57 protein-coding genes are annotated in these 56487 nt (G+C 63.7%); 39 read left to right on the plus strand and 18 right to left on the minus strand.

The annotated features are described in order from the left end of the window. The first annotated feature begins 37 nt into the window (after window positions 1–37). The gene (locus tag LN996_RS10600; RefSeq protein WP_374202220.1) at window positions 38–1276 is read left to right on the plus strand and encodes a WD40/YVTN/BNR-like repeat-containing protein; all 1239 of its coding nucleotides are present in this window, start codon (window positions 38–40) and stop codon (window positions 1274–1276) included. A gap of 7 nt (window positions 1277–1283) precedes the next feature. Beyond that, entirely contained in the window at window positions 1284–1571 is a 288-nt protein-coding gene (locus LN996_RS10605; RefSeq protein ID WP_159707990.1) for a MoaD/ThiS family protein, read from the plus strand. Window positions 1572–1594: 23 nt separating this feature from the next. Here LN996_RS10605 and LN996_RS10610 read toward each other — a convergent pair whose 3' ends face one another. Next, window positions 1595–1831 carry a hypothetical protein gene (locus LN996_RS10610; RefSeq protein WP_089597727.1) on the minus strand — a complete coding sequence of 79 codons (237 nt, stop codon included), beginning with the start codon at window positions 1829–1831 and terminating at the stop codon, window positions 1595–1597. 229 nt (window positions 1832–2060) lie between these two features. Between LN996_RS10610 and LN996_RS10615 the strand changes: the two genes are divergently transcribed. Both LN996_RS10615 and LN996_RS10620 read left to right on the plus strand, forming a co-directional pair. Further along, window positions 2061–4784: an FG-GAP-like repeat-containing protein gene (locus LN996_RS10615; RefSeq protein ID WP_231340351.1), complete on the plus strand. Its 2724-nt coding sequence runs from the start codon at window positions 2061–2063 to the stop codon at window positions 4782–4784. A gap of 110 nt (window positions 4785–4894) precedes the next feature. Then, window positions 4895–6772, plus strand: coding sequence for an S-layer homology domain-containing protein (locus LN996_RS10620; RefSeq protein WP_231340352.1), 1878 nt, complete (start codon window positions 4895–4897; stop codon window positions 6770–6772). Window positions 6773–6916: 144 nt separating this feature from the next. Here LN996_RS10620 and LN996_RS10625 read toward each other — a convergent pair whose 3' ends face one another. Further along, the gene (locus LN996_RS10625) at window positions 6917–8254 is read right to left on the minus strand and encodes an MFS transporter (RefSeq protein ID WP_231340353.1); all 1338 of its coding nucleotides are present in this window, start codon (window positions 8252–8254) and stop codon (window positions 6917–6919) included. Between the two features lie 203 nt (window positions 8255–8457). On the opposite strand from LN996_RS10625, the gene LN996_RS10630 reads away from it, so the two are divergent. The 12 genes from LN996_RS10630 to LN996_RS10685 all read left to right on the plus strand — a co-directional run bounded on the left by LN996_RS10630 (window position 8458) and on the right by LN996_RS10685 (window position 19941). Next, window positions 8458–9228 (plus strand): IclR family transcriptional regulator, encoded by a 771-nt coding sequence (locus tag LN996_RS10630; RefSeq protein ID WP_231340354.1) that lies wholly within the window; start codon window positions 8458–8460, stop codon window positions 9226–9228. A gap of 204 nt (window positions 9229–9432) precedes the next feature. After that, window positions 9433–10347 (plus strand): shikimate dehydrogenase, encoded by a 915-nt coding sequence (locus tag LN996_RS10635; RefSeq protein WP_231340355.1) that lies wholly within the window; start codon window positions 9433–9435, stop codon window positions 10345–10347. Then, a complete protein-coding gene (locus LN996_RS10640) occupies window positions 10347–12221 on the plus strand; it encodes a bifunctional sugar phosphate isomerase/epimerase/4-hydroxyphenylpyruvate dioxygenase family protein (RefSeq protein WP_231340356.1) in 1875 nt (624 codons plus the stop codon). Before LN996_RS10635 ends, LN996_RS10640 begins: the two co-directional genes overlap by 1 nt. Window positions 12222–12274: 53 nt before the next feature. Beyond that, on the plus strand, window positions 12275–13144 hold the full coding sequence (pcaH, locus tag LN996_RS10645; RefSeq protein WP_231340357.1) for a protocatechuate 3,4-dioxygenase subunit beta: 870 nt from the start codon (window positions 12275–12277) through the stop codon (window positions 13142–13144). 4 nt (window positions 13145–13148) lie between these two features. Continuing rightward, window positions 13149–13742, plus strand: a complete 594-nt coding sequence (gene pcaG, locus LN996_RS10650) for a protocatechuate 3,4-dioxygenase subunit alpha (RefSeq protein ID WP_231340358.1) — start codon at window positions 13149–13151, stop codon at window positions 13740–13742. Next, the gene (locus LN996_RS10655; protein WP_231340359.1) at window positions 13739–15157 is read left to right on the plus strand and encodes a lyase family protein; all 1419 of its coding nucleotides are present in this window, start codon (window positions 13739–13741) and stop codon (window positions 15155–15157) included. The genes pcaG and LN996_RS10655 overlap by 4 nt, the downstream gene beginning before the upstream one ends. Next, window positions 15150–15953 carry an alpha/beta fold hydrolase gene (locus LN996_RS10660; RefSeq protein WP_231340360.1) on the plus strand — a complete coding sequence of 268 codons (804 nt, stop codon included), beginning with the start codon at window positions 15150–15152 and terminating at the stop codon, window positions 15951–15953. Before LN996_RS10655 ends, LN996_RS10660 begins: the two co-directional genes overlap by 8 nt. Further along, complete coding sequence (gene pcaC / locus LN996_RS10665; RefSeq protein ID WP_231340361.1) at window positions 15950–16396, plus strand: 4-carboxymuconolactone decarboxylase; 447 nt, start codon at window positions 15950–15952, stop codon at window positions 16394–16396. The genes LN996_RS10660 and pcaC overlap by 4 nt, the downstream gene beginning before the upstream one ends. Before the next feature lie 36 nt (window positions 16397–16432). Further along, window positions 16433–17647: a thiolase family protein gene (locus LN996_RS10670; protein WP_231340362.1), complete on the plus strand. Its 1215-nt coding sequence runs from the start codon at window positions 16433–16435 to the stop codon at window positions 17645–17647. 14 nt (window positions 17648–17661) lie between these two features. After that, the gene (locus tag LN996_RS10675) at window positions 17662–18348 is read left to right on the plus strand and encodes a 3-oxoacid CoA-transferase subunit A (RefSeq protein ID WP_231340363.1); all 687 of its coding nucleotides are present in this window, start codon (window positions 17662–17664) and stop codon (window positions 18346–18348) included. A 2-nt stretch (window positions 18349–18350) separates the two neighbouring features. Then, entirely contained in the window at window positions 18351–19019 is a 669-nt protein-coding gene (locus LN996_RS10680) for a 3-oxoacid CoA-transferase subunit B (RefSeq protein WP_231340364.1), read from the plus strand. A 118-nt stretch (window positions 19020–19137) separates the two neighbouring features. Further along, the gene (locus LN996_RS10685) at window positions 19138–19941 is read left to right on the plus strand and encodes an IclR family transcriptional regulator C-terminal domain-containing protein (RefSeq protein ID WP_231340365.1); all 804 of its coding nucleotides are present in this window, start codon (window positions 19138–19140) and stop codon (window positions 19939–19941) included. Here LN996_RS10685 and LN996_RS10690 read toward each other — a convergent pair whose 3' ends face one another. The 7 genes from LN996_RS10690 to LN996_RS10720 form a co-directional block, all read right to left on the minus strand. Next, window positions 19942–20286: an iron chaperone gene (locus LN996_RS10690; RefSeq protein ID WP_231340366.1), complete on the minus strand. Its 345-nt coding sequence runs from the start codon at window positions 20284–20286 to the stop codon at window positions 19942–19944. Between the two features lie 103 nt (window positions 20287–20389). Next, window positions 20390–21412, minus strand: a complete 1023-nt coding sequence (gene dmpG, locus LN996_RS10695; RefSeq protein WP_231340367.1) for a 4-hydroxy-2-oxovalerate aldolase — start codon at window positions 21410–21412, stop codon at window positions 20390–20392. Window positions 21413–21414: 2 nt separating this feature from the next. Next, the gene (locus LN996_RS10700; protein WP_231340368.1) at window positions 21415–22353 is read right to left on the minus strand and encodes an acetaldehyde dehydrogenase (acetylating); all 939 of its coding nucleotides are present in this window, start codon (window positions 22351–22353) and stop codon (window positions 21415–21417) included. Between the two features lie 8 nt (window positions 22354–22361). Next, window positions 22362–23174, minus strand: coding sequence for a 2-keto-4-pentenoate hydratase (locus LN996_RS10705; protein WP_231340369.1), 813 nt, complete (start codon window positions 23172–23174; stop codon window positions 22362–22364). Then, on the minus strand, window positions 23174–24115 hold the full coding sequence (locus LN996_RS10710) for a 3-carboxyethylcatechol 2,3-dioxygenase (protein WP_231340370.1): 942 nt from the start codon (window positions 24113–24115) through the stop codon (window positions 23174–23176). Before LN996_RS10710 ends, LN996_RS10705 begins: the two co-directional genes overlap by 1 nt. 116 nt (window positions 24116–24231) lie before the next feature. Next, on the minus strand, window positions 24232–24684 hold the full coding sequence (locus LN996_RS10715) for a PaaI family thioesterase (RefSeq protein WP_231340371.1): 453 nt from the start codon (window positions 24682–24684) through the stop codon (window positions 24232–24234). A 135-nt stretch (window positions 24685–24819) separates the two neighbouring features. Continuing rightward, entirely contained in the window at window positions 24820–26187 is a 1368-nt protein-coding gene (locus LN996_RS10720; RefSeq protein WP_231340372.1) for an MFS transporter, read from the minus strand. 378 nt (window positions 26188–26565) lie between these two features. Between LN996_RS10720 and LN996_RS10725 the strand changes: the two genes are divergently transcribed. From LN996_RS10725 to LN996_RS10755, 7 genes are all read left to right on the plus strand, one after another. Further along, complete coding sequence (locus LN996_RS10725; RefSeq protein WP_231340373.1) at window positions 26566–27927, plus strand: aromatic ring-hydroxylating dioxygenase subunit alpha; 1362 nt, start codon at window positions 26566–26568, stop codon at window positions 27925–27927. Next, window positions 27920–28261 (plus strand): non-heme iron oxygenase ferredoxin subunit, encoded by a 342-nt coding sequence (locus tag LN996_RS10730; protein ID WP_231340374.1) that lies wholly within the window; start codon window positions 27920–27922, stop codon window positions 28259–28261. The genes LN996_RS10725 and LN996_RS10730 overlap by 8 nt, the downstream gene beginning before the upstream one ends. Before the next feature lie 31 nt (window positions 28262–28292). Further along, a complete protein-coding gene (locus LN996_RS10735) occupies window positions 28293–29504 on the plus strand; it encodes an NAD(P)/FAD-dependent oxidoreductase (protein ID WP_231340375.1) in 1212 nt (403 codons plus the stop codon). A gap of 27 nt (window positions 29505–29531) precedes the next feature. After that, on the plus strand, window positions 29532–30101 hold the full coding sequence (locus tag LN996_RS10740) for a 3-phenylpropionate/cinnamic acid dioxygenase subunit beta (protein ID WP_231340376.1): 570 nt from the start codon (window positions 29532–29534) through the stop codon (window positions 30099–30101). A gap of 66 nt (window positions 30102–30167) precedes the next feature. Next, complete coding sequence (gene hcaB, locus LN996_RS10745; protein ID WP_231340377.1) at window positions 30168–31019, plus strand: 3-(cis-5,6-dihydroxycyclohexa-1,3-dien-1-yl)propanoate dehydrogenase; 852 nt, start codon at window positions 30168–30170, stop codon at window positions 31017–31019. A gap of 8 nt (window positions 31020–31027) precedes the next feature. Further along, on the plus strand, window positions 31028–32590 hold the full coding sequence (locus LN996_RS10750; RefSeq protein WP_231340378.1) for a long-chain fatty acid--CoA ligase: 1563 nt from the start codon (window positions 31028–31030) through the stop codon (window positions 32588–32590). 6 nt (window positions 32591–32596) lie between these two features. Continuing rightward, a complete protein-coding gene (locus LN996_RS10755; protein ID WP_231340379.1) occupies window positions 32597–33064 on the plus strand; it encodes a hypothetical protein in 468 nt (155 codons plus the stop codon). On the opposite strand, the gene LN996_RS10760 is transcribed toward LN996_RS10755, so the two are convergent. After that, window positions 33061–33873 (minus strand): IclR family transcriptional regulator, encoded by an 813-nt coding sequence (locus tag LN996_RS10760; RefSeq protein ID WP_231340380.1) that lies wholly within the window; start codon window positions 33871–33873, stop codon window positions 33061–33063. The genes LN996_RS10755 and LN996_RS10760 overlap by 4 nt on opposite strands. Before the next feature lie 133 nt (window positions 33874–34006). Here LN996_RS10760 and LN996_RS10765 point away from each other — a divergent pair, with 133 nt between their 5' ends. Then, window positions 34007–34582, plus strand: coding sequence for a helix-turn-helix domain-containing protein (locus tag LN996_RS10765; RefSeq protein WP_231340381.1), 576 nt, complete (start codon window positions 34007–34009; stop codon window positions 34580–34582). Between the two features lie 108 nt (window positions 34583–34690). Continuing rightward, window positions 34691–36391: a bifunctional 3-(3-hydroxy-phenyl)propionate/3-hydroxycinnamic acid hydroxylase gene (locus LN996_RS10770; RefSeq protein ID WP_231340382.1), complete on the plus strand. Its 1701-nt coding sequence runs from the start codon at window positions 34691–34693 to the stop codon at window positions 36389–36391. Window positions 36392–36521: 130 nt separating this feature from the next. On the opposite strand, the gene LN996_RS10775 is transcribed toward LN996_RS10770, so the two are convergent. Together LN996_RS10775 and LN996_RS10780 are read right to left on the minus strand one after the other, a co-directional pair. Beyond that, entirely contained in the window at window positions 36522–37391 is an 870-nt protein-coding gene (locus LN996_RS10775; RefSeq protein ID WP_231340383.1) for an alpha/beta fold hydrolase, read from the minus strand. 131 nt (window positions 37392–37522) lie between these two features. Continuing rightward, window positions 37523–37921: a RidA family protein gene (locus tag LN996_RS10780; protein WP_231340384.1), complete on the minus strand. Its 399-nt coding sequence runs from the start codon at window positions 37919–37921 to the stop codon at window positions 37523–37525. A 136-nt stretch (window positions 37922–38057) separates the two neighbouring features. Between LN996_RS10780 and LN996_RS10785 the strand changes: the two genes are divergently transcribed. From LN996_RS10785 to LN996_RS10815, 7 genes are read left to right on the plus strand one after another with little or no spacing between them, the layout of a single operon-like run. After that, window positions 38058–38921, plus strand: a complete 864-nt coding sequence (locus tag LN996_RS10785; protein ID WP_231340385.1) for a fumarylacetoacetate hydrolase family protein — start codon at window positions 38058–38060, stop codon at window positions 38919–38921. 26 nt (window positions 38922–38947) lie between these two features. Then, entirely contained in the window at window positions 38948–39430 is a 483-nt protein-coding gene (locus LN996_RS10790) for a cupin domain-containing protein (protein WP_026541145.1), read from the plus strand. Window positions 39431–39433: 3 nt separating this feature from the next. Beyond that, window positions 39434–40318: an acyl-CoA thioesterase II gene (locus LN996_RS10795; protein ID WP_231340386.1), complete on the plus strand. Its 885-nt coding sequence runs from the start codon at window positions 39434–39436 to the stop codon at window positions 40316–40318. Between the two features lie 47 nt (window positions 40319–40365). Next, window positions 40366–42060 (plus strand): AMP-binding protein, encoded by a 1695-nt coding sequence (locus tag LN996_RS10800; protein WP_231340387.1) that lies wholly within the window; start codon window positions 40366–40368, stop codon window positions 42058–42060. Window positions 42061–42074: 14 nt separating this feature from the next. Next, window positions 42075–44465, plus strand: a complete 2391-nt coding sequence (locus LN996_RS10805; RefSeq protein ID WP_231340388.1) for a bifunctional salicylyl-CoA 5-hydroxylase/oxidoreductase — start codon at window positions 42075–42077, stop codon at window positions 44463–44465. Between the two features lie 2 nt (window positions 44466–44467). Continuing rightward, a complete protein-coding gene (locus tag LN996_RS10810) occupies window positions 44468–45829 on the plus strand; it encodes an aromatic acid/H+ symport family MFS transporter (RefSeq protein WP_231340389.1) in 1362 nt (453 codons plus the stop codon). 8 nt (window positions 45830–45837) lie between these two features. Further along, window positions 45838–46260: a thioesterase family protein gene (locus tag LN996_RS10815; protein ID WP_231340390.1), complete on the plus strand. Its 423-nt coding sequence runs from the start codon at window positions 45838–45840 to the stop codon at window positions 46258–46260. A 21-nt stretch (window positions 46261–46281) separates the two neighbouring features. Here LN996_RS10815 and LN996_RS10820 read toward each other — a convergent pair whose 3' ends face one another. Further along, window positions 46282–47067, minus strand: a complete 786-nt coding sequence (locus LN996_RS10820; RefSeq protein WP_231340391.1) for a VOC family protein — start codon at window positions 47065–47067, stop codon at window positions 46282–46284. Window positions 47068–47190: 123 nt separating this feature from the next. Between LN996_RS10820 and LN996_RS10825 the strand changes: the two genes are divergently transcribed. Then, window positions 47191–48075, plus strand: a complete 885-nt coding sequence (locus tag LN996_RS10825; RefSeq protein WP_231340392.1) for a PaaX family transcriptional regulator C-terminal domain-containing protein — start codon at window positions 47191–47193, stop codon at window positions 48073–48075. A 16-nt stretch (window positions 48076–48091) separates the two neighbouring features. Here LN996_RS10825 and LN996_RS10830 read toward each other — a convergent pair whose 3' ends face one another. Both LN996_RS10830 and LN996_RS10835 read right to left on the minus strand, forming a co-directional pair. After that, window positions 48092–48874: a VOC family protein gene (locus LN996_RS10830; protein WP_231340393.1), complete on the minus strand. Its 783-nt coding sequence runs from the start codon at window positions 48872–48874 to the stop codon at window positions 48092–48094. Between the two features lie 212 nt (window positions 48875–49086). Continuing rightward, entirely contained in the window at window positions 49087–49728 is a 642-nt protein-coding gene (locus tag LN996_RS10835) for an NADPH-dependent F420 reductase (protein WP_231340394.1), read from the minus strand. Window positions 49729–49810: 82 nt separating this feature from the next. Between LN996_RS10835 and LN996_RS10840 the strand changes: the two genes are divergently transcribed. After that, entirely contained in the window at window positions 49811–50125 is a 315-nt protein-coding gene (locus tag LN996_RS10840; RefSeq protein WP_231340395.1) for a hypothetical protein, read from the plus strand. Then, on the plus strand, window positions 50115–50819 hold the full coding sequence (locus LN996_RS10845) for an HAD family hydrolase (protein WP_231340396.1): 705 nt from the start codon (window positions 50115–50117) through the stop codon (window positions 50817–50819). Before LN996_RS10840 ends, LN996_RS10845 begins: the two co-directional genes overlap by 11 nt. Here the strand turns inward: LN996_RS10845 and LN996_RS10850 are convergent. Continuing rightward, window positions 50816–51427 (minus strand): NADPH-dependent FMN reductase, encoded by a 612-nt coding sequence (locus LN996_RS10850; protein ID WP_231340397.1) that lies wholly within the window; start codon window positions 51425–51427, stop codon window positions 50816–50818. The two genes, LN996_RS10845 and LN996_RS10850, sit on opposite strands and share 4 nt — an antisense overlap. A 187-nt stretch (window positions 51428–51614) precedes the next feature. On the opposite strand from LN996_RS10850, the gene LN996_RS10855 reads away from it, so the two are divergent. The 4 genes from LN996_RS10855 to LN996_RS10870 all read left to right on the plus strand — a co-directional run bounded on the left by LN996_RS10855 (window position 51615) and on the right by LN996_RS10870 (window position 54888). Further along, window positions 51615–52811, plus strand: a complete 1197-nt coding sequence (locus LN996_RS10855; RefSeq protein ID WP_231340398.1) for a Re/Si-specific NAD(P)(+) transhydrogenase subunit alpha — start codon at window positions 51615–51617, stop codon at window positions 52809–52811. Further along, window positions 52811–53158, plus strand: coding sequence for an NAD(P) transhydrogenase subunit alpha (locus LN996_RS10860; RefSeq protein ID WP_231340399.1), 348 nt, complete (start codon window positions 52811–52813; stop codon window positions 53156–53158). Before LN996_RS10855 ends, LN996_RS10860 begins: the two co-directional genes overlap by 1 nt. After that, on the plus strand, window positions 53155–54528 hold the full coding sequence (locus LN996_RS10865; protein WP_231340400.1) for an NAD(P)(+) transhydrogenase (Re/Si-specific) subunit beta: 1374 nt from the start codon (window positions 53155–53157) through the stop codon (window positions 54526–54528). The genes LN996_RS10860 and LN996_RS10865 overlap by 4 nt, the downstream gene beginning before the upstream one ends. Window positions 54529–54633: 105 nt before the next feature. Further along, window positions 54634–54888 (plus strand): hypothetical protein, encoded by a 255-nt coding sequence (locus LN996_RS10870; protein WP_231340401.1) that lies wholly within the window; start codon window positions 54634–54636, stop codon window positions 54886–54888. 48 nt (window positions 54889–54936) lie between these two features. Here LN996_RS10870 and LN996_RS10875 read toward each other — a convergent pair whose 3' ends face one another. Beyond that, window positions 54937–55824, minus strand: coding sequence for an amino acid-binding protein (locus LN996_RS10875; RefSeq protein ID WP_231340402.1), 888 nt, complete (start codon window positions 55822–55824; stop codon window positions 54937–54939). A 165-nt stretch (window positions 55825–55989) separates the two neighbouring features. Beyond that, window positions 55990–56454, minus strand: a complete 465-nt coding sequence (gene mscL / locus LN996_RS10880; RefSeq protein ID WP_231340403.1) for a large conductance mechanosensitive channel protein MscL — start codon at window positions 56452–56454, stop codon at window positions 55990–55992. Window positions 56455–56487: the final 33 nt, after the last annotated feature.

Consider the following 56487-nt stretch of genomic DNA (forward strand, 5'->3'; position numbering starts at 1 on the left):
CTTGCCACCCACCCGCCCTGATGGTTCGATGGGACTCATGGCAACCGCAGATACCGCAGAGAGCTATGTCTTAGCGATCGGGACCAAGAAAGGCCTGTGGCTGGCTACCAGCCCGGACCGCAAGGAATGGTCCCTCTCCGGCCCGCACTTCCTGATGAGCGAGATACCCAGCATCGGGATAGACACGCGGGGCGGCAAAACCAGGATCATGGTGGGTGTGCGATCAGAGCATTGGGGTCCCACCGTGGCCCACTCCGACGACCTTGGTGCCACCTGGACCGAGCCTGAGCAAGGCGCCATCAAATTCCCGGACGGCACCGACGCCGCCTTGGAACGGATCTGGCAGATCCACCCCGACGCCGACTCCCGCCCCGGCGTCGTCTGGGCTGGTTGCGAACCGATTTCCGTGTGGAAATCCACCGACGGCGGCGAGCACTTTGAGCTCAACCGCGGGCTGTGGGACCACCCGCATCGCAGCGAATGGGGCGCCGGCTATGGTGGCGCGGCTGCGCACTCGATCGTGGTTGATCCGTCCGGCGAAAAGGTCCACATCGCCATGAGCACTGGCGGCGTTTACAGATCGCTCGACGGCGGGACGTCCTGGGAGCCCCGCAACAAGGGAATCTCGGCCTACTTCATGCCCGATCCCAATCCGGAGTTCGGCCAGTGCGTTCACAAGATCGCAGCGGATGCCGCCGTCGAGGGCCGCTTGTATGCGCAGAACCATCACGGCGTGTACCGCACGGACGATAACGGTGAGAATTGGGATTCCATCGCGGAGGGGCTGCCGGCGGACTTTGGCTTCGTCATGCTGACGCATCCCCGCCGCGAGGGCACGGCTTGGGTCATTCCGTTGAAGGCCGATGGCGAACGCATCCCTCCTGACAGCAAGCTCAGCGTGCACCGAACCAACGACGCAGGAAACTCGTGGACTGAACTGCACACGGGACTTCCGGACCACGAATACAACGCCGTCCTGCGCGATGCGGCGTCCGTGGACACAGCCGAACCCGTTGGCGTGTATTTCGGAACCCGCGGCGGTGCCGTGTACGCCAGCGCCGACGAGGACGGGACCTTTACTGAAGTGGCCTCGCACCTACCGGACGTACTGTGCGTGCGGGCCGCTGTCGTGGTTGGCAACGCCGCAGGCGTGGAAGCCCCGCTGGCTGCGGCGGAAGCCACTGTGATTGCCGAAGCCGCAGTGATTGTGGAGGAAGCGGCCCGGTCGATTGACCCCACTCCGGACGATCAATCCAGCGCCCCGGTACCTGGTTAGGTCCGTTGTGGCTGACTTTACGGTCCTGTTGCCTGGTGTCCTGCAGCCGCTCGTCGGCGGACAGTCCTATCTGACTGCGTCCGCCGACGGGGCTGTGACCGTGGGACAGTTGCTGGATTCTGTGACCGGAGATTATCCGGTGCTGGCCAGGCGTTTGCGTGATGAAACCGGGGCGCTCCGCCGTTTCGTGAATATTTACGTGAACGGTGATGAGGTCCGGCGTCTGAAGGGTCTTGATACGGAGGTCGCGGCCGGCCAGGAGGTCCTGATTGTCCAGTCCGTGGCCGGTGGCTGAGCGGGGTTTGGGGTCAAGCCGGTTCAGGCGACGCGCCAAACACTGCATTCGTCGGTATTGATGGCCTTCCTCATACCTGAGGCGTGATCCATGATCCAGACGACGCCGATTCCCGGCGCGGTTTCCTGGACCTGTCCGCGGCGGATGACCACGTCATCGTAGGCGGGTCCCACGGACAGGCGGGCTTCGATCTCGTCTCCACGGTGGAGCTGGCTGATCGCGCGTATACGTGTTGTGTGTGTTGTGACTTCCTTCAACATTGTGGCCTCCTGGGCTGGAGCTTGTGCCTGCACTTGCCGGCTATTCCAGTGTGGCGGGCCAATGTTGCCACGGTATTTCGGGGCGGTTAGGGTCCGGTTAGCATTCCGGGTTGCTTGCATTTCCGGTGGCCCCGCCCCGCCTTCCGGGTGCACTGCGGCCGCGGCTGTAGCCTGATCTCGGTTCCTGAGACTCACAGGAACCAACAGGCTCCATCCCCGGGGAGATTCAATGGGTGTTTTGCGGCGATCGATCGCGTTGTCTACAGGCCTGGTGGTGTTTGCCGCGGGCCTGTTTTTCGTCCAGGCGCCGGCCACGGCCGTTCCCTTGCCGGGGCCGGACAATCCGAACGTCCAGTTCGTGGAAGGAACACCGCACTCGGAGCATACGTTCGAGACGCCTCCCGTCGACAACGCACCCAAGGGACAGGCCGACGTCGACTCCCTCCTCCGCGACGGGGCGCTGGCCGCCGGCCCGGGCGGAGATATCCGCGTCCGCCTGGTGACGGCCAAGCTGGCGGACAACACCAACCCGGTTTCGATGGCGGGTGCCGAGCAGGCCGTGGCTGCGACCAGCAGCTACTGGAAAGCGATGACGGCCAACAAGCTGTCCATGTCCGTTGCCAGCAAGGTGGCCGGGCACCAGTCCAAGGCGAAGTCCACGGACAGTTACAGCACCATCATGTCCACCATCACCAGTGAGCTGAAGTGGTCCGCGAGCCCTTACACGGCGTTGGTGATCTTCGTTCCCACGGCCACGCTGTCCGGGAATGCGCTGGGCGCCGGCTACAGCAGCGGCAGCTACAGTGGTCGCGTCCTGATGCCGCAGATCAGCAACTTCTCCAACAATGTGATGAGCCACGAATTCGGTCACGTGATCGGCTTGATGCACGCCGATGCGCTGCAGTGCCGCAGCGGTGCTTCCGACATTGGGGTGGACAGCAACGGGCGTTTCACCGACTCTTCCTGCTACATCCGCGAGTACGGCGACACCACGGACATCATGGGTGCAGCGCAGTACGCCTCGCCCGTGGTGAGTTCCACGCTGTGGGACTTCGCCGGGCTGGGCCGCGGCGACGAAATCCGAGACGTGGGCGTTGCCACGGGGGTCAAGAGCTACACCCTCAAACCATGGGGCGGCACTGAGGCGCAGCGGGCCATCAAGTTCACGGATCCCATCAGCCGCGAGGTCTATTACCTGGAACTTCGGCAACCGGTGGGCTACGACAACTACCTCTCGGCATCGACGCAGAGCGGTAACAAGGGCGTCAAAATCGTCCAGCGCGGCGGGGCCACCATTGCCTCGTCACTGATCCTCATGCCGTCGACCGTTCCGTTCACTGAGCCCTACTACGCAAAGAACCACGCGTGGCAGGCCGGCAGCACGTTCACCACCTACACGGGTACCAAGGTGACCATCAATTCCGTCACGTCGACCTCGGCGACGGTCACCATCAACGCCGATCCCAAGCTCAAGACGCGAATGCGGTTCTCAGCAGGTGATTTCGACGGCGACAAACTCGCCGATGTCATTTCCCGCGAAGCCGACGGCTCCTTGCTCCTTTTCGCGGGCCTGCCCGGGAACCGCCTGGAGGATTCGGTGCGGATCGGCTCCGGCTGGGATATTTTCAACGCAGTGCTGGGCACTTCCGATTTCACTGGGGATGGCTTTGCGGACATTCTGGCACGCAGCAGCGACGGTGCCCTGTGGCTCTACCCGGGCAACGGGAAGGGCGGATTCCTGCCCAGAAGCCAGGTTGGCATCGGATGGCAGGGCTTCACCCAGTTAGTAGCTCCGGGTGACTTCAACGGCGATGGTCGCGCGGACGTGATCGCCTCCGATACGGACGGTCGCCTGTGGCTCTACCCGGGCAACGGCTCGGGTGGTTTCCTTGCCAGGGTGCTGGCCGGCCAGGGCTGGGATTCGTTCAACAGCCTCGCCCCTGCCGGTTCCTTCGGTGGCGGGTCCGGCGGGCTCCTTGCCCGCGCTGCTGACGGCACGCTTTATGTCTACCCCGGCGATGGTGGGGGCGGCTTCCTGCCGCGTGCCGCCGTCGGAAGTGGTTGGAACAGCGCCGGTGACATCGTCGGAGGGCAGGACCTGACGGGCGATCAGCGTGCTGACGTCCTCGCGGGCGCGTCCATGATCCTGTACCCGGGTGACGGTGCCGGCTTCGCGGACCGCCTGGCAATTGGAACCGGCTGGAACCACTTCAGCCAAGTGTGGGAGGCGGGGGATTTCGACGGCGATGCTGTCGCTGACGTCCTGGCGCGTGGCACCAACGGCGTCCTGTGGCTCTACCCAGGCAACGGGTCGGGTGGCTTCCTGCCGCGCGTGCAGCTCGGGACGGGCTGGAACGTCTTCACGGCGGTACTCAGTGCCGGGGATTTCGACGGCGATAAGCACCCGGATCTCGTGGCGAGGGCCTCCGATGGGACGCTGTGGCTTTATCCAACCGACGGGAAGGGACAATTCCTGGCCCGCAAGCAGATCGGGACGGGATGGCAAGGGTTCACGGAACTGCTGGCACCCGGCGATTTTTCGGGTGATGGCCGCGCCGATATTTTGGCGAGGGCCGCTGACGGCAGCATGTGGTTGTACCCGGGCAACGGTGCGGGCGGATTCCAGCCGTGGCGACAGATCGGTACCGGCTGGAACATCTTCAACGCGGTGATGCAGGGCAGCGACTTCAACGGCGATGGCAGCGAAGACGTGCTGGCTCGGGGGACTGACGGCGCACTTTGGCTCTACCCGGGCAACGGCAGCGGAGGTTTCCTCGCCCGGCAGTACTTGGGCTCGGGCTGGAACATGTTCACCACCTTCGCGGCCATCGGCAACGCGTTTACCGGTACAGGCGATCCGTCCCTGGTGGGCGTCGCAGGGGACGGGACGTTGTTGATGTACTCCGGGACGGGCCGGGGCGCGTTCAAACCGGTGGCGCTGAACCCGCGGTAGCTATCTGTCGTAGCTGAGACACGGATTCCATTTCTGTCGGAGGCGAACGTTAGCATTGCCGTATTCGCTGCGATGAGGACGGCGATCCACTCTTGATCTTGGGGGAATCCGTGTCTTTTTTGAGGATCCGGCGTTGGCGTGTGGCTGTCCTGGCGATGATGGCAACACTGCTTGCTTCGTTGGTGTTGGGAATGGTTCCGGCGCACGCCATTGGCTCGGGCCCCGGTGCCGTTCGTGTGGATACGCTCAGCAGCACGACGGGCGGTTCGATCAGCGGAACCATTTCCGTCCGTTCGGGAGTGGACCTGGGCGAGGTGGCCGTTTGGGCCATCAATCTCTATAACCCGTCCTCCACCGTTCCGATGGGAACGGTGAACCTCGATGGTACGTACACAATTCCTGGCGTGCCGGCGGGGGAATACAAGATCTATTTCCATTCCAGCCAGGCCGCGTGGTTTCCCGAGGAAATCTACGGCGGCTCAAACTTCGACACCTTTGTTCCCGTGCTGGTCAATGAGGGGCAGTCTGTCACCGGAATTGACCTGCGTATGGGTGGCGGCCGGATCCAAGGCAGGGTCGACATGCCCTTCCACGTCGACACGAATACGGTGAAAGTGGAGGCCATCGACGCCTCGGGCGGTGTCGCAGCATCCGAATACCCAGACTCCACCGGCAACTATGATCTCCGGGGCCTCCCCAGCGGAGACTACAAAATTCGAGTCACCGGGGGTGTCCTGCCCGCTTGGTATGGCGGTGGCGCGTCTTTCGCTGAAGCAGAAACTGTCTCCATCACAGGGGAACAGGACGTCTGGAACGCCACGATGACCGCTGACGCAGGAGCCAGCATCAGCGGGTATGTGGACGGGCCTTGGCCTTCGGCTGGAACCATAAGCCACCAGATTTCCGTGTGGGACCTGGACGGAAACGTCGTGAAGGAGATCATCGTAGGCCAGACCGGAACAAGCTACACGGTCAGTGGCCTGGCGCCGGGACAATACAAGCTCGGTTTGGACATCTTCACGGGGCGGAGGGCTTTCGAGGGGCAGTTCTACAGCGGAGTCCTTGAGCATGAGGGTGCTGACGCCGCGCAGGTCATCACACTCGCCGGAAATGAGGAAAAGACACGATTCGACTTCACTGCCACCAATGGTGGAACCATTACAGGGACGCTCCGCGACCAGCAAGCCCATCCTTTGCCGTTCTCGGTAGTAGAGGCTTACACGCGCGATAGTTCGCTAAGCACCCGAAAGGCTGTCACGGATGCCCAAGGACGCTACGAGATCACCGGGCTGACTACGGGTTCGTACCGTCTCCGGGGCAACACCACCAACGTCCGGTTGGCCGGCACCACCTTCTCCGGAAATGTGGCTGAAGAGCCGGAAGCGAAGGAGATTGCCGTGACCAGCGGCGCGCAGACAAGTGCCGACCTTACCTACTGGTCGCCCACGCGGTTCGCGGACATCGTTGAGGGGCAGCCGTTCGACCACCAGATCAGCTGGATGGCATCCACTGGTATCTCCAAGGGTTGGCCTGACGCTACGTACCGCCCCTTCCTTCCTGTGAACCGTGATGCCATGGCGGCGTTCCTTTATCGACTGGCAGGGCAACCCGCCTTCTCGCCCCCGGCTTCGTCGCCGTTCGTGGACGTTCCGACCACCAGCCAGTTCTACAAGGAGATCGCGTGGCTGGCGTCAACCAAGATCTCGGGTGGCTGGCCGGACCAGACGTTCCGGCCTTTGCAGCCTGTCAACCGGGATGCCATGGCCGCGTTCCTGTACCGCTTCTCCAAGGTCACGGACTTCGTTCCGCCAGCCGCTTCCCCGTTCGTGGATGTCCCGGCCAACGCCCAGTTCTACAAGGAGATCGCGTGGTTGGCGTCCACGGAGATCAGCACCGGCTGGGATGACCGCACTTTCCGGCCCCTGACGCCCGTCAATCGTGATGCCATGGCCGCCTTCATGTACAGGTTCAACGCGCAGGACAGTTAGACGCTCCTCTCAGGTGGCGCGGCGCGCTCCGTCCCAGTTGTCTCGGCCTGTCGCGTCTCAGGCACAGCGAAAAGCCCGGAATGTCAGGTGACATCCCGGGCTTTCCGTGCTCCAGACCAGACAAAGCGGGCTGGAGCGTCAGGCTTAGGCGTGCTGGGCTTGCTTGTGAAGGCCGAGCTCTGCTGTGGGTGTCTTTGCGGACTCGCGGGCCGTCATCGCTGAGACGGCTGCGATCACACAGATGACTGCGGTGAAGATGGAGATCTGAACCCATCCGCCGGGCTTGGTTCCGCCCAGCGCGGTGACGATGGCCGGGGCGAAGCCTGCCATGAGGAAGCCGAGCTGCGTGCCGATGGCCAGACCGGAGAAGCGGACCTTGGTGCTGAACATTTCACCGTAGAAGGACGGCCATACTGCGTTTGCTGCGGCGTATCCGAAGGAGAAGAACACCACGGAGACGAGGAACATGAGCGGCACCATGCCCGACTCGAGGGTCAGCAGGAACACCGGAGTCATGATGGCGCTGGCGAAGGCTCCGTAGATGAAGACGGGCTTCCGGCCGATCTTGTCCGCGAGCATGCCGAACAGGGGCTGGGTTCCCAGGGCAACAACGTTTGCTGCGACCACCAGCCAGAGCGTGATGGTGCTGTTGACGCCGGCAACATCCTGGGCGTACTTGATGGCCAGGGTTCCAAAGACAGTGCTGACTGCGGCGATGAAGGCGCAGCAGACCACGCGGAGAACATCGCGCCAGTGCAGCCGCAGGAGATCGGCAACGGGGAGCTTGGAGATCTCATTGTTCTTCTTGGCTTCCGCGAAGGCCGGCGGCTCGTGGAGGGTGCGGCGGATGAAGAAGGCCACCAGGACAACCACTGCGCTGAGCCAGAACGGAATGCGCCAGCCGATGCCGTACTTGATCTCATCCGGCAGTGCCACCACAGGGATGAACACCAGTGCCGCCAGGATTTGGCCACCCTGGGTGCCGGTAAGGGTCCAGGAGGTGAAGAAGGAGCGGCGGTTGTCCGGGGCGTGTTCAAGGGTCATGGAGGAAGCGCCGGCTTGCTCGCCGGCCGCGGAAAGACCTTGGCAAAGACGGGCAAGGACCAGCAGGACGGGCGCCCACCAGCCAATGGTCTTGAAGTCCGGGAGGCAGCCGATGACGAACGTGGCTGCGCCCATCAGGACCAGCGTGAACATCAGGACCTTCTGCCGGCCAATACGGTCGCCGAAGTGACCCAGAATCACGGCGCCGACGGGCCGGGCAACATAGGCGAAGCCGAAGGTTGCGAAGGACATGATGGCCGCGTTGGCGTCGGCCGAGGGGAAGAATACGTGGGGGAAGATCAGGGCCGCGGCAGAACCGAAGATGAAGAAGTCGTAGTACTCGACGGCGCTGCCCAGGAAGCTGGCAAGCGCGGCTTTCTTGGGTGTTCCGGTGGTTGTTTCAGTGCCTGGCGTCGCTGACGGCATTGTTTGGCTCATGGGAGGTTCCTTCTGTGACGACGATGTCGCGGATCTAGCTTCAAAGGGAAGACCAGAACGAGGTGCGGCCGGATCATCCCGAAAGTAACCACATGGTGAGAGCTACTTGTGCAATACAGCAATACTGGCTGTGAGTGGGGTCACTTGTCAAGAGATGTCACCACCATCTAGAAATAGCTCTCACTATGTGAGAGCATCGAGCTATGAGTGTGAAAGAGGACACAAAGACCGACATGGTCGGCAAAGCCCTAAGCCTTTTGGTACTTCTGGGCAATGAACCGCGGGGTGCAAGCGCGGCTGACCTGGCCAGGAGCGCCAGCCTGCCGTTCAGCACCACCTATCGCCTGCTGGGCTCGCTGACGCGCGACGGCTTTGTGGATTACGAGCCTGATGGCCGCCGCTACCACCTGGGATTGCGCGTGTTCCAGCTCGGTCAGAGGGTTTCCAATCATCACGGTTTCGCCGCCACTGCCTTGCCGGTCCTGCAGCGCGTTACCGAGCGCACGCATGAGGCCACCATCCTGTCCGTCCGCGACGGCAACCATCATCTGACGGTCAATAAGGTGGATGGCCCCAAGACCTTCCGCGTCACCAGCGATCCCGGCCATCTGGGTGCACTGCATACGACGTCGGTAGGCAAGGCCATTGTGGCGTTCGAAGAAGAGATCGAGCGGAAGCGCCTCCTGGAGGAGCTGCCCCTGGATCCACTCACGGAACATTCCATCACTGACCGCGACGCGTTCCGGGCGGAGATCGAGCAGGTACGCCGGCAGGGCTACGCGGTGATGGATGAGGAGAACGAGATTGGCATGCGTGCTGTTGCTGTGCCGGTTCTGAACTCCCAGGGCCACGCCTTCGCCTCCGTGGCCGTCGCTGTGCCCGTCTTCCGCCTGACCCTGGAGGAACTCATCGCCCACGTTCCCACTCTGCAGGAGGCTGCGGCGGAACTCGCGGCCCGCCTGCCCCAGCGCTGACCCAACTGAGTCGCAGTTAAAGCCGTTTTAGGGCCTCATAACGCCTTGAGCTGCGACTTGATTGGGTGCGCTCCCAGCAAATGTTCGCGATAAGAACATGCGTGCGGAATATGAACACTTGTAGTAGTCTAAATAACACCCGGTCAGGCGGCGCCCCAGAAAAGCGCAAGAAGCCCGCGGTGCTGAAGTCAAAGGAGCTTTAGGATGAGCAACCGAGCCGAGTCCGTTCTGGTGGGCCTCATAGGCGAAGGCGTCATGCCCTCGCTCACGCCGCCCATGCACGAACGTGAAGCCGATGTGCAGGGCCTTCGCTTGCTGTACCGCCCCATCGACCTGTTGGAACTCGCGTTGCCGGCCACCGCCGTCGGTGATCTCCTGACCGCAGCACAGCGCATGGGCTTCAACGGCCTGAACATCACCCACCCGTGCAAGCAGCTGTTGCTTGGGCACCTTGATGAAATTTCCGACGACGCCCGTCGCCTGGGTGCCGTCAATACGGTCCTCATCCAGGACGGTCGGCTGATCGGCCACAACACGGACTTCTCCGGCTTCGGCGCTGCGCTCGCCACCGGACTGCCGGACGCGAAGCTGGACCGCGTGGTCCAGCTCGGTGCAGGCGGTGCCGGCTCCGCCGTTGCCTATGCGCTCCTCAAGGCCGGCGTCGGCACGCTGGACCTCGTGGACATGGATCCCGCCCGCGCCGCAGAACGTGCCTCCGAACTCGGCGGGCTCTTTCCGGAAGCCACTGTCACGCCGCGGAGCACCAGCGAGCTGAGCCAGGTCATGCCCCTCGCCGACGGCCTGGTGCACTGCACTCCCATCGGCATGGCGGCCCACCCGGGTCTTCCCTTGGACATCGAACTGCTGGAACCGCGCCACTGGGTGGCCGACATCGTCTACCGCCCCATCGAAACGCAACTGGTCCGCGAAGCACGCGCCAAGGGCTGCGATGTCCTGGACGGCGGTCGCATGGCAGTCGGCCAGGCGGCGGATGCCTTCCAGCTCATCACCGGGCGGGAAGCCAACCGCGAACGGATGCGGTCGCACTTCCTGGAACTGATCGCCGTGGAAGACGCCGCGGCCGCGCTGGCCCCCGAGCTGACGAAGGCGGGCCACTGATGCGCACCGGAATCGCCACGGTCTGCCTGTCCGGCACGCTGAAGGAGAAGATGCAGGCCTGCGCGATTGCGGGTTTCGACGGCATCGAGATCTTCGAGCAAGACCTCGTCACGTCCCCGCACAGTCCGGAGGAAGTCCGGAGCATGGCTGCAGATCTTGGCTTGGGCCTTGATCTTTACCAGCCGTTCCGGGATTTCGACGGCGTCACTCCGGACCTGCTGAAGGCCAACCTTCGCCGGGCGGAGGCCAAGTTCAAGCTCATGTCCCGCCTGGGCATGGACACCATCCTGGTGTGCTCCAACGTAGCCACGGCAACAATCGACGACGACGAACTCCGCGCTTCCCAGCTGGCCGAACTCGCCGGGCTGGCCGGGGATCACGGCGTCAAGGTCGCCTACGAAGCGCTGGCCTGGGGCAAGTACGTCAACGACTACGAGCACGCGTACCGCCTGGTGGAAATGGTGGACCACCCCAACCTGGGCACGTGCCTGGACTCCTTCCACATCCTGTCCCGCGACTGGGACACTGCGCCCATTGAGGACATCAACGCGGAGAAGATCTTCTTCGTCCAGGTTGCAGACGCCCCCAAGCTCTCCATGGATGTGCTGTCCTGGAGCCGTCACTACCGCGTGTTCCCGGGCGAAGGCCAGTTCGAGCTCGCCAAGTTCATGGGCCACGTGGTCCGCGCGGGGTATACGGGCCCGGTGTCCCTGGAAGTCTTCAATGACGTTTTCCGGCAGTCCGACACCGAACGCACCGCCGTTGACGCCATGCGCTCCCTGATCTGGCTGGAGGAGCAGAGCGCCAAATGGCTCGCAAGCACCTCCCGTGAAACCGCAGCCGGCAACGGAAGCGCGTCCCGCCGTCGTTATCCCATGGAACTGGCCACGCTGCCCAAGGTGAACGAACCCGCCGGCTTCAACTTCGCCGAAGTCAAGGCTGACGACACCGCGCAGCTCGAGAAGCTCCTGGGCCAGCTCGGGTTCGGCTTCGAGGGCCGCCACCGCACCAAGGATGTCCAGCTGTGGACCATGGGCCAGGCCCGCGTGATCATCAACGAACAAGCGGCCTCGCACTCGGAACCGGCTATCGCCGCTTTGGGGTTCGACGTCGACTCTCCCGTGATTGCCTCCGCTCGCGCCCAGCAACTCAAGGCGCCCGTGGTGGCCCGCAAAGTCCAGGCAGACGAGGAAGTCTTCCAAGGCATCTCAGCCCCGGACTCCACCGAGATCTTCCTCTGCCAGGGCAGCCCGGACGGCACCGCGGCATGGACGCACGAGTTCGGCGAGGGCCTGGAACACTCCGCAGCGCAACGGAACGCGGTCATCGACCACGTCAACCTCGCCCAGCCGTGGCAGCACTTCGATGAAGCCGTCCTCTTCTACACCAGCGCTTTGGCCTTGGAACCGCAGCCGTTCGCGGAGGTTCCCAGCCCCAGCGGACTGGTTCGCTCGCAGGTCATGGAGACAAGCAACGGCGCGGTCAGGCTGGTCCTCAACCTTGCGCCCGCCCAGCAAGCCCAGGAAACAGCTCGCAAAACGTATCAGGAACACATCGCCTTCGCCGTGGACGACCTCGTGGCCACGGCCAGGTCAGCCCGCGACCGTGGCCTTGAGTTCCTGCAGATTCCGGCCAACTATTACGAGGACCTGGACGCCCGGTTCGATCTTGAACCCGGGTTCCTGGGCACCCTCAAGGAGCTCAACCTCCTGTATGACCGGGACGCCAACGGCGAATTCCTCCACTTCTACACCGCCACCGTGGGCAGTGTGTTCTTCGAAATGGTGGAACGTCGGGGCAGCTATGACGGTTATGGGGCGCCCAACGCCCCGGTGCGCCACGCCGTCCAATACGACTCGCTCCACCGGGTGTAACCCCGCCGCCGCCCCGCAAACAAAGAGAACCCATCAACCGAAAGGAGCCGGCCGTGCCGCAAGAACAGACAGCACAGGCGCTTGAATCCGAGGAACTCGTGCCAGCCGCTGAGCCTCACGCCGCGCATGATTCCAAGAAAGTGGAAACCCAGGCGGATCTCAGTGCTGAGATCAAGGGCATCGGGGATCGCTACGCCGAGGCCCTGAAGAACGGCAAAAGTCCCGAGACCATGCCGCGCCTGGACTACGCGCCGTACCGCAGCAGCATCCTGCGCCACCCCACCAAGAGCCTGCACCACGCGGACCCGGAGACCATCGAGCTCTACTCACCGGCCTTCGGACACCAGGACGTGCACGCGCTGGAATCGGACTTGACCATCCAGCACAACGGGGAACCGCAGGGCGAGCGGATCATCGTCGCCGGCCGTGTCCTCGATGGCGACGGCCGCCCGGTGGCCGGTCAGCTCGTGGAGATCTGGCAGGCCAACGCATCCGGCCGCTACATCCACAAACGCGATCAGCACCCTGCACCGCTGGACCCGAACTTCACCGGCGTCGGCCGTTGCATCACGGGCGAGGACGGCTCGTACAGCTTCACCACCATCAAGCCCGGCGCGTACCCGTGGAAGAACCACCTCAACGCTTGGCGCCCGGCGCACATCCACTTCTCCATGTTCGGCTCGGAGTTCACGCAGCGCATCGTCACCCAGATGTACTTCCCGGGCGACCAGCTCTTCCCGCTGGACCCCATCTACCAGTCGATCGTGGACCAGGACGCCCGCGACCGCCTGGTGGCGCAGTACGACCACGAGCTCACCAGCCCCGAATGGGCCCTCGGCTACAAGTGGGACATCATCCTGACCGGTTCCAAGCGGACCTGGACCGAAAACGAAGCATACGGCGACGCCGGGGACGAGGAGTAAGCGCATGAGCAAGCTGGCACCCACACCGGGCCAGACCGTAGGCCCCTTCTACGGCTACGCCCTTCCCTATGACAAGGACAACGAACTCCTGGCACCGGGCAGCCCCGGAAGCATCCGCCTCCAGGGCACCGTGTATGACGGCGCCGGAAACACCATTCCGGACGCCATCCTCGAGATCTGGCAGCCGGACTCCGAGGGCAACATCGTCCAGCGCACCGGCTCCCTGGTCCGCGACGGCTACACCTTCACCGGTTGGGGCCGCGGCGCCGTTGGCAACTCCGGCGTGTACACCTTCACCACGGTCAACCCAGGGCCCACGGCTCCCGGCGCTGCGGCGTTCATCTCGGTAGCCGTCTTCGCCCGCGGCCTCATGAACCGCCTCTTCACCCGCGTGTACCTGCCGGAAAATGAGGAAGCACTGGCCAACGATCCCCTGCTGAGCTCCTTGGATCCGGAGCGCCGCAAGACGTTGATTGCACGCCGTGATGCCGATGGCGGCCTCACCTGGGACATCCGCCTGCAGGGCGGCGACGAGACCGTGTTCCTGGACTTCCAGCAGGACGGTTCGCTCGACATCACTACGGAAAACCAGGCATGACCGACGGCGACTTCGGCCTCCTTAGCCCCGTCTCGGCGTCGCCCGCTGTGGTGGCGCTGACGGGCGACCGTGCCGTGATCGCGGCAATTCTCGACGTCGAAGCCTCCTGGGCTGCCGTCCTCGAGGACGCGGGACTTGTCCCCGCCGGATCCGCCGCCGTGGTGGCCGAAGCCGCCGATGCCGGTTCCTACGACGTTCTTTCGGTAGCGGAGCGCGCCCAAGGCGGCGCCAACCCGGTGATCCCCCTTCTCGGGGATCTCCGAGCCCGCGTGAAGTCCTTGGATTCTGCAGGAATCGCCGGCAGGGCAGTCCACACCTCGCTGACCAGCCAGGACGTCCTGGACTCCGCCCTCATGCTGCTCGCCAGCCGCGCAATTGCTGCGCTGCTGGTCGACGTGAAAGGCACTACGACGGCGCTCGCCGCCTTGGCGGAACAGCATGCGGAGACGCTGTGCGTGGGCAGGAGCCTGACACAGCATGCGCTTCCGTATACCTTCGGGCTCAAGGCTGCGCAGTGGTTCCACGGTGTGGCCGCTGCGGCAGCCCGGTTGGGGTCCCTGGAACTGCCGGTGCAGTGTGGCGGAGCGGGTGGAACGTTGGCTTCGGCGACGAAGCTGACTGCGGGCACTGCCGCCACGGCGTTTACGCTTGCCGATGCATTGGCTGCTCAGCTGGGCCTTGCGCCAGCTCCCGCTCCCTGGCACACCAACCGCCTGGCCGTCACGGCACTCGGCGATGGGCTCGCTGCCCTGATCGATTCCTGTGGCAAGATCGCCGCCGATCTCCTGTTCCTGAGCCGCCCGGAAGTCGCCGAACTCGGCGAACCGTTGGCTGCCGGGCGGGGTGTTTCCTCGGCCATGCCGCAGAAGCAGAATCCGGTGCTGTCAGTGCTGATCCGCAGTGCCGCATTGCAGGCGCCCGGACTCGCATCCCAGCTCCACCTCGCGGCGGCAACCTTCAACGACGAGCGACCCGACGGTGCCTGGCACAGCGAATGGCCGGCATTGCGCCAGCTGCTCGCCCTGGCATTGGGAGCCGCTGGACATCTTCGCGAGCTCACGGAGGGCCTCAGGGTCTTCCCCGAATCCATGCGCAGGAACCTGGAGATCTCGGGACCGCTGCTGCTCAGCGAGGGTGTGGCGGCCGCCGTCGCTCCGCTCCTGGGCGAGGACGGAAAGCAGAAGCTGCAGGCCGTCGTCGACGAAACCCTGAAGGCGCCCGCTGCGGAACAGTCCCGCATCTACACCAAGCTGCTGCGCGAAACCGTCCCCGCGGACAAACTCACGGACGCCGAACTCGAAGCACTGCTGGATCCCGCGAGCTACCTCGGCGAAGCCCAGGAGATCAGCCGACGGATCCTGGCCGCGTACCCGCAATTCACCGGAACCTCAACGAAGGGAGCCACTCGTGGCTAAGCCAACTGTCAAGGCCGTGCTGCTCTCCCCGCAGCGCGAACTGGGAGCGAAGCCGCTTCTGGTGGTGGGCCCGTCGCTGGGCACCTCCACTATTCTCTGGACGGAAACCGCGGCCCTCCTGGGTGACGACTATGACGTCATCGGCTGGGACCTCCCCGGACACGGCATCTCGCCGACCACCACCGAAGGTTTCGATGTCGCGGAACTGGCTGACGCCGTCGTCGACCTTGTTGACTCTGTACTCCCGGGCGCGAACTTCCACTACGCGGGCGTTTCGCTGGGCGGGGCCACTGGCCTGCAGCTCGGCATCAAGCACGGCGACCGCCTCCGCAGCCTGTCCGTCCAGTGCAGCGGTGCCAAGCTCGGCACCCCCGAGGGCTGGCTGGAACGCGCCGAAACGGTTCGCACGCTGGGCACGCCTGTGATGATCCAAGGTTCCGCCGAGCGTTGGTTCGGCCCGGGGTTCATGGACCGCCAGCCGGAGATCAGCAGCCGCCTCCTGCATGCCCTCCGCGATGCCGACCGCTTTGGTTACTCATTCTGCTGCGAAGCCCTTGCCGCCTTCGACGTCCGCGAGCACCTCGGCAGCATCACCGTGCCCACGCAGGTGATCGCCGGCGTAGCGGACGAGGTAGCGCCGCCGTCGATGGCTGAGGAGACTGCCGCTGCCATCCGCGCCGGCGGTTCCTACGCCGAGGCCGTGGCGCTCGACGGCGTCGGTCACCTCGCGCCCGCAGAGGCGCCCGCCGCAGTAGCGGAACTGATGCGCAACTTTATGAAGGAGAACGGACTGTGAGCCCTGTTTCTGAACACAATGGTGCCGTGCAGCCCGACGCAACTGCGCAGGACATTTACGACGCCGGCATGGTGGTCCGCCGTGAAGTACTGGGCGATGCCCATGTCGACCGGGCCAATGCCAACAAGGATTCCTTTACCGAGGACTACCAGGACATGATCACCAGGATCGCCTGGGGTGGCATCTGGACGCGGCCAGGCCTCAGCCGGCAGATGCGCTCCGCCGTCACCCTCACGGCACTGGTGGCGCACGGTCACTGGGAGGAGCTCGCCATGCACGTCAGGGCGGCCCTCAACAACGGCCTGGGCAGGGACGAAATCAAGGAAATCCTGCTGCAGACCGCTATCTATTGCAGTGTTCCGTCGGCCAACTCGGCCTTCAAGACGGCCCAGAAAGTATTCGCCGAGATCGACGCGGCTTCCCCCTCCAACGAACCCAACTGATTTCCTCCCTAGTCGGGCAGATAGAAAGTGAAACCCATGAACCAGGCTTTTGTGTACGACGCCGTGCGCACGCCCTTTGGCAAGTTCGGCTCCGGCCTTGCTGCTGTCCGTCCCGATGACCTTGCCGCCCACGTGGTCCGTGAGTCCGTCAAGCGGGCGCCGGGATTGGATGTTGAGCGGATCGACGAGGTGGTGTTCGGCAACGCCAACGGTGCCGGCGAGGAAAACCGCAACGTTGCCCGCATGGCGACGCTGCTGGCTGGATTGCCCGTGTCGATTCCCGGCACCTCGGTCAACCGCCTGTGCGGCTCGTCCCTGGATGCGGCGATCATCGCTTCGCGCCAGATCAACGCCGGCGACGCCGACCTCATGCTGGTGGGTGGCGCCGAGTCCATGTCCCGTGCGCCCTGGGTGCTGCCCAAGACGTCCAAACCGTACCCGGCCGGTGACATGACCTTGGCCTCCACCACGCTCGGTTGGCGTTTGGTGAACCCGGCGATGAACAAGGACTGGACCATCTCCCTGGGCGAGGCTACGGAACGGCTGCGCGAGAAATACGGGATCACCCGGGAACGCCAGGACCAGTTTGCTGCGGATTCGCACAACCTGGCCGACGCTGCGTGGAACGAAGGCTTCTACGATGCTTTGGTGACAGCGGTGCCGGGCACCGACCTTGTCCGGGACGAGGGCATCCGTGCCGGTTCTTCCGCTGAGAAGCTGGCTGGTTTGAAGACCGTTTTCCGGGCCGAGTCTGAGGCGTCCGACGGCGGTACGGTCACCGCGGGGAACGCCTCGCCTTTGTCTGATGGTGCTTCGGCGGCGTGGATCGGTTCGGAAGCTGCTTCCTCGATCCTCGGCTTGGAGCCCCTCGCCCGCATCGCCGGCCGCGGTGCGCATGGCAACGACCCCCAGTTCTTCGGGTTCGCCCCGGTGGAGGCCGCGAACAAGGCCCTCGCGAAGGCGGGCATCGGCTGGGACCAGGTGGGCGCCGTCGAACTTAACGAAGCGTTCGCCGCGCAATCGCTGGCGTGCGTTGATGCGTGGGGGATCGACCCCGGAATCGTGAACCAGCACGGTGGCGCGATCGCCATGGGCCACCCGCTCGGTGCTTCCGGTACCCGCATCCTGGGCACGCTCGCCCGGTCCCTGCAGGCCTCCGGCCAGCGCTGGGGTGTCGCGGCGATCTGCATCGGCGTGGGCCAAGGCCTGGCCGTGGTGCTCGAAAACGTTACTGCCGGCGCGTCGGCATAGAAGGGTAAAGAGTCATGTTGAATTTCATTGACACTGTGGGCGAGGCTGTCGCCGGCATCAAGGACGGTTCCACCGTGATGATCGGCGGGTTCGGCAACGCCGGGCAGCCGTTCGAACTGATCGACGCCCTCATGGATTGCGGCGCAAAGGATCTCACCGTGGTCAACAACAACGCCGGCCAGGGCGACCAAGGCCTGGCGTTGCTGATCAAGGAAGGCCGGGTCCGCAAGATGATCTGCTCCTTCCCGCGGCAGTCCGATTCCTGGCACTTCGACGCCAAGTTCCACGCCGGTGAGATCGAGCTGGAGCTGGTCCCGCAGGGCAACCTGGCCGAGCGCATCCGGGCCGCGGGCGCGGGTATTGGTGGATTCTTCACTCCGACCGGTTACGGCACCACGTTGGCTGAGGGCAAGGAAACCCGCATTATCGATGGCCGGGGCCAGGTGTTCGAAACGCCGATCCACGCCGACGTCGCCCTGATCAAGGCACTCAAAGCCGACGGCAAGGGCAACCTCGTCTACCGCAAGACCGCCCGGAACTTCGGCCCCATCATGGCCGCCGCTGCCAAGCACACCATCGTGCAGGTTTCGGAGATTGTGCCCACGGGTTCCCTGGACCCGGAGAACGTGGTGACACCCGGTATTTACGTCAACAGCGTGGTCCGCGTCGATTCTGCCGGAACAAAAGAACAGGTGGCCTGATCATGAGCACCGAAACCAGCATCCAGACCTCCGAGAAGCCGCTGGGCCGCGATGAGCTCGCCCAGTTGGTGGCCCGCGACATCGCCCCGGGTTCGTTCGTGAACCTGGGCATCGGCCAGCCGACGCTCGTGTCCAACTACCTCACCGAGGAACAGAACATCACGCTCCACACGGAGAACGGGATGCTCGGCATGGGCCCGGCCGCTGAAGGCGAGGAGATTGACGGCGATCTCATCAACGCCGGCAAGATCCCCGTCACCGAACTGCCCGGAGCCTCGTACTTCCATCACGCCGACTCGTTCGCGATCATGCGCGGTGGGCACCTGGACATCTGCGTGCTCGGCGCCTTCCAGGTATCCGCCACCGGCGACCTCGCCAACTGGCACACCGGCGCCCCGGACGCGATCCCGGCCGTTGGTGGAGCCATGGACCTCGCAACGGGCGCCAAGGACGTTTTCGTGATGATGACGCTCCTGACACGTGAGGGCGTGTCCAAGCTGGTGGAGCAGTGCACCTACCCGTTGACCGGCGTCGGCTGCGTGACGCGCGTGTACACGGACAAAGCAGTGTTCCTCACAGGGCCCGACGGCGTCACCGTGCGGGAGACCTTCGGCTGCACCTTCGAGGAAATCCAGGAACTCGTGCCGCTGCCCCTGAAAAAGGCAGAGTAGGCCCCGCAAGTTTGGGCTCCTCGTTGCGAGGCCGGCTTTGCGCGTTTTTTGGTGTACGTAGCGTGCAGAGTAGGCCCCGCAAGTTTGGGCCCCGCAACGCACCCTAGGATTGGTATCCATGAGCGATTCCGCAGTTACCCCGCAGGCCAGCGACCAGTACGTTCAGTCGCTGGCCCGTGGGCTCGCAGTGATCCGGGCATTCGACGCGAACAACCCCGTGATGACACTTAGCGAAGTCGCTGCCCGCACGGACCTGACTCGCGCCACAGCACGGAGGTTCCTGCACACCTTGGTTGAGCTGGGCTACGTCCGCACCGACGGCAAGACCTTCGCCCTGACGGCCAAGGTGTTGCAGCTCGGGTACTCATACTTGTCGGCGTTGTCCTTGCCCCAGTTGGCCCAGCCGCACCTGGAGCAGCTCAGCTTGAAGCTGGGGGAGTCGACGTCCGCGGCGGTCTTGGACGGCCCGGACATCTTCTACGTGGCCCGCGTGGCCACGCGCCGGATCATGAACGTCGGGATCACCGTCGGCACGCGCTTCCCCGCGTACGCCACGTCCATGGGCCGCGTCCTGCTCGCCGGATTGCCGCAGGCCAAGCTGGAGGCTTACCTCACGACGGCGGAACTCACCCCGCTCACGCCGCGAACCGTCGCCAGCGTGCCCGACTTGAGGGCCGCCGTCGAACGCGTCCGTGCGCAAGGCTGGTGCCTGCTCGACCAAGAGCTCGAAATCGGGCTGATGTCCATCGCAGCCCCGGTGTGGAACCACAACAACGGCGACAACGTTGCGGCCATCAACGTCTCACTGCAGGCCCAAGCCGTCGCCGCGCAACCTGACCCGGAAAAGTACCTCGAGTCAGTGCGACAGGAAGTCGTGGCCACCGCCAACGCGATCTCGCAGGACGTGTCGGCAAAACACTGACTACTTCCGGATCGCTGCCAACCGCGTCTCGAGGATCCGGCGCACCAACGAGTCCGGCACGGGATTGTCCGCCGAGAACCGCAACGTCCCGGGGGACCAGGAGTAACCGCCCAACTCCTCCGACATTTCCGGCAGGATCTGTCCGCTGAACGGATACAGTGCCAGGTGCTTCTTGGTTTCGAGCACACTCAGAAAGCCCTTGCCATCAACCATCAGTGCGGGCATGCCGTAGCTGACGCCTTCTTCGGCATCGGGGGCCAACTCACGGGCGATCCCAACGATCCGCTCTAGAATGGCGCGGTTGCCCTCGCTGACGCTCTCGAGATATTCGGTGACGGTACCCATAGGAACCATGGTTCACCACGCCCGCCCGCGAAGCCAGAGATGAACGACGCCGGATGGCGGCCTTTGTGAGGCAGCCACCCGGCGTCAACGGTTGAGCGGGCTTTTAGCTCGCTCCCGCCAGGCTCACCGCGACATCGACGATCATGTCTTCCTGACCGCCAACGTAACCGGCCTTGCCGATTTCCTCGAGAATCTGCCATGCCGGGACGCCATAGCGTTCAGCTGCGCGTTCGGCATGGATGAGGAAAGATGAGTAGACGCCCGCGTATCCCTGCATGATGGACGCGCGGTCCATGACCGGCATGCGGGTGACAAAGGGTTTGACCACATCTTCGGCCGCCGCCATCACGGCGTGAACGTCCACGCCGGTCTGTATATTCAGGCGCTCGAAAGCCGCTGCCAGGACTTCCGTGGGGGAGTTACCGGCCCCGGCGCCCAAGGCAAGGAGTGTCCCGTCGATTTGCTTGGCACCGGCGCGGGCCGCGTACACCGAATTGGCCACCCCGAAGCTCAGGTTCTGGTGGCCGTGGAAGCCCACCTGGGCGTCAGTTCCGAGCTCCGCCACCAGGGCGGAAACCCGTTCCGTGACGTCGTCCAGGATCAGGGCACCGGCTGAGTCCACCACGTAGACGCACTGGCAGCCGGCATCGGCCATGATCCGGGCCTGCTGCGCGAGCTGCGCAGGGGTGATGCGGTGCGAGAGCATGAGGAATCCGACCGTCTCCATGCCAAGCTGGCGGGCGTGCTGGAAGTGTTGGATGGAGACGTCAGCTTCGGTGCAGTGGGTGGCGATCCTTGCGACCTGGGCGCCGGCCTGGTGGGCTGCGTTGAGATCGTGGATAGTTCCCAAACCGGGGAGCATGAGCACTGCGATCCTGGCGTTCTTCGCCTCATCCACCGCTGCCCGCACCAGGTCCAGCTCGGGGGTCAGGGAGAACCCGTAGTTGAAGGAGGAACCACCCAGGCCGTCGCCGTGGGTGACCTCAATGACCTCCACCTTGGCGTCGTCCAAGGCCCGGACCACTGACCGGACGTGTTCTTCGGTGAATTTGTGGCTCATGGCATGGGAGCCATCGCGCAGGGTGGTGTCAGTGAGTCGGACACTCAGTTCGGGTGCGCTGGTCATGGTCATGCTCCTACGGCTGAAGGGGTAACGGCGGCGTCCATACGCTCGGCCAGCAGGTCAGCTGTCCTCGTGGCCGCAGCCGTGATGATGTCCAGGTTGCCGGCGTATTCGGGAAGGTAGTCTGCCGCCCCCACCACTTGCACCCAGATACCCACACGGCCGTTGCCGTTCCAGTCCTCACGAGCGGCATCGAACTGAGGCTCGACGCGGAGCGAGTAACCGGGCACATACTCCTGGATGGCTGAGACGGCCGTGCTGATGGCGGCACGGATCTTGTCCCGCAATTCACCAGCCTGGGCAGCTTCAGCGGGAATGGAGGCGTAGATCGTGTTGCGCATGATCATGGGCGGTTCCACAGGGTTGATGATGATGATGGCTTTACCGCGGGCAGCCCCACCAACCTCCTCCAATGCCTTGGCCGTGGTTTCGGTGAACTCGTCCACGTTGGCCCGGGTGCCGGGGCCAGCGGATTTGGAGGCGATGGAGGCAACAATCTCGGCGTAGTCTACGGGGACCACGGAGGACACCGCGGCGACGATCGGCGTGGTTGCCTGTCCGGCGCAGGTGATCATGTTGACGTTCAGCACGTCTTCCAAGGAGTCCAGGTTCACCACCGGGCATAGGTAAGGGCCGACGGCGGCCGGCGTCAGGTCGATCGCGTGGATCCCCGCAGCCTTGTACTTGGGAGCGTTGGCCTGGTGGGCTTTGGCTGAAGTGCATTCGAAGACGAAGTCCGGGAGTTCGTCCTGCGACAGCAGCCAGTCGACGCCCTCTGCGGACGTAGTGATGCCCAAGCGTGCTGCACGGGCGAGGCCGTCCGACGCGGGGTCTACGCCAATCATGTACTTGACCTCGACGTTGTTGCTGCGGCGCATGAGTTTGAACATCAAGTCCGTGCCGATATTGCCCGATCCGACGATCGCGGCGGTTTTCTTAGCCATGGAATTCCCTAATCTGTGAAATGGATTGTCAGCGCGCCCAGCGCACCAAAGTCGGCCGTCGCGGATTCTCCGGCTACCACCGGCAGCGCCTTGGTGAAGGAACCGGGCAGGATGAGTTGGCCGGCCTCCAAGGGCACACCTTGCTGGCCCAGGATGTTTGCCAGCCAGGCCAAAGGAATGACGGGATCGCCCATGACGGCCCCGCCGGTGCCGCTTTCGCGGACCTCACCGTTGATCAGGAGATCGCACGTGACTGAGCCCAGGGCATCCACGGACACCGGCAGGGGGACCGAGCCCACCGCGATCGCTCCACAGGACGCATTGTCCGCCACGGTATCCACCAGCTTGATGTCCCAATCGGTGATGCGGGAGTCGATGATTTCAATGGCCGGATAGACCGCCTCGATCGCGGCCGCGGCTTGACCCCGGGTCACCCCGGGGCCTGCCAGTGTCGTCTTCAGGACAAAGCCAAACTCGGGTTCCACCTTGGGCTGAATAAAGTGCGACGCCGGGATCTCCGCCCCGTGGTGGTGGACCATGTCTTCGAAGAAGTACCCGAAATCCGGTGAATCGACACCCAACTGCTGTTGTATGGCCCGCGACGTCAGCCCCACTTTGCGGCCTGCCAGGACGCGGCCCCGGGCAAGGTGATGGTGAAGTTGGTACTGCTGGACGGTGTACGCATCCTGAAGGGTCATGCCGGGTACCCGGTCCCGCAAGGGGGGAACGGGGATCAACGACTCGCTGGCTGCCAGCAGCTCCGCGCCCACGGCGGCCAGCTGGTCCTCTTGGCGACCAGTGGCGGTGGTGACGTTGGCCATTACCGCAGCACCGCCGTCGTGACTCCGAAGCCGGCAATGTATTCCTTGATGGGTTTGTAGAACTCGTAGGTGACGTTGTACTCACCACAGGCACGCAGTGCCGAGTAAGCGGCAACCCATGTGCGGACTTCGTGTGAGGAATGGCCGGCCACCCGGTTCATTTCCGCCGCTTCGTAGGCGTCGAAACCGGCAACGTCGCCTGATGCACAGACCTTCAGGAAGGCCCGGTCCCAGTCGGGATTGAGGTCCATGATGTCCGCCTCGCCCCGCGCGAACGCCTCTGCCGTGGCGATGGTTCGCGCTTGCCGGGCGGCACGGGCCTCCGCTGTTGGGTGCCGTCCGTTGAGTAGCAACGCGCGCTGTTCCTCCGTGGCCGTGGCGATCTGTGGAACAGGAGGGTCGTGGGAGAGGCCACCGGAGCCGATGAACAGTACCCTCTTGTCGAGGTCCCTGAAGAATTCGCCGACGGCGGTGCCGAAGCGGCGGACGCGGGCCATTTTGGAGAACGGCGGGGCTACAGAGTTGATGAAGATGGGGATCACCTGGCGGCCGCCGACATCGCCGCGGTAGATGTTTTCCAGGGGCTGCACAGCGCCGTGGTCCACCTCCATTTGGCGGGAAATGGCGGTATCGATGTCCTGATCGATCACATACTGGGCCAGCCGTTCCGCGATGTCCGTGGGGACGTCCAGCTTCCCGGCGAAGGAGTCGTAGTCACCGGTCCCAAAAGCTTCGTAGCCGATGCAGAAGGGCGGCATCAGGTCGTAGAAGAAGCCGTTGTAGTGGTCCGGGCCGAAGTTGACCACGAGGTCGGGCTCGAAATCCAAAACAAACCCGCGGACGTGATCGAAGGCTGACTCGACGGCGGCTTTGACGTCGGCGGGCGGGTTCGTGTGTTCCAGCAGGGGGCTGTGCGACATGCACACCAGTGCCTGGTTCATGACGACTCCTTTTGTGGGATGTGCTGCCGGGGCAGCTGCTTGTGGGTTCCATTGCACCCCTGCGGATAACCATCCGTCAGGCGTATGTTCCGCAGGGTGGTACGGCGGGCGGGGGCCTACGTGGTGCCCAGGCGGCGCTCCTTGATGGCGTAGGTAAAGGTGGAGTGCATCAGGGCTTTTCCGTCCGCGTCCGTCACGCCCACTTCGGCCACGGCTACGGTGTTGCCGCCGCGGAGGATCCGTGCCGTGGCGATGGCCGGAGACGCCTGGGAATTGGACAGGAAGTTGACGCTCGACTGCACAGCCAAGGGGAACTGCCCGCTGCCTGCGTAGGTCTGCATGGCCAGCAGGGTGCCGGTGATGTCCGCTGCGCCGAAGAGCGCAGCGGCAGAGAACAGCCCGGAGGCTTGGGCGTATGACTCCTGCAGCGGCATGGACATGCTCACGGTGTCTTCGGTGACGGCGTGAGGTTCCAGCTGAAGAGTCGCAGCGATGTCATCGAAACCTCGTTTGGAGGTGAACTCGCCTACGAAAGTTTGGAATTCCTCAAGGGAAGCGGGGTGGCCCATGGTGCGCTCCTGGTGTGAGTGGGGCCGTCCGGCGGCCCCCGTGGTTCGGGATCAGGCTAACGACGGCGGCACCCGCCGTGGCAGGGCGGGTGCCGGTAGGCGGAACACGGCTGCGTCCGCCGATCGTCGCTGTCGTCAGCGGACGGAGGCCTGTTCCCCGGATCCCGTGGAGGGCTCTTCAGCCTGCTGCCGCGCACTGCTTCTGGTTTCCTTGGACAGGAAGACGCACAGGGCAGCGATGGCGATCAGAAGGATGAAGTACCAGGCGATGTTGTCCGTTGTGGCGCCGTTGGAGAGGCCCATGAGCATGGTTGCCATGAGGGGTGCCGTTCCCGCGCCAATTACTGAGCCCAGTTGGAAGCTGAGCGAAACGCCCGTGTAGCGGTCCTGGGTCTCATACTTTTCGGCCAGGAAGGCTCCGATGGGGCCATACATGGACGCTTGAATGATCGGATTTCCCACAACGAACGCCAACGCCACCAACCAGTAGCTGCCGGAATTGAAGAGGGCGAACATCGGGAAGACGAGGACCACTGACACGGCAGCTCCGGCCAGCATGACGGGCCGGCGGCCGAACTTGTCCGAAAGCCAGGCGAAGAACGGGATGGCGAAGATATGCAGGAATGACGAGAAGGTCAGCATCATGAGTGCGTCCTGGCGTGACACCACGCCTTGGGCCGCGACGTAGGGAACTGCCCAGACCGCGAGGAGGGCCTGCATGAACAACGGTCCTGCAGCAGCCATGATGCCGTAGAACGTGGATAGAGGGTACTTCTTGAGCACCCGGACGATGGGAACCCCGGTGTGGACCTCGCCGGCAGCCCTGGCCCGCTCGAAATCGGGTGATTCAGTGACCCGGTATCGGAGGTAGAGGCCGATCACCACCAGGGCGGCGGAGAGCAGGAACGGGATACGCCACCCCCAGCTAAGGAAGGCATCATCGGGCAGCCCCGCGAAGATTCCCAGGACCAAGGTTGCCAGCACCGATCCCGTGGGCCCGCCAGTCACTGCGATGGATGCCGCAAAGCCGCGGTTCTTCTCTTTGACGTGTTCTGCTGCCATGAGTGTGGCGCCGGCCCATTCGCCTCCGACGGCCAGGCCCTGGACCACCCGGAGCAGCACCAGGGTGAGCGGCGCAGCCACGCCGATGGCCTGGTAGGTGGGCATGAGGCCGATGGCGATGGATACGGAGCCCATCATCATGAGCGTGATGAAGAGCATGTTCTTGCGGCCGAACTTGTCACCGAAGTGGCCAAACAGGACACCACCGATAGGCCGGGAGAGGTATCCGGCAAGGAGAATCACGAACGAAAGCGCGGTACCCAGGCCCGGGTCCATGTCCGCCGGGAAGAACAGCTTGGGAAAGACCAAGCCGGCAGCCGCACCGTACAACAGGAAGTCGTAGTACTCAACGGTGGAACCAAGGAAGCTGGAGACCAGCGCGCGGCGGGTGTCCTTCTTCCCGGTGGCCGCAGGCGGCGGGGGAGTGGGGTATTGCGTCATTGCATGCTCCAGGGGGTGGGATCTATCAGTGGACGGATTCAGAGATCACGTTGACAATGGGTCCGGACGGCACGTGTGACCAATGCCACGTTCCGTACGGCGGCACAAATGCTGCATACATGCTGGCCAGCCAGCTCATCGACGCCCTCGGCCGGAGCCGCCGTGCTGGGTTCAGCCGATGGTGCCGAGGGAGTGGCAGCGTTCAAGGAGCGGCGTGGGCTCCGATAGGCGGGCCGCTAGGTGGGGAACCATGCCGGGCATGCGTGATTGACAGTGCCCGCTGTTCCGGGGTTCGGCACGGCAGCTAGTGCGGGGTGTCGGCTTTCGTGTCCCATGGGACGAACACCCAATTCTTCGATGTGAACGAAGGGCCCACCCATGACCACCACGGACTCCTGCCCGTCACAAGCACATGCAGCCATCGGCCGGATGCCCCGGCCGGCTTCCATGACGGCGAACATTGACGTCTCGCCACTGGTGGACGCCGCAGCCGGGCTCATCGACAGGTCCATCTATTCGGACACCGGCATTTACCAGCAGGAACTGCGCCGCATCTTTGCACGCAGTTGGCTGTTCCTGGCGCACACGAGCCAGTTCACCAAACCCGGAGACTTCTTCACCACCTTCATGGGCGAGGATCCCGTGATCGTCACCATGGACAAATCCAAGTCCATCAGGGCCTATTTGAATGCCTGCCGGCACCGCGGCGTCAGGCTGAGCCGGGCAGATGCCGGTGCCACCAAGATGTTCACCTGCACCTACCACGGATGGTCCTTCGACCTTGCGGGTGCCCTTCAATCGGTGCCGAATGAGAAGGCATATCCAGAGGACTTCGACAAGAAGGACTGGGGCCTCATCGATGTTCCCAACGTTGCTGAGTACAAGGGCTTGCTCTTTGGAAACTGGGACCCCGCTGCGGAACCCCTCGAAGAAGCCCTGGGAGACATGCGGTACTACCTGGACGCCATGCTGGACAGGGACCCGGAGGGAACCGAGGTCATGGGCGGGGTCATGAAATGGGAGCTGGAAGGAAACTGGAAGCTGGCCGCTGAACAGTTCGCCACAGACTGGTACCACGTCAATATGTCCCATGCTTCGGCCCTCATGGTGATGTCCCCCACCGGGCGGGGACCAAAACCGGAGGTTGCTGAGACTCCCGGCCGCCAGTTCCTCTCGCCGAAGGGCCACGGGGCTGGTTTTCCTACGCACCCCAAGTCCCGCTTCGACGCCGAGGCCGTTCACGACTACTACGATTACCAGGCTCTGCGGGAGCGGTTGGGTGATGCCGCTGTCGAGGGCCCCTTGACTACCGGCCACGCTACGGTGTTTCCGTCTTTCTCGTACCTGCCCGTCAACGGCTCCATCCGTGTGTGGCACCCCAAGGGCCCCAACAAGATCGAGGTGTGGGCGTGGATTCTGGTGGACAAGTCAATGCCGGACGACGTCAAGGATGCCCAGCGCCTCTACAACCTCAGAACCTTCGGGCCGTCGGGAATCTTCGAGGCCGACGACGGCGAGAACTGGTCCGAGATCCAAGCCATTTCCGGTGGTTTCGTCACTAACCAGGTGCCTCTGAACTTCCAGATGGGGATTGGCAGTGAACGCCACGACGGCACCTATCCTGGCGAGACCAGCGAGCTGTATTCAGACGCTGCAGGACGGTCCTTCTACCGACATTGGGCGGCGCTGATGAACCAACCCGCCTGGCACGAGAACACTGTAGGAGCAAGCAATGAATGAAGCTATCAGCATCGGTACCGCCGGGGACATCGAGCAGGGCGAAGCAACAGTGGTTCCCGCCGGTACCAACGGCACGGACCAGGACATCGCGGTGTTCCACGCCGAGGATGGCAACTTCTACGCCTTGAACGACACCTGCACCCATGAGACGGCGTCCTTGGCTGACGGCTGGATCGAAGGTACGGAGGTGGAATGCCCCGTGCATTCGGCCAAGTTCTGCTTGAAGTCCGGCTCGGCCCTTTGCCTGCCGGCCACTCTTCCGGCCCGCACGCACATGGTTGAAGTCCGGGATGGCGAGCTTCTGCTGTACCCAAACATCGACGCCGTGGTTTAGACGTGCGTGGAACCCTTGAGAGGACAAAACCATGACGCTGGCATCAGTCACGATCGTGGGCGGCGGAATGTCCGGCTTCACCGTTGCCAAGGAGCTTCGGGGCCGGGGGTTTACGGGCGCCCTGACCATCATCGACCCCGCCGGGGTTCCGTACGACCGCCCGCCCCTCAGCAAGGACTACCTGCTCGGCGCGCGCAGCCAAGAGGACATCCAGCTGGCGGGGCGGACCTGGTTCGCTGAACACCACGTGGACATCGTCACGGGCACTGTTGCTGCCCTCCGGCCGGACGAGGGGACTGTTGTCCTCGAGGATGGGCGCCGGATCACCAGTGACAAGGTGGTCCTGGCAACCGGGGGGACTGCGCGTCGATTGCCCATTCCGGGCGGAGACCTCCCCTCGGTTCTGGAGTTGCGTACCCGCGATGATGCCGACCGCCTGCGTTCCCTGTTGGTTCCGGGTTCCCGCCTGGCGATCATTGGGGCCGGCCTGATTGGCGCCGAGGTAGCGTCATCGGCGTTGCCCTTCGGTGCCGATGTTGTCTTGATCGATCCCGTGGACCCTCCGTTGGTTCCTGCGGTTGGCCCCGAGCTGGCCCGTCGCCTTCACGCGATGCACCCGGCCAATGGTGTTGAGGTGGTGACGGGAGTACCCACGTCCATCACTGTTGATGCCACGGGCCACAAGGTCACTCTTGAATCGGGACACACCATCACGGCCGACGCTGTACTGGTGGGCATCGGCATCGTCCCCGAAACCGCGTTGGCCGAGTCTGCGGGCCTGGAGACGGACAATGGAACGCTGGTGGATGAGTCCCAGCGGACCACGCACCCCAACGTTTACGCCGTGGGGGACAGCTCACGCGTCCGGCTCGCGAATGGAACGTTGCTGCGCCGGGCCGAGCACTGGGAGCACGCCATGAAAACAGGCGCGACGGCGGCTGCCGCACTTGTGGGGGACGATCTGCCGGAGCACGGCGCCAGCTGGTTCTGGTCCGATCGCCACGGGGTCCATGTTGAGGGCGTGGGCAGCATGACAGGAGAAGGGGCCACGATCGTCCGCGAGAAGGACGGCGAACCCGCCGTCGTCTTCAAGCTCGACGTCGGGGGCTACTTGGCTGGCTGCGCCGCGGTGGACGGGGGCCTGGCTGTTCGGGCCGCCCGCCGCATCATTGATCGCCGGATTCGAGTGGATCCGAAGCAGCTGGCGGATCCGTCCATTGATCTCAAGAAACTCGCACGGTAGTCCCACAGCTTAAGGAAGCGTGAACCCATGACCGAACATGTTATTGCGGCGGCGGCTGCCCAAGCCGTGGACGACATCGAGGGTGGCCTGGCCGATGCAACGCTGGCCTACCGCGTCCAACAGTTTTATTTCCATGAGGCGGAACTGCTGGATGATGGACGGTTTGCCGACTGGCTGGAAATCTTCGACGAAGACCTCAGCTACTGGGCTCCGTTGCGCACCAACCGGCTCCGCCGCCAAGCGGCCCTGTCCATTGGGGCCCCGGGCGAAGCCGCGTACTTCGACGAGACCAAGGAATCCCTTGCCTGGCGCATCCGGCGCTACGATTCCGGGATGGCATGGGCAGAAGATCCGCCCTCACGTACCCGCCATCTGATCTCGAATGTCACCGTGCGGATTACTGCTGGGGGAGAGCTCAAGGTCAGGAGCGCATTCCTGGTCTACAGGAACCGCCTCCAGACGGAAACTGACATCTACGCTGGTGGCCGGACGGATATTCTCCGGATTCAGCCGGACGGCAGTTTCCGCGTGGCGCGGCGCGAGTTGCTCTTCGACGCAAATGTTCTTCAGGCCAAAAACCTCAGCACGTTCTTCTAGCGTCCTTCACTAATTTCACAGGAGGCCCGGCGCTGGGCGGGTCGTTGCTGCGGCAGAGAGGTAAAAATGAGTGAAAACCAATCCGCGGGGTGGCTCAACGGCGATGTTGCCTTGGTCACCGGTGGAGGCTCGGGCATTGGCCGGGCAGTGGCAGAACGGTTCCTTGCCGAGGGTGCGTCAGTAGCGATTTTCGGGAGGGACCTGAACAAACTGAAGGCCATGGCTGACGCCACTGGTGCTGGTGAGCGGATTCTGCCGTTGGCAGGAGATGTCAGGGATTCGGGGTCGCTGCACGAGGCTGTGGAACGAACGGTCCAGCACTTCGGCAAGCTGGACGTGCTGGTCCCCAACGCAGGAATCTGGGACTACAACCGCTCGGTCACCAAGCTGACGGGTGCAGAGCTTTCGGAAGCGTTTGATGAGCTCTTTGCCATCAACGTCAAGGGCTACCTCCTGTCCGTGGAGGCGGCGTGGCGCGAACTGGTCAAGACCCGGGGTTCCATTGTGATGACCTTATCCAACGCCTCCTTCCATACGGCCGGCGGTGGTCCTGTCTACACGGCGTCCAAGTTTGCTTGCCGTGGCCTGGTCAATCAGTTGGCTTACGAGCTTGCCCCGAAGGTCCGGGTTAATGGCGTGGCGGTGGGCGGGATGAACACCGACCTCCGCGGACCGGAGTCCATTGGCCTCAATGACCGCTCCATCTCGCAGTCCTTTGCGCGGAGCACTGTCACCGGAAACAATCCATTGATTCCGCTGCACGACGCCTCGGTTGATCCCAAGGACTTTACGGGCCCGTACGTCCTCTTGGCTTCCCGGCAGAATTCCAGCAACGTTACTGGTGCCATCATTCCGGTGGATGGCGGCATTGCTGTTCGCGGTTTCGGGACGACCGCGGCGGGCGGTGATGAGCTGTGACGTGCAGTGTGGATCTCAATCCTGCCACCGGAATCCGACGCCAGGCGGCGTACTTTCCGGATCGCATCGCCGTGGTCTATGAAGAGCAGGAGATGGACTACCGGGCCTTCGTTGAAACCGTGGAAGCCATGGCCAAGGCCTTGCTGGCACAGGGGACACAGCGGGGTGACCGGGTGGCGTATCTAGGCCTGAACAGCAGCACCTTCCTTGTAACCATGATGGCGTCCTGGTGGGTGGGCGCCGTGTTTGAGCCACTGAATTTCCGGTTGGCACCCCGCGAAGTGGAGGGGTTGCTGGAAAGGTCCACCCCCGCCATCTTGGTGGTGGAACCGGGCCACCAGGCAATCGTGGAAGCGATCGGCCAGTCCCTCCCAGGCGAGCCCACGCTGGTGCTGGTGGACAATGACGGCCTGACGCCCCTGCAGTCTGAGTCTGGCTCCCAGTGGGTGTCGCTGAGCAGTTTCCTGGCTGTGGGCGAAACCACGGAAGCATGTGAACCACTGCCGGCCGGGGATGAGGACCTTGCGGTGCTGATGTTTACTTCCGGAACCACTGGCAAGCCCAAGGGCGTGTGCATCTCTTTTGGGAACCTTTGGTGGAATTCGGTCAATGTCGATTCCCTGGTGGACACCCGCCGGGGAGACGTCAACCTTGCTGTGGCCCCTTTGTTCCACATCGGCGCGCTCAACGCCCTGACTATCCGTTCGCTGGTCCGGGGCGGGACAACCGTGGTCCGGCGGGCCTTCGACCCCCGGCTGGCGCTCCGTGACATCGAGGAGTTCGGAGTTTCCCAGGCATTTCTAGTGCCGGCCCAGCTCTCAGCGATGCAGCAGACGGAGGATTTTTTGAGCAGGGACATTTCCAGCCTGCGGGCGCTGATCTGCGCGGGAGCTCCGGTGCCACCGGTCCTCCTCCGGCAGTACCAAGCCAAGGGCGTCTTCGTGCAGCAGGCGTGGGGACTCACCGAAACCTCTCCTTTTGCCACGTATCTTCCTGCCGAGCTCACGCATCAGAAGGCTGGATCGTGTGGAATTCCCATGCCGTACACCCAAGTACGCATCGTGGACCCTGTGACGTTCGCGGAAGTGACGGAACCCGGCGCCCGCGGTGAGATGTGGGTCAAAGGCCCCAACGTCACCAGCGGCTACTGGAACGATCCTGAAGCAACCGTGCAGGCCTTCCACAAGGGATGGTTCCGCACCGGTGACATCGGCTACACGGATGAATCGGGCTACTTCTACATCGTGGATCGATTGAAGGACATGATCATCACCGGCGGGGAGAACGTCTATCCTGCCGAAGTCGAGCGCGCTTTGATGGAATTTCCAGGGGTTCTGGACGTAGCTGTGGTGGGAGTTGAGGACGCGCAGTGGGGCGAATCCGTGGTTGCGGTGATGAGCTGCCGGGACGGTGAAGTTCCCGCGATCGAGGATGTCAGGGCTTTCGCTGGCGACTATCTGGCGCGTTACAAACTCCCCAAGAAGCTGGTCCTGGTGGGCAGCGTTCCGCGGAACGGCGCCGGGAAGCTGGACAAGCAGAGCATTCGCCAACTCGCGGTTGATGGAAAGTGAGGCGTCGTGTCGTCCAATGAAGTAGACCTGCTCAAGTGGCCGGACCCGTTGCCCGGTTCGTGGACCGCCGTCGTGAGTCCTGCCGCGGACGCTGAGGTCACCAGATACGCAGTGTTCGACGACGGCCGGCCGGCTGGGACGGTTGCGGTGGAGTTCGTTATGGCTACTCCGCTGGCGGCGAGCTACCCAGTCAGCGCCCGCGACCGCCTGCTGACTCCCGATGCCGGGGCTGGCGCTGAGGCTCTGCAACTGGTTTCCGAACGAATCCTGCAGATGGACCCGGCATGCCGGCGGTTGGTGAGGGCTGTGGATGAGGGCGACATTGCAGCCATCGCCCTGGGGGAAGCGGCCGGCTACCGTTATGTGGTGGACGTGGACATTCCCGGGCGCTCGCTTGCCCTGTTGGCAGCCGAACCAGGATGGGTCATGGAAGCCTCGCGCTACCTTGACGACGTTCCTACCAAGGGAAGTTAACTGCCGTTGATCAGGCGCAGCTGATGTTGACGCCGGGCAGTGGCGGCCGCGACCGCCCGGCTGGCGGCGTAGCAAACCTTGCGCAGGGCGGTTGACTGGGACTCCGGGATGAATTTTCCGGCCGGTCCGGAAACGGACAGGGCAGCAACCGGCCGTCCGTTCGGCCCCATAACGGGCGCTGCGATGCAGTTGAGGCCCTGCAGGATCTCCTCACGGTCGTAGGCCAGATTATTGAGGCGGACCTGTTGGAGCTCCACCTGCAATGCTTCGGGATCGGTGATGGTGGACGGCGTCCATGCCGCGAGTTCCGACGCCATGACTTGTTCGCTTGCCTCAGGATTGTAGGCGAGCAGTACCTTGCCTACGGCGGTGCAGTAGGCAGGCGCCCGGCCGCCGATGCGCGAGGGGCTTTTGACTTGGAGGTGTCCGTACAGCTTGTTCAAGTAGGCCACTTCGGTTCCGACGAGCACGGCCAGATGCACGGTTTGGCGGCTCAGTTCGTAGAGATCGGCCAAGTATGGCGTCAGCGCATCCCGCATCCTGCCGTGGGCTGCAGTTTCCTGTCCGGCGCCCAGGTTGTGAATCAGTTTTCCCAAACGGTAGGCGTTCCCGGCCCGCTCCACCGCGCCGCTGCGTTGCAACATTCCGAGCACCCGGAAAGCGGTGGACTTGGACATATCCGCCCTGCGGGCGAGTTCGCTCACGCCGACTCCCGTGAAGGCATCGTTGCCGAAGGAGCTGAGCAGCGCCATTGCTTTGTCGACGGCGGCACGATCGTCTCGGGGTGGCGTGGAGAGGGTGGATGTCACGGAAACCTCCAGGTATGGGCAGCTTTGACCAGAATGGAGCCAGATGGGCCGGTGCTCGGTTTTTTAAAGTGTCCCGAGGGATCGAGAGTATGTCAAACGTGACAGTTCGTCATTTATAAGTGACACTTGAGCTGTGACTCTCAACGATCTGGTCTCCCGCAACATCCGCCGCTTCCGGGCAGAGCGAAACATCACCCAGGGCGAACTCGCCCGGCGAGCCAACTTGTCCAAGCAGACGCTCTCCAAAATCGAGCAGGGCGAGGGCAACCCCACCATCGGTACCTTGGAGTTGATCGGCGAGGCGCTGGGCCTGAGTTTCCGGCGTTTGGTGACCGAATGGGGGACCAAGACCTATATTTCCCGCGCCGCGGATGCGACCTGGGAGGGCTCGGCTTCGGGTAACGAGCGGAACCTGGACAAGATTTACGGCTCCGGGTACGTCCGCACACAGGTCATAGAGCTCCACGAAACTCCACGTGTACGGAAGATGACGGCGCAAAGTCCGGGCACATTGCACCAGGTCTACGTCATCCAGGGGCAGCTTGAGGCCGGCCCCCTCCAGGAACTCCTCACCTTGAACGCAGGTGATTTTGTGAGGTTCCCCGGCGATGTTGACCACGGGTTCCGGGGTGTTGACGGGAAGGCAGTGATCCACCTGACCACCACGGCGCCCGAGGTTCCCCAGTTCACGGCGCCACCGGAGCAGTGAGCGCACCCGTCCAGTAGGCTACGGCAGCGTGTTGGTGGGCTACGGTTTCCATGCCGCCTACCGGAACACACGCTGGCTGCTGCGACTCCCCGTCGCGAGGATTGAGCGATGAAAACCACTGCGGACAGCGAAGTCGTGATCGTGGGTGCCGGTCCGGCCGGACTGATGCTTGCCAACATCCTTGGTATGTACGGCCGTTCTGTGACGGTCCTGGAGGCCCGTGACCAACTGATCGATTACCCCCGGGGAGTGGGACTCGACGATGAGTCGTTCCGGACCATTCAGACCATAGGCCTCGCCGAACAGGTGAAACCTCACACCACCCCGCAGCACATCATGAGGCTGGTCAACGGAGCCGGCAAGGTCATCCTTGAGAACAACCCCCGCACGCTCGAATTCGGCTGGGACCGGAAGCATGGTTTTATCCAGCCCGACGTTGACCGGGTGCTCCTGGATGGGTTGGGGCGTTTCGAGAACGTACGCGTCCTGTTCGGGCACCAGGTGGATGTGGTTGAGGAGGATGCCGGGGGCGTGACTGCCGTAGCCCGCGTGACCGCAGGAGGGGCAGAAACTGAGCAGCGGTTCCGGGCACGTTTTCTGGTGGGCTGTGAGGGCGGTAAGTCGCCCACCAGAAAGCGGTTGGGTGTCACCTTCGAGGGACGTTCCCCGTCTACCCGTTGGCTGGTTGTGGACGTGAACAACGATCCTTTGGGAACTCCCAATGTCTTCCTGGGGGCCGACCCCAAACGCCCCTATGTCTCGATCGGACTGCCGCATGCCGTCCGCCGATTTGAGTTCATGCTGCATCCGCACGAGACCGAAGACCAGGTCACGGATCCGGACTTCGTCAACGGCATGCTCAAGGGTCACGTTCCGGATCCAGCCAGCCTGGACTACATCCGGCGCCGGGTCTTCACCCATCACGGGCGGGTAGCCGGCTCCTTCCGCGGCGGCCGCCAACTGATTGCCGGCGACGCTGCCCACCTCATGCCCGTGTGGATGGGCCAGGGGTGGAATTCGGGCATCAGGGATGCCACCAATCTTGGCTGGAAACTGGCCACAGTGCTGGCCGGTACAGCCGACGCCGACATTCTGGATACCTACACGTCGGAGCGGCGGGCGCATGCGAAAGCCATGGTGGATCTGTCACTGACCATGGGCTCTGTGATCAAACTGACGCATCCGGTGGCCGTGGCTGCCCGCGATGCCGCCGCCACAGTGCTCAATCTGTTCCCCCAGGTGAAGAGCTACTTTGCGGACATGCGGTTCAAACCCATGCCGCGGTACTCCGAGGGAGTCCTGGCGGATCCCAGCACGCGGGAGGCGGGCCGCGCAGCCCCCAGGTTGAGCAGCAATCTGGTAGCCGTCCGGACAGCCAGAAACAAGGTGTCGCCAGTGGGATTGCAGTTTCCCCAGCCCCGGGTGAACTCCTGGGCCGGGCGCAATCTGTTGTTGGACGACGCTGTGGGCAACTGGTGGGCAGTTATCTTGTGGGGCAACAGCCCCCGGGATGTCCTCCCCGGGGAAGCGTTGGCCAAACTGGAAGCCCTGGGCGCCCGCCTGGTGTGCATCCTGCCGGAAACCCAGCGTGAATGGGCGGAGGCGTACATGTCTCCGGATGTCCTAGTCCTGGGTGACCATACGGGCGCCGTCAAGAAGTGGTTTGACGACAGGCCCACGCCCATGGTGTTCCTCCGCCCGGACCGCTTTGTGGCAGGTGCCTGCCTCATCCAGCACGCGCCCGAAACTCTCGACGCGATCCTGGCATCAATGTCCTTCGTCGGCAGCCCCGTGCTTCCTCAGCACTAGAGGCGCTGGCACAGGCAAACAAGAGGATGGCCGGCGTCTTGGGGGAGCCGGCCATCCTTGTCCATGGCACGCTGTCCATTCCGCGTGCTGCCAGGGTCTGCCCTGCCAGGGTGGACCCTGCCGGCGGAGTCTATGGACGGGTGACTCCGTGGGAGGCCAGGTACTGGGTCACTACGGCGTTGAAGTCGCTGGCCCGTTCCACTTGGGACCAGTGACCGCACTGGCTGAAGATATGCGCATCTGCGGACGGAACAACGTTCAAGAGCTCCCACGTACGCGACACGGGAATCACCACGTCCTGCACACCGTGAATCAAGAGCACCGGAACTTCCAAGCGTGACAATACGTCAAAATCCAGGGGCAGCCCGGTACGGTCCCGGTCCCGCGCGCTGACCACGTCTGCCAAGCGGTCCGAGGCGGTATCGTTCAGTGCTGCCTGGTAGCGGAGCGAAACCAACTCATCGGTCACCAATGATTTGTCCACCACAAAGAGCTCCAAGGTGCGGCGGATGCCGGCCTCGGACAGATCGGGCGTGGAATGCCCTGCAAGGGCTCCCGTCAGCTTGGCGCCGCCAGTGCCCATGGAGATGATGCCAAGAAGGCGCTCCGGGAAGTCGATGGCGAACTGAAAGGCAAGCCAGCCGCCCAGCGAATTGCCCACTATCCACGTCTTGTCGATGCCCAGCGCGTCAAGGGTGCGGACTGCGTGGCGCACCCATTCCTTGATCCCGTACTCTGTCCCCGGTGCCACCACGGATTGCCCGTAGCCAATCGAGTCGATGGCGATGCACCGTGCTTGCTCGGAAATCCGGGGAAGGTTGAGCCACCAGTTTGCGGCGGCGGTGACACCCGTCCCTGAACCGTGCAGGAAGAGGACGGGGGTGCCTTCGCCGACGTCGTGATAGTGGGTGAGTTCGCCCTCGGCTGTCTCCAGCCATTTGTCGTCGAGGCCAAAGAAGGTATCGGTGGTGTAGGCGGGAATGGGGACTGAAACAGACATAGCGTGGCTCCTGAACTGCTGGAATCGCAGGGTCATGCCCTGCAAGGGTTCCGTCTCACGTTATGCACCCTGCACCGCCATTGGGGCTGCTCGTTCCGCTGCCCGGCACGCCCGCCCCGCCGGGGTCAGCTTTAGCGCTCCGGGATCACAGCAATGCCCTGGATTTCGATCAGGGCCTCTTTCTGCCACAGGCGCGTGACGCCGATGCCCGCCATTGCGGGGTACTGCGAGCCTGCCATGTCACGCCAGATGCGCCCGATTTCCCGGCCATTGGCCATGTAGTCGTCCACGTCCGTGAGGTAGATCGTCACGTTGACCAGGTCTTCGGGCTGTCCGCCGGCTTCTCGGAGGGTGGTGATGACGTTGGAGAACGCCTGCGTGAACTGTTCCACGATGCCGCCGGGAACGATGTTCATGTTCTTGTCCAAGGCCGTCTGCCCGCCCAGGAAAACAGTGTTTCCGGCAAGAATGCCGTGCGCGAAACCCGATGGCTTGGGCAGCGATTCCGGGTTGACCGTCTGGTGACTCATGCTGTTCCTCCTCGTTGTGGCAACTGCAAAAACTTTTGGAAAGCCTCTGTGCAGATCATTTCTGCCGTGCTACGTTGAGCATATGTGACGATCGTAAAAAAGTCGACACATCACAAAGACTCGAAGGGAACCCGCAATGAAACTCGCCACCTTGCGCACGGCCAACGGAGGTACGACGGCGGCGCTCGCCACGGGCGCCGACTCCTACCTCGCGCTGCCCGCCACTGACGTCGGGGCCCTCCTGGCCCAGCCGGAGTGGCGGTTGGTCGTCGAGAAGGCAGCAGAGACTGCAGCGTCCAACGGGCAGGCCGTCATCGCTGCAGCCGACGCCGACCTGGCGCCGCTCCTGCCCCGTGCAGGCAAGGTCATCTGCTGCGGCCTGAACTACGGCGACCACATCCAAGAGATGGGCCGCGAACTTCCTGAGTACCCCACGCTCTTCGCCAAATACGCAGACACCCTGGTCGGAGCAAACGACGCTGTAGAAGTCCACGGCAGCGTCCGCGTCGACTGGGAAGCCGAGCTCGCCGTCGTCGTGGGTTCTGAACTGTTCCGCGCGGACGAAGACCAAGCGAGCGAGGCAATTGCCGGGTATACCGTGGCCAACGATGTCTCCATGCGCGACTGGCAGAGCCGAACCCTTCAGTGGTTCCAGGGGAAGGCTTGGGACGGCAGCACTCCCGTGGGGCCGGTCATGCTGACGGCCGACGAGGCAGGACAGAGCTTCGAGGTCCGCGGCTACGTCAACGGCGAGCTGGTGCAGCAGGGGAACACCAGCACCTTGGTGTTTGGCCCCGCGCAGCTCCTGTCCTATATCTCGCAGTTCACCGTCCTGCGCCCCGGCGACCTCGTCCTGACGGGTACGCCCGGGGGTGTAGGCATGGGAATGAACCCGCCCCGCTACCTCAACGACGGCGATGTCCTCACCACCGAAATCGACGGGATCGGCCGGCTGGAAAACCAGTTCCGGATCCACGTACCAGTCCCGGCAAACGCCTGAACCACACCACCCCGAAGGAGAACCCCATGAGCCAGAGCACCACCGAATACGTCCTCGAAGGCGACAACTCCATCTACGCCCAGGCCGATGGCAAGGTCGTTCCCGTCGTCACCCGCGCCGGTGCGGAGGACACCAACACCGCCCAGTCCGGGGACTGCATCCGCGTCTCCGGCGTGAGCATCCAGCACACCCCAGCAACCAAGATCTGGTTCGGCCAGGTGTCCAACACTCCCGGCTACCGCTCGCTCCCGCACCACCACGGCGAGGCTGAGACCGGCGGCTACGTGCTCCGGGGCCACGGCCGTATCTACTTCGGCGAGAACTACTCGGAGTTCCTCGACATGAAGGCCGGCGACTGGGTTTTTGTCCCGCCCTTCATGCCCCACGTCGAAGCCAACATGTCCGTCACTGAGGAACTCGTCTGGCTGACGGCCCGTACGCCGGAAAACCTGGTGGTCAACCTCGAAGACGTCGCCGACGAAACGCTTGCCGACTACCGCCGGGCCTAAGCCATGATCACTGGAACCCTGACGTCGGAGACGTTCCTCAAGGCCGTTGAGCTCACACCGGCAACGGCCGAGGTTTTTGACGAAGCCTACGAAGCAACCACCCAGTACGTGCCGTGGCCAAAAGCCTATGGTGGAGACATGGTGGCACAGGCTGCGGCCGCAATGATGCGGTCCGTTGATGCCGACAGGACTCTGCACTCGATGCATAGCTATTTCATGCGTCCCGTGGATATCGGTTCCAGTGTCCGCTACGAAGTGGAGCGCCTGCGCGATGGTCGCGGGTACTCCACCCGCACGGTCCGGGGCTTCCAGAACGGCAAGCCCGTCTATGCCGCCATGGGTTCGTTCCAGGTTCCCGAAGAGGGGCCGGACTTCCAACCCGACGCCCCCGCCGCCGTCGAGCCTGAATCGCTGCGGACGGCAGCCGAAGTGCTGGACGGGACTGACGGACCGGCCGCAGAGTACTGGTCCTCTGGCCGCAGTTTCGACATGCGGCATATTCCCGGTCCGGTATATATCGAATTGGAAGGCGGTTCGGTACCGCAGCAAGCGATTTGGGTGAAGGCCTTTGACGCCCTGCCTGACGACGCCGACCTCCACCGCACGGCCTTGGCCTACGTCTGCGACTACACGATTTTGGAGCCTCTGCTCAGGGTCAACGGACTCAACTGGTCCAGTCCGGGACTTGCTACCGCCAGCCTGGACCATTCCATGTGGTTCCACCGCGACGGCCGGGCGGATGACTGGATCCTCTATGCCCAGGAAGCCATATCCGGGCAGAGCAACAGGGGCCTGGCCATGGGCCGCTTCTTCGACCAGCAAGGAAGGCTCCTCGCCACGGTGGCCCAAGAGGGCATGATCCGGGCCGGCGCCTCAACATCTTCCTAACCCCACCAACCAGCAGCTTCAACGACGCACCACTGAAAGGAACGGCCATGAGCATGATGCCATCGGCCCACGTGGACACGTTCACCCGCGACCACCTGCCGCCCGCCGATACCTGGCCTGCGCTTGAATTTACCCTTCCCGAACTCCATTACCCGGAACGGCTTAATGCTGCCGCGGTACTGATCGACGACGCTGTCGAACAGTACGGCGCGGACCGCCCGGCCCTGTGGACCCCTGACGGCTCGGTCTGGACCTACGGTCAGCTCCAGAAGCGCTCCAACCAGGTGGCGCAGGTCCTCACCGAAGACCTCGGAGTTGTTCCCGGCAACCGCGTATTGCTGCGCGGTCCCAACAACCCCTGGATCGTGGCCGCCTGGCTGGGCGTTCTCAAAGCAGGCGCCGTAGTGGTGACCACCATGCCCATGCTGCGCTCCACCGAAGTCTCCACGCTGATCGAACTCACCAAGCCGGCGGTGGCTATTTCTGATCACCGGTTCGTGGATGAGCTGTTGGTTGCGGCCGGGGAAGAGGTCACCGTCCTGACCTACGGTGCCGATAACGGATTCGACGACGACGGCGACCTCGCCTCGCGCTGCGGGCACAAGAGCGGCATGTTCACCCCGGTGGACACAGCCGCTGACGACGTTGCCCTGCTGGGTCCGACGTCGGGCACCACCGGTGTGCCGAAGGTGACCATGCACTTCCACCGGGACATCCTGGCCAATGCGGACACCTTCGCCCGGTACATCCTGCAGCCCACCGCGGATGACGTTTTCGCCGGATCCCCACCGCTTGCCTTCACCTTCGGGCTCGGCGGCCTGGTGGTCTTCCCGCTCCGCTTTGGCGCGTCCTCGCTGTTGACCGAAAAGGCCGGCCCGGTGGAACTGGCCGAGCACGCCTCAAAGGCCGGAGCCACAATCCTCTTTACCGCCCCCACGGCCTACCGGGCCATTCTCAAGGAGAAGCGCGGCGATCTCCTCCGCGGCCTGCGCATCGCTGTCTCGGCGGGCGAACACCTTTCCAAGGAAACCTGGGAAGCCGTCCATGAAGCCACGGGCCTCCGGTTGGTCAACGGAATCGGGGCTACGGAGATGCTGCACGTCTTCATCTCTGCCGCCGGAGACAATATCCGCCCCGGAACCACCGGCCGTGCCGTCCCTGGCTTCAGGGCAACCATCCTTGATGATGACGGCAACGAACTTGGCCCGGGCACCATCGGCCGCCTCGCGGTGATCGGTCCCACCGGTTGCCGCTACCTGGACGATCCCCGGCAGGCGAACTACGTGGTCCGCGGCTGGAACGTCACCGGGGACACGTTCGCCATGGACGCGGACGGGTACTTCACCTACCAGGCCCGCTCGGACAACATGATCGTCTCCTCCGGCTACAACATCGGTGCGCCCGAGGTTGAAACAGCCATCGACCAGCACCCGGATGTGGTGGAGAACGCGGTCATCGGAATTCCCGATGAGGAGCGCGGCAGCATTGTCTGCGCATTCGTTGTCCTGCGCGAAGGCGTCACCGGCGACGCCGCCAAGCGCAAGGAAATCCAGGACTTCGTGAAGCAGACCATCGCCCCGTACAAGTACCCCCGGGACGTCCGCTTCGTCACCGAACTGCCGCGGAACCCCAGCGGCAAACTCCAGCACTTCAAGCTCCGCGACAAAGTCCTCTCAGAGGACGCAACCGGGAACGCGAGCAACACCGAACAACTGACCCCCGCCGGCCAGAGCCAGGCCTGAGAAGGAGCATCACCATGAAAATCGCAATCGTTGGAGGCGGCCCCGGCGGCCTGTACTTCGCAGCACTCATGAAGCAGCTGGACCCGTCGCACGACATCACGCTCTGGGAACGCAACGCTGCCAGCGACACCTTTGGCTTCGGCGTCGTCTTCTCCGATGAGACACTGGGCGGCATCGGCAACGCCGATCCCGTGGTGGCCGAATACATGAGCCGGCGTTTTGCCCGCTGGTCCGATATCGACATCCACTTCCGCGACCAGATGATCACGGTAGGCGGCCAGGGCTTCGCTGCCATGAGCCGCAAGGAACTACTGGAACTGCTGCAGCGCCGGTGCATCGAACTGAACGTGGACGTGCGGTTCAGCACCTTGGCCCCGGCCATCGAGGAACTCGAAGCCAACTACGATCTTGTACTCGCCGCCGATGGAGTCAATTCGCAGATCCGCGCCAAGTACGCCGAATCCTTCAAACCGAACCTGGACCCGCGGTCCAACAAGTTCATGTGGCTTGGCACGGACCAGGTATTTGAAGCCTTCAAGTTCTTCGTGAAGGAGACCGAGTGGGGCGTCATGCAGATCCATGGCTACCCGTACTCCGACGAGGGCTCCACGTTCATCGTGGAAATGCACCAGGACGTTTGGCACGCGGCAGGTTTCGACGTGACCGCCAACGAGGTCTTCCCTCCCGGCGTTTCGGACGAGAAGGCCATCGCCAAAATCCGGGAGATCTTCGCGGAGGAGCTGAACGGCTACGAGGTCCTGACGAACAACTCCAAGTGGATCAACTTCACTACTGTCCGCAACGAAAGCTGGCGCCACAACAACGTGGTGCTGTTGGGCGACGCTGCCCACACCGCTCACTTCTCCATCGGTTCGGGCACCAAGCTGGCCATGGAGGATTCTTTGGCGCTGGCTGCCTGCCTGCACGAGCACGCGGATGTTGAGTCCGCCCTGGCGGCGTACGAGGCCGAGCGACGGCCCGTGGTCGCTTCCACCCAGCGTGCAGCACAGGCATCACTGGAGTGGTTCGAGCGCATCGGCCAGTACAAGGACCAGGACCCCACCCAGTTCGCGTTCAACCTGCTGACCCGCAGCCGCCGCATCACCCAAGAGAACCTTCGCTTGCGTGATCCCGAGTTCGCTGACGCCGTGGACCGCGACTTCGCAGAGTCACAGGGCCTCACCGAGGTTGCGCCGGCCATGTTCCAACCGTTCCTCATAGGTGGGCTGGAGCTCAAGAACCGCATTGTCGTCTCCCCGATGGACATGTACTCAGCCACGGACGGCATCCCGGGCGACTTCCACAAGGTGCACCTGGGCTCCAAAGCCCTCGGTGGTGCAGGCCTGGTCATGACCGAAATGGTCTGCGTCTCCGAGGCCGGCCGCATCACCCCGGGCTGCAGCGGCCTGTACACGGACGACCAGCGCGACAGCTGGAAGGAAATTGTGGACTTCGTCCACAACCGTTCCACTGCCAAGATCGGTGCGCAGTTGGGCCATTCAGGCCGCAAGGGTTCCACCAAGCTCATGTGGGAGGGCATCGACCAGCCGCTCGAGTCCGGCAACTGGACCGCTGTCGGGCCCTCAGCCTTGCCGTACAGCCCGGAGAACCAGACACCCGTGGAGCTGGATCGCGCCGGCATGGATGCCATCAAGGCGGAGTTCGTTGCCTCGACTGTCCGCGCAGAGCAGGCAGGCTTCGACCTCCTGGAAATCCACGCCGCCCACGGCTACCTGCTGTCCTCCTTCCTTTCGCCGGTGTCCAACAAGCGGACCGACGACTACGGTGGCAGCTTGGAGAACCGGCTGCGGTTCCCCTTGGAAGTGTTCGACGCCGTTCGCGCGGCATGGCCTGCCGGCAAGCCAGTGACGGTGCGCATCTCCGCCACCGACTGGATCGAGGGTGGCAACACTTCGGACGATTCCGTTGAGATTGCCCGCGCCTTCGTGGCGCACGGTGCCGCCGGACTGGATGTTTCCACCGGGCAGGTCGCCAAGGAAGAGAAGCCCGCCTACGGCCGCAGCTACCAGACGCCGTTTGCCGACCGCATCCGCCAGGAAGTTGCCGCTCCGGCAGGCGTGGCTGTGATCGCCGTCGGCGCCATCTCCAGCTACGACGACGTAAATTCGATCCTGCTCGCGGGCCGTGCGGACCTTATCGCGCTGGGCCGTACGCACCTCTACGATCCCCAGTGGACCCTGCACGCCGCCGCTGAACAGGAGTACCAAGGCCCGGGTGCCCAGTGGATTCCGCAGTTCCGTGCCGGCCGCCGCAAGCCGCCGAGCTCCCGCACTGATGCTGTTCGTCCGCGCCTGTCCTTGCTGAAGGAAGCGGACATTGAAGAGGCCAACACCCACCTCCGCTGGACTCCTGAGTCAGCCGCCGCATCGGTTTTGGTGAAGTAGCCATGGCCGCCGCGCCAGTCAACGACTGGAACGTGCCCAAGAAGACCACCGGACTGGTGTTGTTCTGCTGCTGGCTCGCGATCCTCGCCGAAGGGTACGACGTCGGCGTTCTCGGTGCCATCCTGCCGGCCCTTGCCGAGTACAAGGAATGGAACCTCAGCCCTCTTGCCCTGGGTGGCCTTGGATCGTATGCCCTGATCGGCATGCTTATTGGGGCCTTGTTCATTGGGACACTCAGTGACCTGGTGGGTCGCAAGAAGATGCTTCTGGCCTCCATGGTGATCTTCACGCTCACCCAGGCCGGGGCGGCGTGGGCTCCGACGCCTGAACTGTTCGGCATCTTCCGCCTGATTGGTGGCTTGGGAATGGGCGGCGTCATCCCGGTGGCAGCGGCCCTCACCATCGAGTATTCGGCTCCGAACAAGCGGTCCTACAACTACGGCCTTATGTACTCCGGCTATTCGCTGGGGATTGTAGCGGCGGCACTTGCGGCACTGTTCGTCCTCCCCATGGGTGGCTGGCGCGCCGTGATCGCGATCGGCGCTGCTCCGGTAGTGCTGATTCCGATCATCTGGAAGTTCCTTCCTGAGTCCCTCGAATATCTGGAGTCCAAGGGGCGGCGATCCGAGGCCAAGGCACTGGCCGCCAAGCTGCAGATCGCGAATTACCGGCCCGTGGTCCAGGCGGCACCCGCTGCCCAAGGCACTCCTGTGGATCCATGGTGGAAGACCATCACCACCATGTTCTCCCGCAAGTACCTGCGGTCCACCGTGTTCTTCTGGATCTCCCTCTTCTGCGGACTGGTCCTCGTTTACGGCCTGAACACGTGGCTGCCGAGCATCATGAAGAAGGCCGGCTACGACCTCGGTTCTTCACTGACGTTCCTCCTGGTCTTCAGCATGGCGTCGGCCATCGGCGGCCTGCTCCTGGGCCGCGCTGCGGACAAATACGGTAAGAAGCTCATCCTGGTGGTGTTCTACATCCTGGGCGGACTGGGCATCATGCTCCTCGTCTTCCCGAACACCATGGTGGTCAACCTGCTGTTCGTCGCCTTCGCCGGCGTCGGTTCCATCTCCACGTCGCTGGTCCTCACCGGCTATATCGCCGACTACTACCCGGCCAAGGTTCGCGGCACGGCTACGGGGTGGGCGTTGAGCTTCGCCCGGCTGGGTGCCATTTCCGGGCCGTTGATCGGTGGCTGGATCGCCGGCTCGAAGTTGCCTTTCGAGGCCAACTTCGCGATCTTCGCCGGCATCGCCGTACTTGCGGCAGGCGCTGTGGTGATGATTCCGAAGCCGCAGCCTGAGGTGCCCGTGACCGCCGTCGACGTCGAGGCCGACGACGCCACCGTCAGCGCCCGCTAGGAGTGATCGTGGACAGGTTTCCGGAGGCGTGCATCGAGCGAACGGTGGAATGGGTGGACACCGACGCCTCCGGACACCAGCACAACTCGGCCATCCTGCGGTGGGTTGAAGCTGCGGAAGCTGAGCTGTTCCGGAAGCTGGAGCTACCGGATTACTTCCCCAGCGCTCCCCGTGTCCAGCAAGTCATCAACTACAAGGCCAAGCTGTGGTTCGGCCAGCGCATCACCGCCACGGTGAAGATCCACGCGCTCGGCCGCACCTCGCTGACCATGGCTTTCGACGTAACGTCCGACGACGGCGAGGTAGCCGCTTACGGGACGGTCACCACGGTTCACGTCCCCAACGGCACCACCAGGGCGCAGCCTTGGCCGGAGCATCTGGTCCGCGCCGTGAAGGGCGTGCCGGCAGCCGACGTGCCGGTAGCCGAATAGTGCCTTGCCGAAGTGCCCGATCTACGACCCGATGACCTGGCTGATGGCCAGGACGCCTCCACTGGGATCAGCCAGCACGGCGTTTCGGAAGCCCGGGGCATCAGTGGGCGGCATCAACAAAGAGCCGCCCAGCTCAACAACGCGGCGGGCCACAGCGTTTGTGTCCGAAACCTGCACGTTGACGGCCCAGTGGGGCGGAACGCCGGACGCGGGGTCGGCTCCGGTCGCCACGGCAACGACGTCGTCGGGCAACGTTGGGTGGGTGGCCCGGCGTGTACTTCCGGCTAAGCGCCACAGCCCGATGCCCGCGGGTGCCATCTCCAACCGCCACCCAAAGACGGTTGCGTAGAACCTCTCTGCAGCGGCCATATCCGGGGTATGCAGGGCACTCATTTGCCATGCGCCGGGGGCGTCAAGAACTCCCGCCGCCAGGGGCGCACTCCCGGCGCGTACCCCGAAAGGTGCGCCGCTGGGGTCGGCGAACAAGGCCGTACGCTCACCGTCGCCTCCCTCGACTGGTCCAACCAGCCGGGTTCCCCCGGATTCACCCACGAGGCCCACCGTTGTGTCGAGGTCATCCACGAGGAAGTACGTGGCCCATGCTCCGCGGTCCAGCATTGGCGGGGCCTGCCCCACTCCAGCTACGGGTCGCCCACCGAGCCGGGCCACCCTGTATCCAAGGACAGTGGGGTCATCGAATTCCCAGCCGAAGAGCGGCCCGTAGAACGCGACGGCCGCTTCCAGGTCGGGCTGAAGTGACTCGATCCAACAGGGCTCACCCGGGACGTAGGAAACAGCATGGGTCATGGCGTGGGACCTCCATGGAGTAAGTGGCCGGATGGCGCTCAGCCTACGCCGACCACACACGGTCCCGCACCTATGATGAACTGGACTGGCGCCTGATGGGGGCGCGGAAATGAGGCTCTTTCGATGTTCGCCGTTCCGGCACCCGCGGTGCGCCACCAGCAGCTGCTCGTTACGATCTTCGGCCTTTATGGCCGGAACGCCGGCGATGCCTTGCCGGTCTCCGCGCTGATCTCCATGCTGGGCTCGCTCGGTTACGACGCTCCGGGTGTGAGGTCCTCGGTTTCCAGGCTTAAGGCCAAGGGCGTGCTGAAGAGTGTCCGGGAAGGCGGAATCGCCAAGTACAAGATTTCCGAGTCCATCAGCGATGTGTTCCGTGAAGGTGACCGGCGGATCTTCGCACCGGAACCGCCCGCCCCGGTGGACACGTGGGTGCTGGCTGTCTTCTCGGTGCCGGAATCGATGCGCAACCGCAGGCACCAACTGCGTTCCGCGTTGCTGGCGTTGGGGTTTGGTTCCGTGGCCAACGGCGTGTGGATCGCGCCGGCCCACAAGCTGGAGCAAGCCCGGGAACGGCTCACTGCCGGGGGACTGATCGAGTTTGTGGATCTGTTCCGGAGTGACTACGTTTTCGACGGTCCCATGCGGCCCAAAATCTCGGAATGGTGGGACCTCAAGGAACTCGATGAGCAGTTCACCGAGTTCCTTGAGTTGTATGAAGGTGCGGAGCGGCAATGGACCGAGCGAGTCGGTGACGATCCTGAAAAGGCTCTGGCTGAGTCCACGGCAGAGCTGCGGCGGGACGCTTTCCGCTACTACATTCCGATGCTCACCATGTGGCGCAAGTTCCCGTACCGGGACCCGAACCTGCCCGCCGACTACCTTCCGCCTGAGTGGCACGGACCGGCTGTTCGCCGCACGTTCCAAGCGGTGCACCGCCTGGCCGCACCCCTCGCCGCGGCCCACGCACATGAGATCATCACCGAGGCCTTGAATCCTGCTGCGGCCTGACTCATCGCCCGCAGCCCTACTCGCTGATGCGTGGCGCGTCGATGACGCCGAATACCTCACCCTGGGGCGCCCGCACGACCACCATCCGGCCCATGGCACTTTCCTCCACTGGGCCCAACAGGGTGGCGCCAAGCTCTACTGCCCTGGTGGCCGTACCTTCGACGTAGTCGCTGGCGAACCAGGTCATCCAGTGATTGGGCGCGTCATCGGGAAGAGCGGTGTCGTGGTGCATTCCGCCGACTTCCCGCCCATCCAGCGGCCTGCGCACAGTGGAGTAGACAAGGCCTTCCTCGGTGACGTCCTGGTAGCTGACGTCGAAGACCTCCGAGTAGAAGGAACGGGCCGTGGAGTACTCACGCGTGTGGAGTTCGTTCCAGCAGAGGGCGCCGTGCTCGTTGACGCGTTCAGCCCCGATGTGGGCTCCGGCCTGCCAGACGCCAAAAACCGAGCCGACGCTGTCCAGGGCCAACGCCATGCGGCCTGATTCCATCACATCAAAGGGAGGAGCGAGAAGCTGCCCGCCGGCTGCGCTGATCTTCTTGGCCGTGAGGTCAACATCGTCCGAGGCCAGGTACGTGGTCCAGGCGGTGGGCATACCCGCTTCCTGTTTGGGACCTATTCCGGCCACGGCCCGGCCCCTCACGTACGCCAGGGTGTAGTCCCCGGCCTCCTTGCCGCCGGACACGAATTCCCACCCGAACAGTTCTGCGTAGAAGGCCTTAGCTTCGGCAAGGTGGTCAACACCCAGGTCCACCCACATGGGAGTTGCTGCGGGCCAGCTGGAGATTTTGGTGGACATGGGACTCCTCGGATTGGGGCTCTTGGGGCGAAGCTGCTTCCCCAGATGCCCGATGCGCCAAGCATCTGAGGAAGCAGCCACCCATAAAGTGCGCCCTGGACCCGTTTCGTGACACCGTTTTCGCCGCTATTCCGTGGCAGGCAGCTGGCAGCAGCCCAAGAATAGGGTGGCGGGCAAGCGCAAGGTGCTTGCCCGCCGTCGTGCGCTGGGGATCAGACCGTGCGCGTGGCCTTGGCGAGGTTCCCGCGGAGTTCATCCGCGTTCTGCCGGATGACGTAGGCGGGGCGGTCCCGTTCGACGCGCCAGCTGTCTTCCAGAGGGCCGATGTTGACGGTGTCGAAGCCGAACTCGTCGTAGAGATTGGTGACGAGTTGGGCGGCTTCCGGGAAGTCGCTGGAGGTGGCCAGCGCGCGTCGGTTGGGCGTGCCGGACGGGGTGCCGTCGGTGGTGATCTCCTTGGCGAAGATGTGGTTGAAGCCCTTTGCCACCTTGGACGTGGGGAGGTGCTTTTGGAGCAGGCCGGAGGTGGTGGCTTCGCCGTTATCCAGCTCGGGAATGCGGCCGTCACGCTCCCAGTAATAGTTGTTGGTGTCGATGACGATCTTGCCCTCGAGCGGCTCCGTGGGAATGCCTTGATAGTTCTTGAGAGGCACGGTCACGACGGCGAAATCGCCCGCCGCTGCTGCCTCGGCCGGCGTTGCGGCCCGGGCCCGCGGCCCAAGTTCCGCGACCAGTTCGCTCAGCGTTTCGGGCCCCCGCGAGTTGCTGATGACGACGTCATAGCCAAGTTCCACCGCTTTGCGGGCGACTTGGCTGCCAATGTGTCCTGCACCGATGATTCCAATTGTTGTCATGTGGGTGCCAACAACAAGTTGCAGACGCCTATTTCCCGCGTTACGCAATATTTCTGAAAGACTTATACTAAGTAGTCTTACTATGCTGGTTGGCATCGAAGACGAGGAGGTAGGGATGGCCGGGCATTTGGAACTGGTTGAAACGCCTGATGGGGATTTTCGGATTCTGATGGTGGACGGCGAGGACGTGTTGATGGGCCTCTCCAAGCGGTTTTCGTCAGTGGATGAGGCTGCTCAGGGAGTAGCTGCCATCAGGGAAGTAGCCGGAACTGGCCTCGTTCGTACCGCTGACGCAGAGCGATACGCTGTCCTGATGCTGGAAGAGCCCGTGATCGACTCAGCGCTCGCAGCGCAGGGCGCACAGGCGCAAGCGAAGGTGGTCAACTGTGGCAGCTGATGCGACGTCAACAAAGAAACGCGGCGTGCTCTTTGATGTGGACGGGACACTGATTGATTCCAGCTATTTCCACACTATGGCGTGGTGGCAGGCGTTCCGACGGGAAGGGCTGGACGTGGAAATGTCCGCCATCCACCGGCGCGTAGGCATGGGAGGCGACAAGCTCATTCAAAGCCTTGTGCCTGATTGCCCGCGGGACATGCAGGAGGAGCTGAAATCGGCCCACGGGGCTGTCTTCTCAACATTCTGGCCCACGCTGCGTCCCTTCGAATCGGTTCGGGACCTCCTCTCGGCATGCTCCGAGGCAGGCCTGGCTGTGGGCCTGGCATCGTCAGCGCAAAAGCGCGACCTCGAAGTGAGCCGCCACATCCTCGACGCCGGATCCTCCATTGAGGCCTGGACCAGCTCCGACGATGCCGAGGAGAGCAAGCCGGTGCCGGACATCCTGGTCGCGTGCCTGGAGAAGCTCGGCGTCAGCCCCGAGGATGCCGTTTTTGTTGGTGACGCAGTCTGGGATGTAAAGGCGGGCGCGGCCATCGGCATGCCCGTGATTGCCCTGACCTGCGGCGGGATCAGCGAGGCGGAGCTGCGCGAGGCAGGTGCCGCGGAGGTCTACGACAACGCGCGGCACCTGCTGGAGCACCTGGAAACCAGTATCATCGGCCGGTTGGCGGCGGGGACAGCCAGCGCCTAGCGGGTGAGCTTGGCGGAGTCCGGTTCCTGGTCGCCGATGTGGCCCGGGGCGTTGGCGGCAAGGACGCGTTGCACGAAGGCGCTGTATTCCTCCATGTAGTGCCGCAACAGGCCGGCGGTTCCCTCGTCCTTGACCGAACCGTCGTCGTCGTACGCATCAGCGACGAAGCGGATGTAAGCCTCAGGCGCGTTCAACTGCGGCGCGTCCAGGAAGCTCAATACGCTCCGCATGGACGACTGCATCACCGCGGTTCCGATACCGCCCGGTGATGCGCCAATGATTCCGGTGGGCTTCCTGGCGAACGAATTGGTGCCCCACGGGCGCGAACCCCAGTCGATGGCGTTCTTGAGCGCACCCGGGATGGAGCGGTTGTATTCGGGGGAGACGAACAGGACCCCATCCGATGCCGCAATGGAGTCCTTCAATTCCCTGCCGGCCGGGGGGAAATCGGCGTCGTAATCCGAACTGTACAAAGGAAGGTCCTTGATGGCGATCTCATGGAACTCAAGCTCCGGAGGCGCGACGCTGATCAGCGCCTTGGAGAGGACCCTGTTGATGGAATTGCTTGCAAGGCTTCCCACGAAGTAACCGATTTTGAAGGTGTCCATAGTGGCGTTCCTTTCCGACGGCACGGCCGGAACCGGCCCGTCGACGGTGTGGTGGCTGGTTGCCCCCAGCTCCCACCGACCCTAGTGGAGTTGTGCACATAGCGCAGCCCCCTACTCCCGCCCGGACCCTCGCGGTCATAGACTCATGCCAACTGGGTTCTGGAGGGTTCGGGAAGAGGGGTGGCGGGTGAAAGCAGGCATAGCGCGCGAGGCGCTCGACGGCGAGCGACGTGTGGCCGCCACGCCTGAAACGGTCAAGCAATTGGCCGGGTTGGGCCTGGAAGTTCAGATCGAGTCCGGGGCCGGATCAGCCTCCGGTCATAGCGACGACGATTACCGGCAGGCCGGCGCCTCCGTGGTCCAATCCCTGGACCTCGGGACACTGGATGTCTACTGCCACGTGCGCCCCATGGAACCGTCGACGGCGGGAGCTCTTCGCCGGGGCTCTGTCACCGTCGGCTTGGGGTCGCCGTCCTCGGAGTTGCCTACCGTGAGGGCGCTCGCCGCCGGTGGGATCACATCCTTCGCCCTTGAGCTGGTTCCCCGTATTTCGCGTGCACAATCCATGGATGCGTTGACATCCCAGGCCTTGGTGGCGGGGTATCGGTGCGTCCTTGAAGCAGCCATGCGGCTGCCCCGGTTCTTCCCGCTGTACATGACGGCGGCGGGGACCATCCCACCGGCCCGCGTGTTGGTGTTGGGCGCCGGTGTGGCCGGTCTCCAGGCGATCGGAACAGCCAAGCGGCTCGGCGCCCGGGTTTCCGCCAACGACATCCGCCCGGCTTCGGCTGACGAAGTAGCGTCCATGGGCGGAACGTTCATCAAGCTTGACCTCGAAACCGCTGAGGCATCCGGTGGGTACGCACGTGAATTGAGCGCGGACCGCGGTGCCTTGCAACGCGCACTCCTGGCGCCTCACGTTGCCCAGGCAGACGTGTTGATCACAACGGCCGCCGTCCCCGGCCGGAGGGCGCCGCTGCTGGTGAGCCGCGAGATGGTGCAGGGCATGCGGCCAGGCTCCGTGGTAGTGGACCTGGCGGCCGAATCCGGCGGCAATGTTGAGGGAAGCATTCCCGGGCAGGACATCCACATACCCACCGCTGACGGTCAGGGAGTGGTGACACTGGTAGGCATCAAGGATGCCGCGTCAGCGATGCCCGCGGACGCCTCACGCCTTTACGCCAAAAACGTGGCCAACCTGCTGGCGCTCATGACCAAGGATGGCGTGGTTGCCCCGGACTTTGCCGACGAAGTAGTGGCCGGCGCCTGCCTCACCCACGATGGCGGGGTCCGGCATGCGCCCACATCGGAGGCACTCACCGCGCCCGCCGGCGAAACGGCACCCTCTGGAAGTACTCATCCCGGACCTGAAGGAGTGCGCTGATGGATGGCATGAGTTTGCTGACGATCACTGTGCTGGCCGTTTTTGTGGGCTTCGAGGTTGTTTCCAAGGTTTCCAGCACACTGCATACACCCCTCATGTCCGGCGCCAACGCCATCCACGGCATCATCCTGGTGGGGGCCATCATCGTTGCTGGACAGGCTGCAGACCCGTTGGTGCTGGCGGTCGCGCTCCTCGCGGTTGTCCTGGCTACGGCCAACCTCGTCGGCGGTTTTGTGGTGACCGATCGGATGCTCGAAATGTTCCGCGGAAGGCAACGGCCGCCGTCGAAAGTTGCTCCGACGGATTCTGGAGCCGCGGGGGCCGCAGTTAAGGAGCGACGCCCATGACGCTGCTCAATCCCACGTGGACGGCACTTCTGTACCTTGCGGCGGCGGCGTGCTTCATCCTCGCGCTGAAGGGCCTGAACTCACCACGGACCGCCCGGCGCGGCAACCTGATCGGAGCATTTGGCGCCCTGTTGGCAGTGGTGACGGTATTCGTATCCGTGAAACTGGACAATATTCCCTGGATTCTTGGTGCCATCGTGGTGGGCTCCGGTGTGGCTGCCCCCGTGGCCCGCAGGGTACAGATGACCCAGATGCCCCAGCTCGTGGCGCTCTTCAACGGTGTGGGCGGCGGCGCTGCGGCGCTCGTGGCATTGCTGGAACTCTCGCATACGGAAGAGCCCTGGGTTCGGGTGGCAATCGTCTTCACGCTGTTGGTGGGGGCGGTCTCCTTCGCGGGTTCCGGCGTCACCTTCGCCAAGCTCCAAGGGCTCATGACCACACGCCCGGTCACATTCCCGGGACTGCCGGTCCTGATGGCCGTCGTGTTGCTGGCAGCCGTGGGGGCCGGCGTCGTGGTGATCCTCAACGGATCCTTGGTGCTGGCGCTGGTCCTGTTGGTTTTGGGGCTTGTTACCGGAATCCTGTTGGTGCTCCCTGTGGGTGGCGCCGATGTACCCATAGTCATTTCGCTCCTGAACGCCTTCACTGGTCTGGCTGTGGCAGCCTCGGGGCTGGTGCTGGGCAATGTCCTGCTTGTGGTTGCAGGCACCTTGGTGGGGGCCTCCGGCACCATCCTTACCCGGGCCATGGCGGCTGCGATGGGGCGCAGCGTCGCAGGCATCATGTTCGGGGCGTTCAAGGGCGGATCAACGGCGGGATCGACCGCTCTGAGTGAGCGGCCGGTGCGGTCCTCCAGCGCCGAGGACGTGGCAGTCCTGCTCGGCTATGCGCAGCGGGTCATCATTGTGCCGGGGTACGGTCTGGCAGTAGCGCAAGGGCAGCACACAGCTGCCGAACTTGCCTTGGCCCTGGAAGCACGCGGTATTGAGGTGGATTTCGCCATCCATCCCGTGGCTGGAAGGATGCCGGGGCATATGAACGTGCTCCTGGCCGAAGCCAACGTTCCCTATGAGTCGCTTAAGGAAATGGGCGACATCAACTCCGAGTTTAAGACGGCCGACGTTGCCTTGGTGGTGGGCGCCAACGACGTCGTCAACCCCGCAGCGAAGACCACCTCGGGCTCGCCGATCTACGGAATGCCCATCCTGGAGGTTGCCGATGCCCGCCAGGTGGTGTTCCTCAAACGCTCCATGCGCCCCGGGTTTGCCGGGATTGAAAATGAACTCCTCTATGAGCCTCAAACCACCCTGCTGTTCGGCGACGCGAAGGATTCGCTGACCAAGGTCCTGGGTGCAGTGAAGGGACTCTAGGGAAACCGTGTTTCTCCTTTTTGGGCCCCTTAACCGCGTCACGTACGGATTGGTGGGGGCACAGGTCTTGTACAGAACCATGTACAGCAGGCTAGGAGTCGTCGAGTGCAAGACCGTAAGAAAGAGTCGTTGTTTGGGTCGCGCTTCGTCCCGGCGCAGGGTAAGAGCGTCACCAATTGGAGGTTGCTGGTTGGCCAAACTGTTCAAATTTGGCGCGGTGACGACATCGTGGACCAAGGCACGGTGGAGACCGTAACTCCTGACGGCAGCGTGCTGTGGCTCACCCAAAAGGGAGCGATTGGACGGCGGATGGTGACCAAGGAACGTGGAGCGCGCCTTCGAATCCAGCTGATCAACTAAGCTGCATCGCGCACCGGCCAGGACCTTCCCGGCCGTCCGCCCGCCGTCCTAAGAACCCGCGGAAACCGTCGGACCGTATGCCAAGACCTCTGCCAATTCAGCCAGCCTGTGCGCACGCGCCGATTCTGCCGGCGTGAAAGGCTCACCCGGGCGCGAGAACACCAAGGGCCCGTGCCAGGCCGTCGGGATCTTGAGGATGTCAGCGGACAGCCCGACGGCGGAACTCGTGTGGGGTGCCGGGTGCTCGGGATCAACGGGGACGATTTTGGCGGAAAGGAGCTCGGCGACCGCGTGGGGGAGTTCCTTGGGGTTACCGGCGATGCGGGTGGCGAGGCTCAGGGCCTTGGTTTGGCCGTCAGCCATGGCCAGAGCTGTGGTGGGCCAAACGTGGGACTCGCGCCCGCCGCCGTCGAGCAGTGCTTTCAGCAGTTCCTGTTCGGTGACATTGCCCGGGGCCGAGAGGACGAACTCGTCCATGACGGTCTCGCTTGGAGCGGCGACAGCGGCCCCCGTTGCCATCATCGGATGGACGTGCAGGCTGAGGATGTTGCTATCCAGCTTGGCGAGGGATTGGGTGATTTTCTGCAGGGACCCGGGCTGGTCGAGCAGCACCGTCCGGGCACGCCACAAGGACGGTGCCAGATTCAACGTGCGTCGTTGGCGGAGGGCCGGAGCGTGCAACCATCGCCTGAGTACTTTCGCTGCTGAGGGTTCGGCCACCCAGATGACCAGAACGGTGGCGGTGACCGCCAAGAGCAGGACCTTCGCTACGTAGGGCAGATGGGTTTCCACGACTGCTGCGTGGACCAGCAGCTCGATGGGAAGCATGACCGCAATGTTGGCCAGGGTGAGTCGGGCCTTGGGCGGTTCGGGCAACTGGCCGCAGACATCACAGAGGAGGTCCGCGGTGACGGGAGTGCTCGCGTTGGGCTTCATGTTTTCATGCTGCCCTGACCCTGTTTCGTACCGATTGCCTGTGCGTCACGTTCCGGGAACGGCCCGGTGAACGCCCGCCACGCAAGAGCCCGGCGTTCTCACGGAGAGAACGCCGGGCTCAGGCCACGCAACTTAAGTGGGAGTGCTCTCGATGAGCTGTCCGTCCTAGCGGGTGCGGTCGGAATCGAGGTCGGAGTCAAGCTCCGAGATGTTGTCTGCGTCGCGGTGGCCGGCAGCTTCCTTCAGGAGGTCGCGGATTTCGGCCAGAAGGGCGGTGTCTGCCGGGAGCGGCTCTTCTTCCGGTTCCTCGGTGGAGAGGCGCTCTTTGACCAGGGAGTTAATCTTGTTCATTGGCGCCACGAAGATGAAGTAAACCACGGCTGCAGTGATGACAAAGGTCACCAAAGCGGTCAACACCGCGCCAAAGTCGATGAAGGTGGCGGGGTTGTCCGGCCAGATGCGGAAGCCCAGTCCCTCTGCGTTCATGCCGCCGGCCGCTGCAATGACGGGGTTGATGATGTGGTTGGTGAAAGCCGCCACGAGGGCGGTGAAGGCACTGCCGATGACGACGGCAATGGCCAGCTCGATCACGTTGCCGCGAAGTATGAAGTCCTTGAAACCCTTGAACATGGATGGTCCTCCGATTGGGTGCGGGTGTCTGCC

It is taken from the genome of Arthrobacter sp. AK01 (genome assembly GCF_021109375.1).
Classification (GTDB): domain Bacteria; phylum Actinomycetota; class Actinomycetes; order Actinomycetales; family Micrococcaceae; genus Arthrobacter.

Bases quoted from the DNA above. Each gene is read 5' to 3' on its own strand.
- LN996_RS10800 (WP_231340387.1), top strand. From the start codon at position 40,366: ATGAGCATGATGCCATCGGCCCACGTGGACACGTTCACCCGCGACCAC.
- LN996_RS10635 (WP_231340355.1), top strand. From the start codon at position 9,433: ATGAGCAACCGAGCCGAGTCCGTTCTGGTGGGCCTCATAGGCGAAGGC.
- LN996_RS10690 (WP_231340366.1), bottom strand. From the start codon at position 20,286: ATGGGTACCGTCACCGAATATCTCGAGAGCGTCAGCGAGGGCAACCGC.
- LN996_RS10610 (WP_089597727.1), bottom strand. From the start codon at position 1,831: ATGTTGAAGGAAGTCACAACACACACAACACGTATACGCGCGATCAGC.
- LN996_RS10830 (WP_231340393.1), bottom strand. From the start codon at position 48,874: ATGTCCACCAAAATCTCCAGCTGGCCCGCAGCAACTCCCATGTGGGTG.
- LN996_RS10655 (WP_231340359.1), top strand. From the start codon at position 13,739: ATGACCGACGGCGACTTCGGCCTCCTTAGCCCCGTCTCGGCGTCGCCC.
- mscL (WP_231340403.1), bottom strand. From the start codon at position 56,454: ATGTTCAAGGGTTTCAAGGACTTCATACTTCGCGGCAACGTGATCGAG.
- LN996_RS10805 (WP_231340388.1), top strand. From the start codon at position 42,075: ATGAAAATCGCAATCGTTGGAGGCGGCCCCGGCGGCCTGTACTTCGCA.
- LN996_RS10835 (WP_231340394.1), bottom strand. From the start codon at position 49,728: ATGACAACAATTGGAATCATCGGTGCAGGACACATTGGCAGCCAAGTC.
- LN996_RS10630 (WP_231340354.1), top strand. From the start codon at position 8,458: ATGAGTGTGAAAGAGGACACAAAGACCGACATGGTCGGCAAAGCCCTA.
- dmpG (WP_231340367.1), bottom strand. From the start codon at position 21,412: ATGACCAGCGCACCCGAACTGAGTGTCCGACTCACTGACACCACCCTG.
- LN996_RS10685 (WP_231340365.1), top strand. From the start codon at position 19,138: ATGAGCGATTCCGCAGTTACCCCGCAGGCCAGCGACCAGTACGTTCAG.
- LN996_RS10770 (WP_231340382.1), top strand. From the start codon at position 34,691: ATGAAAACCACTGCGGACAGCGAAGTCGTGATCGTGGGTGCCGGTCCG.
- LN996_RS10820 (WP_231340391.1), bottom strand. From the start codon at position 47,067: ATGACCCATGCTGTTTCCTACGTCCCGGGTGAGCCCTGTTGGATCGAG.
- LN996_RS10670 (WP_231340362.1), top strand. From the start codon at position 16,433: ATGAACCAGGCTTTTGTGTACGACGCCGTGCGCACGCCCTTTGGCAAG.
- LN996_RS10860 (WP_231340399.1), top strand. From the start codon at position 52,811: ATGGATGGCATGAGTTTGCTGACGATCACTGTGCTGGCCGTTTTTGTG.
- LN996_RS10675 (WP_231340363.1), top strand. From the start codon at position 17,662: ATGTTGAATTTCATTGACACTGTGGGCGAGGCTGTCGCCGGCATCAAG.
- LN996_RS10640 (WP_231340356.1), top strand. From the start codon at position 10,347: ATGCGCACCGGAATCGCCACGGTCTGCCTGTCCGGCACGCTGAAGGAG.
- LN996_RS10825 (WP_231340392.1), top strand. From the start codon at position 47,191: ATGTTCGCCGTTCCGGCACCCGCGGTGCGCCACCAGCAGCTGCTCGTT.
- LN996_RS10705 (WP_231340369.1), bottom strand. From the start codon at position 23,174: ATGGCCAACGTCACCACCGCCACTGGTCGCCAAGAGGACCAGCTGGCC.
- hcaB (WP_231340377.1), top strand. From the start codon at position 30,168: ATGAGTGAAAACCAATCCGCGGGGTGGCTCAACGGCGATGTTGCCTTG.
- LN996_RS10795 (WP_231340386.1), top strand. From the start codon at position 39,434: ATGATCACTGGAACCCTGACGTCGGAGACGTTCCTCAAGGCCGTTGAG.
- LN996_RS10625 (WP_231340353.1), bottom strand. From the start codon at position 8,254: ATGAGCCAAACAATGCCGTCAGCGACGCCAGGCACTGAAACAACCACC.
- LN996_RS10790 (WP_026541145.1), top strand. From the start codon at position 38,948: ATGAGCCAGAGCACCACCGAATACGTCCTCGAAGGCGACAACTCCATC.
- LN996_RS10775 (WP_231340383.1), bottom strand. From the start codon at position 37,391: ATGTCTGTTTCAGTCCCCATTCCCGCCTACACCACCGATACCTTCTTT.
- LN996_RS10740 (WP_231340376.1), top strand. From the start codon at position 29,532: ATGACCGAACATGTTATTGCGGCGGCGGCTGCCCAAGCCGTGGACGAC.
- LN996_RS10700 (WP_231340368.1), bottom strand. From the start codon at position 22,353: ATGGCTAAGAAAACCGCCGCGATCGTCGGATCGGGCAATATCGGCACG.
- LN996_RS10875 (WP_231340402.1), bottom strand. From the start codon at position 55,824: ATGAAGCCCAACGCGAGCACTCCCGTCACCGCGGACCTCCTCTGTGAT.
- LN996_RS10810 (WP_231340389.1), top strand. From the start codon at position 44,468: ATGGCCGCCGCGCCAGTCAACGACTGGAACGTGCCCAAGAAGACCACC.
- LN996_RS10780 (WP_231340384.1), bottom strand. From the start codon at position 37,921: ATGAGTCACCAGACGGTCAACCCGGAATCGCTGCCCAAGCCATCGGGT.
- LN996_RS10865 (WP_231340400.1), top strand. From the start codon at position 53,155: ATGACGCTGCTCAATCCCACGTGGACGGCACTTCTGTACCTTGCGGCG.
- LN996_RS10850 (WP_231340397.1), bottom strand. From the start codon at position 51,427: ATGGACACCTTCAAAATCGGTTACTTCGTGGGAAGCCTTGCAAGCAAT.
- pcaG (WP_231340358.1), top strand. From the start codon at position 13,149: ATGAGCAAGCTGGCACCCACACCGGGCCAGACCGTAGGCCCCTTCTAC.
- LN996_RS10680 (WP_231340364.1), top strand. From the start codon at position 18,351: ATGAGCACCGAAACCAGCATCCAGACCTCCGAGAAGCCGCTGGGCCGC.
- LN996_RS10600 (WP_374202220.1), top strand. From the start codon at position 38: ATGGCAACCGCAGATACCGCAGAGAGCTATGTCTTAGCGATCGGGACC.
- LN996_RS10615 (WP_231340351.1), top strand. From the start codon at position 2,061: ATGGGTGTTTTGCGGCGATCGATCGCGTTGTCTACAGGCCTGGTGGTG.
- LN996_RS10730 (WP_231340374.1), top strand. From the start codon at position 27,920: ATGAATGAAGCTATCAGCATCGGTACCGCCGGGGACATCGAGCAGGGC.
- LN996_RS10735 (WP_231340375.1), top strand. From the start codon at position 28,293: ATGACGCTGGCATCAGTCACGATCGTGGGCGGCGGAATGTCCGGCTTC.
- LN996_RS10710 (WP_231340370.1), bottom strand. From the start codon at position 24,115: ATGAACCAGGCACTGGTGTGCATGTCGCACAGCCCCCTGCTGGAACAC.
- LN996_RS10840 (WP_231340395.1), top strand. From the start codon at position 49,811: ATGCTGGTTGGCATCGAAGACGAGGAGGTAGGGATGGCCGGGCATTTG.
- LN996_RS10720 (WP_231340372.1), bottom strand. From the start codon at position 26,187: ATGACGCAATACCCCACTCCCCCGCCGCCTGCGGCCACCGGGAAGAAG.
- LN996_RS10715 (WP_231340371.1), bottom strand. From the start codon at position 24,684: ATGGGCCACCCCGCTTCCCTTGAGGAATTCCAAACTTTCGTAGGCGAG.
- LN996_RS10785 (WP_231340385.1), top strand. From the start codon at position 38,058: ATGAAACTCGCCACCTTGCGCACGGCCAACGGAGGTACGACGGCGGCG.
- LN996_RS10725 (WP_231340373.1), top strand. From the start codon at position 26,566: ATGACCACCACGGACTCCTGCCCGTCACAAGCACATGCAGCCATCGGC.